This window comes from Kordiimonas sediminis (genome assembly GCF_014656395.1).
Lineage (GTDB): Bacteria > Pseudomonadota > Alphaproteobacteria > Sphingomonadales > Kordiimonadaceae > Kordiimonas_A > Kordiimonas_A sediminis.
Map to the genome: position 1 here is coordinate 805,977 of NZ_BNCI01000001.1, position 56,655 is coordinate 862,631.

Annotated in this window: 57 protein-coding genes and 1 tRNA gene (2 of these 58 running past the window's edge); 25 read left to right on the top strand and 33 right to left on the bottom strand. The window is 51.3% G+C overall.

Annotation, left to right across the window (positions count from 1 at the left end):
• The 4 genes from mnmG to IE181_RS03615 all read left to right on the top strand — a co-directional run.
• Positions 1–139, top strand: the 3' end of a protein-coding gene (mnmG, locus tag IE181_RS03600) for a tRNA uridine-5-carboxymethylaminomethyl(34) synthesis enzyme MnmG (protein ID WP_191250174.1). 1,760 nt of this gene lie to the left of the window's left edge; only the last 139 of its 1,899 coding nucleotides appear in the window; its start codon lies beyond the left edge, outside the window; its stop codon occupies positions 137–139.
• A gap of 3 nt (positions 140–142) precedes the next feature.
• Positions 143–772 (top strand): 16S rRNA (guanine(527)-N(7))-methyltransferase RsmG, encoded by a 630-nt coding sequence (rsmG, locus tag IE181_RS03605; protein ID WP_191250175.1) that lies wholly within the window; start codon positions 143–145, stop codon positions 770–772.
• 64 nt (positions 773–836) lie between these two features.
• Positions 837–1,637 carry a ParA family protein gene (locus IE181_RS03610; protein ID WP_191250176.1) on the top strand — a complete coding sequence of 267 codons (801 nt, stop codon included), beginning with the start codon at positions 837–839 and terminating at the stop codon, positions 1,635–1,637.
• Positions 1,638–1,664: 27 nt separating this feature from the next.
• Positions 1,665–2,567: a ParB/RepB/Spo0J family partition protein gene (locus IE181_RS03615; RefSeq protein WP_191250177.1), complete on the top strand. Its 903-nt coding sequence runs from the start codon at positions 1,665–1,667 to the stop codon at positions 2,565–2,567.
• 137 nt (positions 2,568–2,704) lie between these two features.
• On the opposite strand, the gene gshB is transcribed toward IE181_RS03615, so the two are convergent.
• Genes gshB through rsmI form a run of 3 tightly spaced genes read right to left on the bottom strand, consistent with a single transcriptional unit; the run spans position 2,705 to position 4,970 of the window.
• The gene (gshB, locus tag IE181_RS03620) at positions 2,705–3,655 is read right to left on the bottom strand and encodes a glutathione synthase (protein ID WP_191250178.1); all 951 of its coding nucleotides are present in this window, start codon (positions 3,653–3,655) and stop codon (positions 2,705–2,707) included.
• Positions 3,656–3,683: 28 nt separating this feature from the next.
• The gene (locus tag IE181_RS03625; protein ID WP_191251539.1) at positions 3,684–4,058 is read right to left on the bottom strand and encodes a YraN family protein; all 375 of its coding nucleotides are present in this window, start codon (positions 4,056–4,058) and stop codon (positions 3,684–3,686) included.
• 45 nt (positions 4,059–4,103) lie between these two features.
• Complete coding sequence (rsmI, locus tag IE181_RS03630; protein WP_191250179.1) at positions 4,104–4,970, bottom strand: 16S rRNA (cytidine(1402)-2'-O)-methyltransferase; 867 nt, start codon at positions 4,968–4,970, stop codon at positions 4,104–4,106.
• A 99-nt stretch (positions 4,971–5,069) separates the two neighbouring features.
• Between rsmI and IE181_RS03635 the strand changes: the two genes are divergently transcribed.
• Positions 5,070–6,431 carry a penicillin-binding protein activator gene (locus tag IE181_RS03635; RefSeq protein WP_191250180.1) on the top strand — a complete coding sequence of 454 codons (1,362 nt, stop codon included), beginning with the start codon at positions 5,070–5,072 and terminating at the stop codon, positions 6,429–6,431.
• On the opposite strand, the gene hemW is transcribed toward IE181_RS03635, so the two are convergent.
• The 3 genes from hemW to rph are packed head-to-tail and all read right to left on the bottom strand — an operon-like array spanning position 6,406 to position 8,917.
• On the bottom strand, positions 6,406–7,590 hold the full coding sequence (hemW, locus tag IE181_RS03640; protein ID WP_191250181.1) for a radical SAM family heme chaperone HemW: 1,185 nt from the start codon (positions 7,588–7,590) through the stop codon (positions 6,406–6,408). The two genes, IE181_RS03635 and hemW, sit on opposite strands and share 26 nt — an antisense overlap.
• Entirely contained in the window at positions 7,587–8,192 is a 606-nt protein-coding gene (rdgB, locus tag IE181_RS03645) for an RdgB/HAM1 family non-canonical purine NTP pyrophosphatase (RefSeq protein ID WP_191250182.1), read from the bottom strand. Before rdgB ends, hemW begins: the two co-directional genes overlap by 4 nt.
• 11 nt (positions 8,193–8,203) lie before the next feature.
• Positions 8,204–8,917: a ribonuclease PH gene (gene rph / locus IE181_RS03650; RefSeq protein ID WP_191250183.1), complete on the bottom strand. Its 714-nt coding sequence runs from the start codon at positions 8,915–8,917 to the stop codon at positions 8,204–8,206.
• 128 nt (positions 8,918–9,045) lie between these two features.
• Here rph and hrcA point away from each other — a divergent pair, with 128 nt between their 5' ends.
• Both hrcA and grpE read left to right on the top strand, forming a co-directional pair.
• A complete protein-coding gene (gene hrcA / locus IE181_RS03655; protein WP_191250184.1) occupies positions 9,046–10,080 on the top strand; it encodes a heat-inducible transcriptional repressor HrcA in 1,035 nt (344 codons plus the stop codon).
• A gap of 73 nt (positions 10,081–10,153) precedes the next feature.
• Positions 10,154–10,741: a nucleotide exchange factor GrpE gene (gene grpE / locus IE181_RS03660; RefSeq protein ID WP_229819130.1), complete on the top strand. Its 588-nt coding sequence runs from the start codon at positions 10,154–10,156 to the stop codon at positions 10,739–10,741.
• A gap of 127 nt (positions 10,742–10,868) precedes the next feature.
• On the opposite strand, the gene IE181_RS03665 is transcribed toward grpE, so the two are convergent.
• The 3 genes from IE181_RS03665 to IE181_RS03675 all read right to left on the bottom strand — a co-directional run bounded on the left by IE181_RS03665 (position 10,869) and on the right by IE181_RS03675 (position 13,396).
• Positions 10,869–11,372: a fasciclin domain-containing protein gene (locus IE181_RS03665; RefSeq protein ID WP_191250186.1), complete on the bottom strand. Its 504-nt coding sequence runs from the start codon at positions 11,370–11,372 to the stop codon at positions 10,869–10,871.
• 146 nt (positions 11,373–11,518) lie between these two features.
• The gene (locus tag IE181_RS03670; protein WP_191250187.1) at positions 11,519–11,818 is read right to left on the bottom strand and encodes a hypothetical protein; all 300 of its coding nucleotides are present in this window, start codon (positions 11,816–11,818) and stop codon (positions 11,519–11,521) included.
• Positions 11,819–11,827: 9 nt separating this feature from the next.
• Entirely contained in the window at positions 11,828–13,396 is a 1,569-nt protein-coding gene (locus tag IE181_RS03675; protein ID WP_191250188.1) for a lysine--tRNA ligase, read from the bottom strand.
• Between the two features lie 161 nt (positions 13,397–13,557).
• On the opposite strand from IE181_RS03675, the gene IE181_RS03680 reads away from it, so the two are divergent.
• Both IE181_RS03680 and IE181_RS03685 read left to right on the top strand, forming a co-directional pair.
• Positions 13,558–16,341, top strand: coding sequence for an ATP-dependent DNA helicase (locus IE181_RS03680; RefSeq protein ID WP_191250189.1), 2,784 nt, complete (start codon positions 13,558–13,560; stop codon positions 16,339–16,341).
• Positions 16,342–16,447: 106 nt separating this feature from the next.
• Complete coding sequence (locus IE181_RS03685) at positions 16,448–16,858, top strand: tellurite resistance TerB family protein (RefSeq protein WP_191250190.1); 411 nt, start codon at positions 16,448–16,450, stop codon at positions 16,856–16,858.
• A gap of 16 nt (positions 16,859–16,874) precedes the next feature.
• Here IE181_RS03685 and IE181_RS03690 read toward each other — a convergent pair whose 3' ends face one another.
• From IE181_RS03690 to metZ, 4 genes are all read right to left on the bottom strand, one after another.
• Positions 16,875–17,663, bottom strand: a complete 789-nt coding sequence (locus IE181_RS03690; RefSeq protein ID WP_191250191.1) for a hypothetical protein — start codon at positions 17,661–17,663, stop codon at positions 16,875–16,877.
• A gap of 78 nt (positions 17,664–17,741) precedes the next feature.
• Entirely contained in the window at positions 17,742–19,190 is a 1,449-nt protein-coding gene (locus tag IE181_RS03695) for a TrkH family potassium uptake protein (RefSeq protein ID WP_191250192.1), read from the bottom strand.
• 8 nt (positions 19,191–19,198) lie between these two features.
• Positions 19,199–19,621, bottom strand: coding sequence for a Co2+/Mg2+ efflux facilitator ApaG/CorD (gene apaG / locus IE181_RS03700; RefSeq protein WP_229819132.1), 423 nt, complete (start codon positions 19,619–19,621; stop codon positions 19,199–19,201).
• 22 nt (positions 19,622–19,643) lie between these two features.
• Entirely contained in the window at positions 19,644–20,855 is a 1,212-nt protein-coding gene (gene metZ, locus IE181_RS03705) for an O-succinylhomoserine sulfhydrylase (RefSeq protein ID WP_191250193.1), read from the bottom strand.
• Positions 20,856–21,011: 156 nt separating this feature from the next.
• On the opposite strand from metZ, the gene IE181_RS03710 reads away from it, so the two are divergent.
• Both IE181_RS03710 and arsC read left to right on the top strand, forming a co-directional pair.
• A tRNA-Gly gene (locus IE181_RS03710) sits at positions 21,012–21,085 on the top strand.
• Positions 21,086–21,131: 46 nt separating this feature from the next.
• On the top strand, positions 21,132–21,479 hold the full coding sequence (arsC, locus tag IE181_RS03715; RefSeq protein ID WP_191250194.1) for an arsenate reductase (glutaredoxin): 348 nt from the start codon (positions 21,132–21,134) through the stop codon (positions 21,477–21,479).
• A gap of 60 nt (positions 21,480–21,539) precedes the next feature.
• Here the strand turns inward: arsC and IE181_RS03720 are convergent, their stop codons facing one another.
• Both IE181_RS03720 and IE181_RS03725 read right to left on the bottom strand, forming a co-directional pair.
• Complete coding sequence (locus tag IE181_RS03720; RefSeq protein ID WP_191250195.1) at positions 21,540–22,913, bottom strand: MATE family efflux transporter; 1,374 nt, start codon at positions 22,911–22,913, stop codon at positions 21,540–21,542.
• A 7-nt stretch (positions 22,914–22,920) separates the two neighbouring features.
• Entirely contained in the window at positions 22,921–24,222 is a 1,302-nt protein-coding gene (locus IE181_RS03725) for a UDP-glucose dehydrogenase family protein (RefSeq protein ID WP_191250196.1), read from the bottom strand.
• 181 nt (positions 24,223–24,403) lie between these two features.
• Here IE181_RS03725 and IE181_RS03730 point away from each other — a divergent pair, with 181 nt between their 5' ends.
• From IE181_RS03730 to IE181_RS03745, 4 genes are all read left to right on the top strand, one after another.
• The gene (locus IE181_RS03730) at positions 24,404–24,985 is read left to right on the top strand and encodes a sigma-70 family RNA polymerase sigma factor (protein WP_191250197.1); all 582 of its coding nucleotides are present in this window, start codon (positions 24,404–24,406) and stop codon (positions 24,983–24,985) included.
• Between the two features lies 1 nt (position 24,986).
• Positions 24,987–25,490, top strand: a complete 504-nt coding sequence (locus IE181_RS03735) for a hypothetical protein (protein WP_191250198.1) — start codon at positions 24,987–24,989, stop codon at positions 25,488–25,490.
• Positions 25,491–26,015 (top strand): periplasmic heavy metal sensor, encoded by a 525-nt coding sequence (locus IE181_RS03740; protein WP_191250199.1) that lies wholly within the window; start codon positions 25,491–25,493, stop codon positions 26,013–26,015.
• An 80-nt stretch (positions 26,016–26,095) separates the two neighbouring features.
• Positions 26,096–27,115 carry a putative metalloprotease CJM1_0395 family protein gene (locus tag IE181_RS03745; protein WP_191250200.1) on the top strand — a complete coding sequence of 340 codons (1,020 nt, stop codon included), beginning with the start codon at positions 26,096–26,098 and terminating at the stop codon, positions 27,113–27,115.
• A gap of 45 nt (positions 27,116–27,160) precedes the next feature.
• On the opposite strand, the gene IE181_RS03750 is transcribed toward IE181_RS03745, so the two are convergent.
• The 3 genes from IE181_RS03750 to IE181_RS03760 form a co-directional block, all read right to left on the bottom strand.
• A complete protein-coding gene (locus IE181_RS03750) occupies positions 27,161–28,228 on the bottom strand; it encodes a quinone-dependent dihydroorotate dehydrogenase (protein ID WP_191250201.1) in 1,068 nt (355 codons plus the stop codon).
• Positions 28,229–28,252: 24 nt separating this feature from the next.
• Positions 28,253–28,606, bottom strand: a complete 354-nt coding sequence (locus IE181_RS03755) for a DUF952 domain-containing protein (protein ID WP_191250202.1) — start codon at positions 28,604–28,606, stop codon at positions 28,253–28,255.
• 68 nt (positions 28,607–28,674) lie between these two features.
• On the bottom strand, positions 28,675–29,001 hold the full coding sequence (locus tag IE181_RS03760) for a hypothetical protein (RefSeq protein ID WP_191250203.1): 327 nt from the start codon (positions 28,999–29,001) through the stop codon (positions 28,675–28,677).
• A gap of 226 nt (positions 29,002–29,227) precedes the next feature.
• Between IE181_RS03760 and IE181_RS03765 the strand changes: the two genes are divergently transcribed.
• Entirely contained in the window at positions 29,228–30,250 is a 1,023-nt protein-coding gene (locus tag IE181_RS03765) for a DUF2333 family protein (RefSeq protein WP_191250204.1), read from the top strand.
• A 60-nt stretch (positions 30,251–30,310) separates the two neighbouring features.
• Positions 30,311–30,832 (top strand): universal stress protein, encoded by a 522-nt coding sequence (locus IE181_RS03770; RefSeq protein WP_191250205.1) that lies wholly within the window; start codon positions 30,311–30,313, stop codon positions 30,830–30,832.
• Between the two features lie 55 nt (positions 30,833–30,887).
• On the opposite strand, the gene IE181_RS03775 is transcribed toward IE181_RS03770, so the two are convergent.
• A complete protein-coding gene (locus IE181_RS03775) occupies positions 30,888–31,763 on the bottom strand; it encodes an SDR family oxidoreductase (protein ID WP_191250206.1) in 876 nt (291 codons plus the stop codon).
• Between the two features lie 53 nt (positions 31,764–31,816).
• Here IE181_RS03775 and IE181_RS03780 point away from each other — a divergent pair, with 53 nt between their 5' ends.
• Positions 31,817–32,638: a tetratricopeptide repeat protein gene (locus IE181_RS03780; protein WP_191250207.1), complete on the top strand. Its 822-nt coding sequence runs from the start codon at positions 31,817–31,819 to the stop codon at positions 32,636–32,638.
• Positions 32,639–32,679: 41 nt separating this feature from the next.
• On the opposite strand, the gene IE181_RS03785 is transcribed toward IE181_RS03780, so the two are convergent.
• Genes IE181_RS03785 through IE181_RS03795 form a run of 3 tightly spaced genes read right to left on the bottom strand, consistent with a single transcriptional unit; the run spans position 32,680 to position 36,380 of the window.
• Entirely contained in the window at positions 32,680–34,404 is a 1,725-nt protein-coding gene (locus IE181_RS03785) for a Mur ligase family protein (RefSeq protein ID WP_191250208.1), read from the bottom strand.
• Between the two features lie 2 nt (positions 34,405–34,406).
• The gene (locus IE181_RS03790) at positions 34,407–35,150 is read right to left on the bottom strand and encodes an alpha/beta fold hydrolase (RefSeq protein WP_191250209.1); all 744 of its coding nucleotides are present in this window, start codon (positions 35,148–35,150) and stop codon (positions 34,407–34,409) included.
• 6 nt (positions 35,151–35,156) lie between these two features.
• Positions 35,157–36,380 (bottom strand): D-alanine--D-alanine ligase, encoded by a 1,224-nt coding sequence (locus IE181_RS03795; RefSeq protein ID WP_191250210.1) that lies wholly within the window; start codon positions 36,378–36,380, stop codon positions 35,157–35,159.
• Positions 36,381–36,539: 159 nt separating this feature from the next.
• Here IE181_RS03795 and IE181_RS03800 point away from each other — a divergent pair, with 159 nt between their 5' ends.
• Positions 36,540–37,430 carry an MBL fold metallo-hydrolase gene (locus tag IE181_RS03800; protein ID WP_191250211.1) on the top strand — a complete coding sequence of 297 codons (891 nt, stop codon included), beginning with the start codon at positions 36,540–36,542 and terminating at the stop codon, positions 37,428–37,430.
• Positions 37,431–37,541: 111 nt separating this feature from the next.
• On the opposite strand, the gene IE181_RS03805 is transcribed toward IE181_RS03800, so the two are convergent.
• The 7 genes from IE181_RS03805 to mutS form a co-directional block, all read right to left on the bottom strand.
• Positions 37,542–37,841, bottom strand: coding sequence for a winged helix-turn-helix domain-containing protein (locus IE181_RS03805; protein ID WP_191250212.1), 300 nt, complete (start codon positions 37,839–37,841; stop codon positions 37,542–37,544).
• Positions 37,838–38,464 carry a hypothetical protein gene (locus IE181_RS03810; protein ID WP_191250213.1) on the bottom strand — a complete coding sequence of 209 codons (627 nt, stop codon included), beginning with the start codon at positions 38,462–38,464 and terminating at the stop codon, positions 37,838–37,840. The genes IE181_RS03805 and IE181_RS03810 overlap by 4 nt, the downstream gene beginning before the upstream one ends.
• 221 nt (positions 38,465–38,685) lie before the next feature.
• Entirely contained in the window at positions 38,686–39,300 is a 615-nt protein-coding gene (locus tag IE181_RS03815) for a DUF4136 domain-containing protein (RefSeq protein WP_191250214.1), read from the bottom strand.
• Positions 39,301–39,420: 120 nt separating this feature from the next.
• Complete coding sequence (gene trpS / locus IE181_RS03820; protein ID WP_191250215.1) at positions 39,421–40,416, bottom strand: tryptophan--tRNA ligase; 996 nt, start codon at positions 40,414–40,416, stop codon at positions 39,421–39,423.
• 76 nt (positions 40,417–40,492) lie between these two features.
• A complete protein-coding gene (murJ, locus tag IE181_RS03825) occupies positions 40,493–42,055 on the bottom strand; it encodes a murein biosynthesis integral membrane protein MurJ (protein WP_191250216.1) in 1,563 nt (520 codons plus the stop codon).
• A complete protein-coding gene (locus IE181_RS03830; protein WP_191250217.1) occupies positions 42,052–44,925 on the bottom strand; it encodes a [protein-PII] uridylyltransferase in 2,874 nt (957 codons plus the stop codon). The genes murJ and IE181_RS03830 overlap by 4 nt, the downstream gene beginning before the upstream one ends.
• The gene (mutS, locus tag IE181_RS03835) at positions 44,918–47,659 is read right to left on the bottom strand and encodes a DNA mismatch repair protein MutS (RefSeq protein WP_191250218.1); all 2,742 of its coding nucleotides are present in this window, start codon (positions 47,657–47,659) and stop codon (positions 44,918–44,920) included. Before mutS ends, IE181_RS03830 begins: the two co-directional genes overlap by 8 nt.
• A 149-nt stretch (positions 47,660–47,808) precedes the next feature.
• Here mutS and IE181_RS03840 point away from each other — a divergent pair, with 149 nt between their 5' ends.
• Positions 47,809–50,112 carry an NADP-dependent malic enzyme gene (locus tag IE181_RS03840; RefSeq protein ID WP_191250219.1) on the top strand — a complete coding sequence of 768 codons (2,304 nt, stop codon included), beginning with the start codon at positions 47,809–47,811 and terminating at the stop codon, positions 50,110–50,112.
• Positions 50,113–50,241: 129 nt separating this feature from the next.
• Here IE181_RS03840 and IE181_RS03845 read toward each other — a convergent pair whose 3' ends face one another.
• Positions 50,242–51,705 (bottom strand): sigma-54-dependent transcriptional regulator, encoded by a 1,464-nt coding sequence (locus tag IE181_RS03845; RefSeq protein ID WP_191250220.1) that lies wholly within the window; start codon positions 51,703–51,705, stop codon positions 50,242–50,244.
• Between the two features lie 151 nt (positions 51,706–51,856).
• Here IE181_RS03845 and IE181_RS03850 point away from each other — a divergent pair, with 151 nt between their 5' ends.
• The 5 genes from IE181_RS03850 (at position 51,857) to truA (ending at position 54,900) form a co-directional block, all read left to right on the top strand.
• Positions 51,857–52,240 (top strand): PilZ domain-containing protein, encoded by a 384-nt coding sequence (locus IE181_RS03850; RefSeq protein WP_191250221.1) that lies wholly within the window; start codon positions 51,857–51,859, stop codon positions 52,238–52,240.
• A 21-nt stretch (positions 52,241–52,261) separates the two neighbouring features.
• Complete coding sequence (locus tag IE181_RS03855; RefSeq protein WP_191250222.1) at positions 52,262–52,600, top strand: DUF1491 family protein; 339 nt, start codon at positions 52,262–52,264, stop codon at positions 52,598–52,600.
• 84 nt (positions 52,601–52,684) lie between these two features.
• Positions 52,685–53,203: a peptide deformylase gene (gene def, locus IE181_RS03860; protein WP_191250223.1), complete on the top strand. Its 519-nt coding sequence runs from the start codon at positions 52,685–52,687 to the stop codon at positions 53,201–53,203.
• Between the two features lie 29 nt (positions 53,204–53,232).
• The gene (gene fmt, locus IE181_RS03865) at positions 53,233–54,153 is read left to right on the top strand and encodes a methionyl-tRNA formyltransferase (protein ID WP_191250224.1); all 921 of its coding nucleotides are present in this window, start codon (positions 53,233–53,235) and stop codon (positions 54,151–54,153) included.
• A gap of 3 nt (positions 54,154–54,156) precedes the next feature.
• Positions 54,157–54,900 (top strand): tRNA pseudouridine(38-40) synthase TruA, encoded by a 744-nt coding sequence (truA, locus tag IE181_RS03870; protein ID WP_191250225.1) that lies wholly within the window; start codon positions 54,157–54,159, stop codon positions 54,898–54,900.
• Positions 54,901–54,976: 76 nt separating this feature from the next.
• On the opposite strand, the gene ptsN is transcribed toward truA, so the two are convergent.
• The 3 genes from ptsN to rpoN form a co-directional block, all read right to left on the bottom strand.
• The gene (gene ptsN, locus IE181_RS03875; protein WP_191250226.1) at positions 54,977–55,438 is read right to left on the bottom strand and encodes a PTS IIA-like nitrogen regulatory protein PtsN; all 462 of its coding nucleotides are present in this window, start codon (positions 55,436–55,438) and stop codon (positions 54,977–54,979) included.
• A 63-nt stretch (positions 55,439–55,501) separates the two neighbouring features.
• A complete protein-coding gene (gene hpf, locus IE181_RS03880) occupies positions 55,502–56,071 on the bottom strand; it encodes a ribosome hibernation-promoting factor, HPF/YfiA family (RefSeq protein ID WP_191250227.1) in 570 nt (189 codons plus the stop codon).
• A 300-nt stretch (positions 56,072–56,371) separates the two neighbouring features.
• Positions 56,372–56,655, bottom strand: the 3' portion of a protein-coding gene (rpoN, locus tag IE181_RS03885) for an RNA polymerase factor sigma-54 (RefSeq protein WP_191250228.1). The gene runs 1,306 nt beyond the window's last position; 284 of the gene's 1,590 nt are visible here — the last part of the coding sequence; the start codon falls outside the window, past its right edge — the gene reads right to left on this strand; its stop codon occupies positions 56,372–56,374.

The following is a 56,655-nucleotide window of genomic DNA, read 5'->3' on the forward strand; positions in this document are numbered from 1 at the left end:
GGGTCTTTCCAATGAAATGAAAGAGAAGTTCAAAGTTGCTCGACCAGCAACTCTCGGCGCGGCAGCCCGTATAGCAGGCGTTACGCCAGCCGCACTTACCCTAATTCTTGCCCATATTAAACGCATGAAGGCAGCTTGATTTATGGCCGTGTATAGTAGCGATGATTTGCAGCGTGATTTGAATGTTCCACGTGAAACAATGGCGCATCTTGAAACATATGCGGCTTTGTTGACTAAATGGCAAAAGGCAAAGAATCTTGTCTCTAACTCCACACTACCGGATATGTGGCGAAGGCACTTTCTTGATTCGGCGCAGCTGGTGCCCTTTCTAACTGATCGTTTTTCTACTGATTCTAAGATAGTGGATATCGGATCGGGTGCCGGTTTTCCCGGTCTTGTTTTGGCAGTTATGGGCGTCGGCCATGTTCATCTTGTTGAATCCAATGGGAAAAAATGCAGTTTTATGAACGAGGTAAACCGTCAGACAGGGGCGGGTGCCGTCATTCATAATGATAGAATTGAAGAATTAGATCCTTTTGAAGCTGATATTATTTCGTCACGGGCCTGTGCCAGAGTGAAGCAATTGATGGACTGGGCCCGGCCGTTTTTAAAGGAAACAACGGAATTTTGGCTTCTTAAAGGGGAATCTGTGGATGATGAATTGACCGAAGCTCAATTATTCTGGAATATGCAGGTTGAGACGTTTGATAGCCTGTCAGAGCCTTCCGGTGTGATTGTCCGGTTATATCAGGTATCAGAAAAAAGAAATTAACAGCCATACACATGACCATGGTTTCTACTGTGGACAAATTTTCGGTGGTCGGGGGAGTATCTTTATGGTGTCGGAAACAGGTGCCAAAGTTATCGCAATTGCCAATCAAAAAGGGGGCGTTGGTAAAACTACTACGGCCATTAACCTGGCAACTGCAATGGCCGCCGTTGGTAAGCACGTTCTGATAATTGATCTTGACCCCCAGGGAAATGCCAGCACGGGATTTGGCATTGATAGGGAAAACCGTCAGGTAACATCTTATGATGTTGTGCTTGGGGCTGCTCCTGCTGATGAAGCCATTGTTGAAACGAACATCCCCAGTGTGGAACTGATCGCTTCAACCATTGATTTGTCGGGTGTTGATCTTGAGCTTGCAGATATGCCGCAGCGGAATTTCCGGCTGCAACGTGCTCTAGCAAATGGGCATCTGCGCGGTAGCTATGATTATATTCTGATTGATTGTCCGCCGTCGCTATCGTTGCTGACAGTGAATGCGCTTGTTGCGTCTGATCAGGTATTGGTGCCGCTACAGTGTGAATTCTTTGCCCTTGAAGGGCTTAGTCTACTACTTCAGACCATTGAACAGGTGCGTTCAAGCCTGAACCCCACGCTTGAGATAAACGGAATTGTTCTGACCATGTATGACGGCAGGAACAATCTGTCAGCTCAGGTGGCTGAAGATGTTCGAAATTTCCTTGGAGATAAAGTGTATAACACGGTTATACCGCGGAATGTCCGGGTTTCAGAAGCCCCGTCACACGGTGTGCCTGCGCTTATTTATGATCACCGGTGCGCAGGCAGTCAGGCATATATTGATTTTGCGCGGGAATTATTGGGGCGCGACTCGGCGCTTGCGGCAGAATAAATAATAAAAACAAAAGGTTATGATGAAATGAGCATTGCGAAGAAAAGAGGGCTGGGTAAAGGACTTTCCGCACTTCTGAATGATGACAGACCAGCAGGTGCTGCGGGTTCAGATGATAGAGCCATAGTCGGGGACCCGTCCCGACGGTTGTTGCCTGTCAGTTTTCTGGAACGTAACCCTGATCAGCCCAGAACCAGGTTCGATACTGTGGCGATTGAGGAATTAACCGCTTCTGTGAAGGAGAAGGGCGTCCTACAGCCGATTCTCGTCCGCGAAATAGGGGAAGACAGGTATCAGATTGTTGCGGGTGAACGCCGTTGGCGTGCAGCACAGAAAGCTGGTATTCATGATGTACCGGTTGTGGTGCGTGATCTGTCAGACACGGAAGTGCTGGAACTTGGTCTGATTGAAAATATTCAACGTGAAGACCTGACACCGATTGAAGAAGCGAAAGCTTTTAAGCGCCTTATGCAGGAGTTTGGGCATACACAGGAAGTGTTGAGCGATATTGTCGGCAAAAGCAGGTCCCATGTGGCAAACCTTTTGCGCCTTCTGACTTTGCCTGTAACGGTACAGATCCTTGTTGATGATGGTAAACTGACAATGGGGCATGCACGGGCATTAATCGGCGTCAAAAATGCAGAAATTATTGCACAGGAGATTATCGCAAAAGGCCTGAGCGTTAGGCAAACAGAAGCTTTGGCAGCAGAGGATAAGGGCAATAAACCCCGCACTATTGCTGCTGCGCGTGCGCGCCGGTCTGCGAACAAAGATGCCGATACAATTGCACTGGAGAAAGATTTATCTGCGGCCATTGGTATGAAGGTATCTATTGACCATCAGGGTGAAGGCGGTGATATCGTCATTAAATATGCTTCTCTTGAAGAGCTTGATGACCTGTGTGGCAAGCTGGGCGTTTGCGGGCTCTAAGTCTACCGTTTCAATCCAAAAAATCAGGGACGCAAAATGTTGCGTCCCTTTTTTGTTGATCTTAATTGGCTCTGACTGTCCACATCCATTTGATGGGCAGGAGTTAACCCGTCTGTATCAGTAAGTGCATGTGGGGATTAGGCTAGCTTTGCCTCAATCGCATTCCAGATATCCGCTTCAAGGCATGCATCGTCATAGGCGTTGATGGCCTGCAGTCCAGTAGGCGATGTAACATTAATTTCGGTCAACCAGTCACCAATCACATCAATGCCGACAAATATGAGGCCCCGGTCAGACAGCTCTGCGGATAAACGCGCGCAAATTTCTTCTTCCCTTTTGGTTAGTATAGATTTTTCTGCGCGTCCACCGGCGACCAGATTTGACCTAACTTCCCCATCCGCAGGCACGCGGTTAATGGCACCAGCCGGTTTGCCGTCAATCAGGATGATACGCTTGTCGCCGTTTTTAACTTCGGGCAGGAATTTTTGCACCATTAGGGGTTCACGCGAAGAGGCTGTAAACATTTCATGCAGGGAACCAAGGTTGCTATCATCTTTGCGCAGATGAAAAACACCCGCACCGCCCATTCCGTATAGCGGTTTGACAATAATTTCGCCATGTATTTCACGAAATCTTTTGATCTCATCCAGTCGGCGTGTGATTAGGGTTGGCGGCATCAAGTCACGAAACCGGGTCACAAAAAGCTTTTCAGGTGCATTGCGGACTTCTGCAGGGTTATTCACAACGAGTGTATCGGGGTGAATTAATTCAAGCAGGTGCGTGGCCGTAATATATGCCATGTCAAACGGTGGGTCCTGGCGCATGAGAATGACATCTATATCACTACGAAGGTTCAAGCGGACCTGGTCGCCAAATTCAAAATGTGCCCCGTGTTCGCGCTTTACGCTGACAGGCCTCGCAATTGCAAAGACGTCACCGTCACAGTATGACAGGTCTTCTGGAACATAATGGAACATTTGATAGCCGCGTTTCTGCGCTTCCAGCATCAGAACAAAAGTACTGTCCCCGGAAATGTTGATTGTTTCCATTGGGTCCATTTGAAAGGCTACTTTTAATGCCGATGTCATATCTTTAATCCTTTGTATTACCAGCAGGCTAGCTGGATGCGCGCCATGCGTTCCTGATATGGTACGGAAACTTTCCGGGCACAATAGTTACGACATCAAATCTGAGTGAACAAGCTTCAAGTCTATTTGCTCGAACCCACCATAAAAGGCTTTTTTCAATGCGGCTTTGTTGTACGTGATTGATTGATTCTTTGGCAATCGCGTGGGTTTTCCGTGCTTTCACCTCAACTGCTATGACCGTGTTTTTACGTTTTACGATCAGGTCAATTTCGCCAACAGGTGTTTTGTATCGGCGCGCCAGTATTTTATACCCTTTCAAAAATAGCCAACAGGCAGCAAGGGTTTCCGCATATCGACCCTTGCGTTCACTCTGCTGCCGTTTATTTAAAGGGGGATTCGTAATTGTCGGTCCTTTTGTAGCGGAATCTTTTTGTAAGTATTTTCAGGGTCAGGGCTTTTTACCGCTTAGGTGCAGGGCGCGGTTATACAGCTCCTTTTTATTTACCCCCAAGAGGTCCGCTGCAAACTTTGCCGCGGACTTCACACTCATATGTTCCAGCGCCAGTGTGAGCGTTGTATCAATATCAATAGCGGATGTCTGCTCGTCACTGGTTTGATCATTTGGTGCCATCACTATAACGATCTCGCCCTTTGGATTACCGTGTGTTGCATAGTAGTCAATCAACGCACTTAAGTTGTCTCGCCGTACTTCTTCAAACTTTTTGGTTAACTCCCGGCATACGGCTGCTTGACGGTCCCCCAGTACAGACCGGGCGTCTGACAGACTATCGGTCAGTCTTTTCGCGCTTTCATAATAGACGAGGGTGCCACTGTTGCGTTTCTCAGCCTCGAACCAGTTTTTACGGGCGCCTGATTTTGTGGGCGGAAATCCCAAAAATGTAAATTTGTTGGTTGGTAGGCCTGCGATTGACAGGGCTGTAATCGCCGCGCATGGGCCGGGAATGCCGAAAACGCTGTATCCCTGATTCTGCGCGTCTTCTACCAGCTTATACCCTGGGTCAGATATCAGGGGTGTACCGGCATCAGAGACAAGAACAACAACTTTCCCAAGTGCCAGTTCTTCCAGAATGCGGGGCCGCTGCCGTTCTCCATTGTGTTCATGGTAGGGAATAAGGGGCTTTTTGATCAGATGCGCTAACAAAAGCTTGGATGTAACCCGGGTGTCTTCACAGGCAATCAGATCCGCTGCTTTCAGCGTCTCTATCGCGCGGCGGGTAATATCCCCCATGTTACCGATTGGGGTTGCAACTATATAGAGGCCGGACGCAGTGGAGGAAGGCCTAGTTTCTGACATGATTTTTGCCTATAAACTATTTAACGAAACGCTGGGTGCTGGTAAGTATGATTTATTGGTGCAGACTTGCAAGTGTTTAGACAGTAGCAAAGGGCTTTCATGATTATTTCGTGCCGCTTTTCCGGAGCTATCCGTTCCTTGATGGGAGGGGTTTTGTGCTGTCTCGTTGTTGCGTGTGGGCCTGAAACTGCCCCGCCTGCTTTAAAGATTGAACAACCGGCTGCTCCAGAAACTGTAGTCGTTCCCGAACCCCAAGCCCAAGAAGACGTTAAGCCCGAAGGTCCAAGGCAGGTGAAAATCGGGCTTCTGCTGCCCTTGTCCGGACGGGAGCAATTGGTGGGGAAGGATTTGTTCGCAGCTGCAAGTATGGCGCTGTTTGATGCCTATGACCCTCGAATTGAACTTCTGTCCTTTGATACAGGCGGGACAGTTTCCGGTGCAGAGATAGCAGCAGATGCTGCACTGAATGCCGAAGTTGATGTCATTATCGGGCCGTTGCTGGCCGAGAATGTGACGCGGGTTGCAGCCATTACGCGTGGGTCCGATGTTCCTATACTGGGGCTTTCAAGTGATAGCGAGGCCGCAGAACCTGGTGTGTATGTTATGGGGTTCTTGCCCGAGGCAGAGGTGAAGCGCATCATCGATTACGCCGCCAGCATGCAGGCTGTCAAATTTAGTGCCATGATACCCGATAGTCGGTACGGCATGCGTGTGCGGGAAGCCTTCGGGGATGCTGTTTTTGATGTGGGCGGCCGTATTCATTCCCTGGAGACATATCCAAATGACCCCGAGGCGGTGGTTGAGCCAATTAAAAGACTGGCCGATTATGATGAACGCCGCAAAAATCATATTGATGAAATACGTTTTCTGCGGTCGCTTGGCGATGACATGACGAATGAAATAGCCAACCGACTTGCCACACGAGAAGTATCAGAGTCCCCAGATATTGATGCGATCCTTCTACCAGAAGGCGGGGGGTTATTGCGTACATTGGCACCGCTGTTGCCCTTCTATGAGGTTGACCTTGACGAGGTTAAATTGTTGGGTACGGGCCTTTGGTATGATGAAAGCCTGACGAACGAGCCGCCGCTGCGCGGCGCTTGGTTTGCGGCACCGGCTAATCCCGGGGTTACAGATTTTCTGGAACGGTTTGAACGTGATATTGGCCGGGCGCCTTCCCGGGTGGCAACGCTTGCATACGATGCGGTGTCCCTGATTGCCATTTTGACGCGGGAAGCAGACCTTACCGGCCCAGACCGTCCGATAACCAATGCGAAATTGATGAATCCTAATGGGTTTCAGGGCATTGACGGGTTATTCCGCCTGTTACCTGACGGTACCAATGAACGAACCTTGTCTGTTTTGGAAATAACCAAGGATGGTTTCAAGGTACTTGATCCCGCACCAGCGGCGTTTCCATTGTTTGGCTATGAGGTTACAGAAACAGCGACGGTAGAATGAAGTTCATAACGGGCAAGCCTTTTGGCGTAAACTTCAGCATATCTTGATCCTGTTGCATAAATCCGTCGGTGATCAGGTCATCAATCTTTGTGAAATCAATATGATCCTTGGCAGATATCCCAAGTGTAGTTGCTTTGGCGCGAATATTGATACCGTCCATCAGTCTTAGTCCCATCATGACCTGTTCGGTAAAACGGTCAACAGGGTCAAGGGACACGGTTGATTCTGTACCGTGACCATATTGGTCCACTTTTTGGACCCAGTCCTCTGGCCGGCGGATTTGCTGGTGTGCCAGGTACATGTTGTTTTTGCTAACCAATCTGCCATGGGCGCCCGGTCCTATGCCGTAATAGGGGAGCCCCGACCAGTAAGCAAGATTATGGCGGGACTGCTGGCCTGCACGCGCATGGTTGGAAACCTCGTACGCGGGTAAGCCTGCACGAGTGGTCATATCCTGTGTCAGATTGAACAGGTCGACGCAGATATCGTCGTCAGGCAGTTTGTATTTGCCGCGTGCAAACTGATGATAAAAGGCTGTGCCCTCTTCAATCGTTAACTGGTACAGAGATAAATGGTCCGGGTCATAGGTTAAGGCTTCTGCGAGCTCTGCTTGCCAGCTTTCCAGTGTCATTTCCGGTCGTGCATAGATCAGATCAAAGCTAACCCTTTCAAAGTTGTCTCGCGCTACTTGAAGTGCTTTCTTCGCTTCGTCCACCGAATGAAGACGCCCGAGAAACTGTAAGGCATCGTCCCGAAGTGACTGAATACCAACGGATAGGCGGTTTACACCGGCCGATCGGTAAGCACGGAATCTATTGGCTTCCACGCTGGACGGGTTTGCTTCTAGGGTGATTTCAAGGTCTGGTTCTGTTTTGCAGCGCTTGAAAACATGGTCAATCAGGTGCGCAACTGTTTCAGGGGGCATCAAACTTGGGGTGCCGCCACCAAAGAAGATGGAAGAAACGGTCGCACCGGGTTGAAGTTTCAGAAAATAATCCAGCTCTGAACATAGCGCCTTTGTCCACAGCTCTGTATCAACCGTATCACGGACATGGCTGTTGAAGTCACAGTATGGGCATTTGCGTTCGCAAAAAGGCCAATGGATATAGAGCGCAATTTGCCCGTCATAGTCCGAGGTGGCGGGCAGGGATACCGTCATTGATTGTCGCCGAAACAGGCCGCAATCAACTGTTTAAAGGCATCTGCACGGTGGCTCATGGCGTGCTTGTCAGCAGGCTCCATTTCAGCAAATGTTACCGCATGACCATTTGGAATAAACATGGGGTCATATCCAAAGCCTTTGTCCCCCCTAAGTGGCCATGTCAGGGTACCAAAAACCTTGCCTTCGAAAGATTCCATATGACCGTCTGGCCATGCAAGTGTCAGTGCACAGGTGAAATTAGCAGCCATATTATCCTGATCTTTAATAAGCGCGTGGATTTTCTCCATGCCGACGGTGAAGTCTTTCTTTGGGCCTGCCCAGCGGGCGCTATAAATCCCGGGGTCCCCGTCCAGGGCATCAACTTCAAGCCCGCTATCATCAGCAAGAGCAGGCAGGTTGGCGGCTTTTGCGGCCGCCAGTGCTTTGATTTCGGCATTGGCGATAAAGGTCAGGCCATCTTCAATAGGCTCAGGTAATCCAAGATCCCCTGCAGATACTGTTTCAACACCAAAGGGCGCAAGCAGTTCCCCAATCTCGCGCACCTTGCCTTTATTGTGGCTTGCAATAACAAGTTTATTGCCGTCAAAACACCGAGCCATAATAGTCTTCCTTATCCGATAACCTGTTTCTGGGTCTTGCCGATCTCGGTACAGCCGATGCGAGCCAGCCGCAGAAGACGCAGAAATTCTTCTTCAGAAAAGGCTTCTTCTTCGGCCGTGCCCTGAATTTCGACAATGCCACCACTGCCTGTCAGAACAAAGTTAGCGTCCGTTGATGCTGCGCTGTCTTCGTCATAATCAAGGTCAAGAACGGCCTGTCCTTCGAAAATACCGCAGGAAACCGCAGCGATCGTGTCTGTCAAAGGATGGCGTTCGATAAAGCCTTCGTTATATAGCCAGTCGCAGCACTGCTTCAGGGCAACATAAGCACCGGAAATGGACGCGGTGCGTGTGCCGCCGTCGGCCTGAATGACGTCACAGTCGATACGGATCTGCCGTTCACCAAGGGCTGTAAGGTCAACAATGGCACGCATGGCACGACCAATTAGGCGCTGGATTTCCTGTGTACGGCCAGTTTGGTTGCCGCGTGCGGCTTCGCGGCTCATTCTGCTGTGGGTCGACCGGGGCAACATGCCATATTCTGCTGTCACCCACCCTTTGCCGGTGTCACGGAGCCAAGGCGGTGCCTTCTGTTCGAATGTAGCCGTGACAAGTACATGGGTGTCCCCAAACTTTACAAAACAGCTACCTTCCGCATGTTTGGCGTATCCTGGTATCATTTCTACCTGACGCATTTCGTCGGCAGCACGTCCGCTTGGTCGCATGGTACATTCCTTTTTCTCTGAAACAGCATTGTTGTGCCTGTTCTAGCTTCTTATATATGTTTCGTCAAAACGGAAGTTTGTCTATTCCCTGATTGACGAAAGTTTGAAGGGTTTTTAAGATTCCAGCCATGCAGTTACATGAACTAAATGAACGGTCACAGGATATCTTTCGCACGATTGTCGAAACCTATCTGCGCACTGGCGATCCTGTTGGGTCCAGAACCCTAAGCCGTACGGGGACAATCAGTGTATCCCCCGCGACTATTCGCAATGTAATGGCGGACCTGGAAGACGCGGGGCTTTTGGAATCGCCGCATACGTCGGCTGGCCGTCGTCCCACTGATCTTGGTCTTCGGATGTTTGTGGATGGCATGCTGGAAATTGGCAACCTAACGGCAAATGAACGGGAGTCGATTAAAGGCAAAAGCCAGAGTGTGGGACGCACGCTCGAAGAGGTTTTGAAAGAAACCACCCAGGCTTTGTCAGGGCTGTCCAAATGTGCCTCCATGGTGATGGTCCCCAAACAGGAGTTGGCGGTCAGACAAATTGAATTTGTACCCCTTGGTCAGGACCGGGCGCTTGTTGTCCTGGTGTCAGAGCAGGGGACGGTTGAGAACCGGATCATTTCAGTGCCACCGGGGGTGACGCCATCGGAACTTAATCAGGCCAGTAATTATTTGACAGCACGTCTTGCCGGACGCACGGTCGAAGAAGCCCGTCTCTCGATCGAGGAGGAGGTAAAACAACAGCAGACCTTGCTCGACTCTTTAACAAAGAAGGTTATAGACAGCGGTTTGGCGGTTTGGGCAGGTGGGGATGATCCGTCTTCATTGATAATTTCTGGTCAGGCTAATCTGCTTGAAAACCTTGAGGCACAGGAAGACCTGGAGAGAATTCGTCAGTTATTTGAAGAGCTTGACAAGAAGTCTGAGCTAATTCGGCTGTTGCAGCTTGCCAAGGACGCAGGCGGCGTGAAGCTATTTATCGGTTCAGAGAATAATTTATTTTCCCTGACGGGTTCATCTGTGGTTGTTTCTCCCTATATGAATGGCGCGAACAAAATTGTTGGTGTTGTCGGGGTGATCGGGCCAACCAGGCTGAATTATTCCCGCATTATCCCAATGGTTGATTATACGGCGCGGATTGTTTCCCGCCTTCTGTAAGGACTGAATGCAGCACAATCACTATGCTTTGCACGGTGTGTGTGGCAAAAATTAATACATGAAAGCTGAGTTTATGAGCGAACAAGAAAATAAAGAAACAGACCTTCCTGAAGAGGAAATTGTGGCGGATGACGCAGTTGAGACAGATGCTGCCGCTGACCAGTCAGAGGACGATCCGATTGCTGCGCTCGAGGCAGAAGTGGCGGAATTGAAAGACCGTCTGGTGCGTACTATGGCCGAGATGGAAAACGTCAGGCGTCGGGCAGACCGTGATAAGTCAGACGCAAGTGCCTATGCTGTAACAGCTTTTGCCCGTGATATGTTATCGGTTTCTGATAATTTGCGCCGGGCACTCGATAGCGTGCCTGAAGAAGTTGTAGAGAGCATGAAAAGCTTTGCCGAAGGTGTTGAAATGACCGAGCGTGAACTTTTAAACACGCTGGAACGGCACGGCATTCGACAGGTTATTCCAGAAGTAGGCGAAAAGTTTGATCATAAATTGCATCAGGCCATGTTTGAGGTACCAACAACCGAGCACCCAACCGGGTCTATTATGCAGGTTGTGGCGAACGGCTATGTGATCAAAGATCGTTTGCTGCGCCCTGCTATGGTGGGTGTTGCAAAGTCGGATGACCAAAAGCCAGTTGATACAACGGTATAGCTATATAGAAAATCACCAAAAAAAGGGGCCGAAAGGCCCCTTTGTCGTTTGGGTGGCTGGCCGTTTGGTAGCTGGGGAAAGGAATGTCCAAAAGGCGGCTGGCAACACCAAAACATCTGTACTGATACTAGTTTGGCATAATTACCTGATCAATGACATGGATAACACCGTTTGATGTCTTGATATCGGTATTGATAATAGTTGCACCGTCAATCATCGCGCCATTTGTTGCATCAATAGTGACATTACTGCCTTCCACTGTTGCCGGGGTTACTTTTTTGCCAGCAATGTCCTTTGCCATCACTTTGCCTGACAGTACATGGTAAGTCAGTATGCTGACTAGTTTGTCTTTATTTTCAGGACGCAACAACATTTCTACTGTGCCGGCGGGTAATTTTGCAAAGGCTTCATCCGTTGGGGCAAAGACAGTGAATGGCCCATCGCTTTTAAGTGTATCCACAAGGCCAGCAGCTTTCACAGCAGCAACAAGGGTATTAAACTGGCCTGCACCAACGGCAGTATCCACAATGTCTTTATCAGCCATTTTGCCGTGATGATCCGCAAGCACAGGTGCTGCTGCAAGGCCGAAAACCAGGCTGAAAACTGCCATTATTTTGGTACTGAAATTCATTTGAGCTTCTCCACATATCGGTAAAAACAGGTTCGTACTCGGAACATGTTTCCCGTTTACGCCGGGAGGCGATCTGTAGATGAAAGATGACGCTTTCGTGATCTAAAAAGCTATCTAAGATTGATTGGCATATACTATATGTATTTTTACTGTGGGAAGGTGCCGGATGGTGGTCCATCCGGCATTTCGATTACAATATCTGTCTCGCCGTGTTTCAACATATAGACGGTCGCGACCATAGCCATTTTGCCAATATCCTCACTTGCCTGCCCAACCTTTTGGGTGTGCATGTATCCGATCAGAAGGTCTTCTGCACCGGCGCGGTCCAGTGCGATCTCCTCAAGCAGGTTCGCAACGACCGCATAGTCTTCGTCTGTTACGTCAAAAGAACCGCTCAGATATGGCTCTTTTTCTTTCAGGACTGTAACCGCAAGTGTTCTGGGCATTTTGGGCCTCTACTTAACCTTTTCTTCGATCAGTGCGAGGGTCTTATCAATTCCGTACAGCGCGATGAAACCACCCATGCGCGGTCCCTGGCTTTGACCAAGAAGCACTTCATAGCACGCTTTGAACCAGTCCCGCAGGTTCTCAAAACCGGCATCTTTACCTGCGCTGTAGACTTCGGTCATTATAATCTCGCTGTCTTGCTCGTCAGGGTCCAGTGCCTTCAGCCGTGCAGTCAGGCTTTCAAAAGCCTGACGTTCCTGATCCGTTGGGTTCCGGAAGGCTTTTGCAGGCAGGACAAAGTCTTCATAATATTTGATCGCATATTCCATGATGCGGTCAAGTTCCGGATAGGCGTCAGCCGTTGCACCGTCTACATATCTGGAGATAAAGCCCCACAGCGCGTCTTTATTATCTGCGTTGGCAGCAGACACAAGGTTCAGCAAAAGTGCAAAGCTGACAGGCATTTTCACCTCTGGCACATTACCATTATGGATATGCCACGCGGGGTTTTTATACTGGTCCGCCAACTCCTGTTCCTGGTACTTGTCCATGAAGGTGTAATATTCGTCAACAGCCTTTGGAATAACGTCAAAATACAGACGTTTTGCTTTCCGGGGGCTTTGGAACATGTAAAGCGCCAGGCTTTCCGGGCTGGCATAGGCAAGCCACTCTTCGATTGACAAGCCATTGCCTTTTGATTTCGAAATCTTCTGGCCTTTGTCATCAAGAAACAACTCGTATGTCAGGTTTTCTGGTGGTGTTGCACCGAGAATACGACAAATGGCAGAGCTTAGTTTCACGCTTTCGCTCAGGTCCTTACCGGACATTTCATAATCCACATTCAGGGCGACCCAGCGCATTGCCCAGTCTACTTTCCACTGACACTTTACTTTGCCGCCGGTGACGGATGTTTCAACGCGGTCGCCTGCTTCGTTTGTGTAGGCAATGACCCCCTGATCCGCGTCCACAATTTCAACAGGGACCTGCAGGACAATGCCTGTGTCCGGGCAAACCGGCAAAAACGGGCTGTAAGTTGCCTGTCGCTCTTCGCCGAGCGTAGGCAGCATAACCTTCAGAATTTTGTCATAGTTCTGGCAGATTTTAATCAGGGTGTCGTCGAACATCCCTGCCGCGTAACATTTTGTGGCTGAGTAAAATTCATAGGTGAAACCAAACTGATCAAGGAAGGAACACAAACGCGCGTTATTATGCTCACCAAAACTGTTGTGGGTGCCAAATGGGTCTGGTACCTGCGTCAAAGGCTTACCAAGCGCTGGTGCTATCAATTCCTTGTTCGGGATATTGTCTGGCACTTTACGCAGGCCGTCCATATCATCGGAGAAACAGATCAGCTTGGTCGGTATATCGCACAGTTCCTGAAACGCCCGCATAACCATTGTTGTACGCGCAACTTCACCAAAGGTACCGATATGCGGCAGGCCGGACGGGCCATACCCGGTTTCAAAAAGAACGTATCCCTTCTCTGGCGGGTTCTTTTTATAGCGTTTGACCAGCTTTTCTGCTTCAACGAAGGGCCATGCCTTTGAGCCGAGCGCGAGATCAATATTTCCAGTCATATCGCTATACCTTTTTAATGAGAGTTAAACTAAGTTTGGCATATATATAGCGCCGAACGGGAACACAAGCCAATAAAGGCGGGAACGCTAAAGAATTGGCAAACTTTCTTCTTTTGTTCTTTTTCTTGTCACAGAAATCATTACGGATATAGTGCACGCCTATGGAAGATCTGGTTTTACAGGCAGAAATGGAAGGTGCTGACATTCAGGCAGTGCCTGTGGCACATGTGGGAATTCGCACGGTGACATTTCTTGATCCCGATGGGGTGATCGAAGAACTGGATCTGGATGATGGACTGTCCCGCGTATCAAAAACCCCGCATTTGGTCTTAAACAGAGTAATGGCAGCGCGCAGACTGGGAATTGGCAGTTTGCAGGCGTATGACGTTTTGGAATTGTTTGCCTTTGTCCGGCCGGCTCGCTTCTGTTTGCCAACGGCATCTGGACTGGTGGCAGCTTTATCACTCGACCTTGCGGCCAGGACTGAAGAAGATATGTGCATGGCGCTTCGGGCCTGTGCGGTTCGTCTGCTAGCGGACCTGGCAAGCGAAACTTACCGCTACCGTGCGGGAAGTGGTCGTGTGGCAACAGCAATGGCGCGGGCAGGTTGGCTGTGGGGGGCGCCTGTCATGTCCGCTTTGTCGGGGCTTCGTGATGACAGTCGGGAAGATGGGTTGGCCGTATGGTCAGCCTTGCCCGACTGGGAAGAAACTGTGCCGCCACCACCGCCCGGCGATGACCCGGTGGAGCCCGATGACAGCAAAAATCGTTTGGCGCAACTTCTCGGGGATAATTCAGAGGAGCGCGAAGGCCAGCGCCGTTATGCGGCGGCTGCAACCCATGCCTTTCGACCGCGTGAATTTGCAGAAGGGCCGAACCTGCAACTTCTGGAAGCAGGGACAGGAACGGGCAAAACCTTAGGCTATATTGCGCCAGCCAGCCTGTGGGCAGAGAATAACGATGCGGCGGTCTGGATCGCAACTTACACGAAAAACCTGCAACGTCAGCTGGATCAGGAACTGTCGCGTCTTTATCCGGACCCGCGCATAAAGCAGAAACGCGCTGTTATCAGAAAAGGCCGCGAAAACTATGCCTGTCTTCTGAATATCGAAGAGACACTGCGGGCGGTCATGATGCGGGCAGGGATGCAAGGTGCAGCCTTGAACGACATGATCCTGATGGGGCTGGTGGTGCGGTGGGCGCGTTTCAGCCGTGACGGTGATATGATCGGCGGTGATTTTCCAAGCTGGCTTGGAGGGCACTTTGGCTTGGGCCGTATTGCCGGGCTAACCGACAGGCGGGGCGAATGTCTTTATTCTGCATGTGCACACTACCGAAAATGTTTCATTGAAAAGGCGGTGCGGCGGTCGAGGCAGGCAGATTTGGTTGTTGCCAACCATGCACTTGTCATGGTGCAGGCGGCAACGCGTATGGATGATCCGGATATGCCGCGCCGGCTGGTATTTGACGAGGGACATCATTTGTTCGATGCCGCTGACAGCGCCTTTGCTGTGCATCTGTCTGGTCAAGAAGGGGCTGACCTTAGGCGCTGGATACGGGGTAAAGAACAGGCGGGGTCTACCCGGGCACGCGGATTGAAATCACGCATGGATGAATTGACGGCAGATGACCCCGAGGCGCGCCAGCACCTTGACTGGCTTTTGGAGTCTGCAAGGTCCCTACCGGGGGAGGGATGGTTATCCCGAGTTACAGGGGCGGTCGCTGCGACCGAGTTTGAGAAGTTTCTGATGTTTGTAAGGGCACAGGTGATGGCGCGGTCAAGCGAGCGGGATACCCGCGGCGGGCATGGGCTTGAAGCCTCTGTCGCAGATCCGGTGGAAGGTTTCATTGATGCCGGGGCTCGACTTTCGCTGAAGCTAGATGACATTCAAAAGCCAATGACAGCTCTCGCGGTGTCTTTGAAACGCAAACTGATCGAAGACGGTGATATGCTTGATAGCGGGACGCGTGGCCGTCTCGAATCTGCCATTCGGTCGCTGACATTGCGCGCAGAGATGGTGAAACTGTGGGTGTCGATGGCTGCTTCTATCGGAGAGAAAGTACCCGATGAATTTGTGGAATGGTTGGAAGTTGACCGCATTCAGGGGCGGGAACGCGATATTGGGGTCTTTCGTCACTTTGTTGATCCAACCAAGCCGTTTGCAGATGTGGTCCTTAGTCAGTGCCACGGTGCATTGATCACATCGGCGACCTTGCGTGATCATAAGGATAAGAATGCGGAAGACAGCGTTTCCTGGTATTCTGCTGATGTGCGAACCGGGGCACAGCATCTGATGATTGCACCCAAGCGCCTGTCTGTGTCCTCACCCTTTGATTATCAGAAACAAACGAAGGTATTGATTGTCGGGGATGTCAATAAAAATGACCCTGAGCAAGTTGCCGCTGCGTACCGGTCTTTATTTTTGGCGTCTGGTGGCGGGGCGCTTGGACTGTTTACCGCTATATCCCGGCTACGGAGCACCTATGCAGCCATTGCACCAGACCTTGAGCATCTGGGCCTACCGCTGTTTGCACAGCATGTTGACCCAATAGATACGGCAACACTGGTGGATATGTTTCGGGATGAGAAAGATGCGTGCCTTTTGGGGACCGATGCTGTTCGCGACGGTGTTGATGTGCCGGGCACCAGTTTGCGGTTGATAGTCTTTGACCGGGTACCGTGGCCAAGGCCCAATCTGTTGCACCGGGCACGCCGCGCAGCTTTCGGGGGCAGGCACTATGACGAAATGCTAACCCGGCTGAAGTTGGGGCAGGCATATGGCCGTCTTGTCAGGCGTGCTGATGACTATGGCTGTTTTGTTATGCTGGACGGTCAGACACCCACACGGCTTTTGGATGCTTTCCCGGACGGCGTAGAGGTTCAGCGCCTGGGACTGCAGGAGGCTGTGGAAATCGTCAGAGACTTTACCGATCTGAAACGATAAAATCCTATTGATGCTCTGAAGAATCTGCCGACAAGACATATAAACCTTGAGCATTGAGGGCAGCTGCCATACTCTTGGCGCAAGAGTATTTACACAAGGATTTTTTATGTCAACGATCAGCCCGGAAACCGCACTGGTGTACACAATGGTAATGGTGTCAGCTTCAGATGATGAAATGACCGATAGCGAACTGATGCGTATGACAGGTCTCGTCGGATATTTGCCAGCGTTAAATAGCTATAATATTGAACGGTTGCGCGCTGATACTGACAGCTGCATAGAAATTCTTCAGTCGGAAGAAGGGCTTGATGCTGTTCTTGGTTTGATTGAGGAAGCCATCCCGGAAAGCCATTATGACCTGGTCTATTCTGTTGCGTGCGAGGTAGCTGCATCTGACGGTACACTTAGCCAGGAAGAGCTTCTTCTCCTTGAAATGATCCGTCATTATCTGAATGTAGACCGCTTAACAGCTGCTGCGATCGAGCGCGGTATCGCTGCACGCCAGAAACTGGTCTAGTCGCCTTATACCCCCGTTAAGGGTCTTCTTGCAAAACAAACGGATATGGCGGTTCGGACCGCCATTTTTCTATGTTTTGAAAGGCTGTAATTTCAGAAAGTGCCGACAGTATTGTTTTACGGTTTTGTGTTTGAACTGCCGCTAACAGCGTTTCTGCCTGTGCCTTAATGATACCATCAAGGGCACTCTGGGGCCTTTCTTCTATGATGCTTTGCAGTTTTTCTTCAGCTTCCGGGTAATATTTCCGGCCAAGACGCACCAGCATTTTTGCATACTCAAGGGTCATGGCTGTGTCTTCTAAGGCATAAGAGTCGCTTTTCTGGAAATATGTCAGCGCCTTGCTGGGGCGGGCACCAAGCACCAGGCGCGCCATAAACCCCGCGGCACTTACTTCACTGTGCCAGCCCCCCAGCGCTGCATAGGGCAAAGGGCTATTGCTAAAATCATTAATTAGTTGTTCCAGACGATTTTTTGTTTCTTTGGCCAGCTTGACGCTTTTAAGCCGTTTGCTTTCAAACCCCATTGCCATGGCAAGGCTTAGACGGTTTGGCAGGGATGTCGGGTCTAATCTGACAGACTTTTCGCAGGCATTCAGGGCTTTGTGCAGCCATGTAACACTGTCGATTCCGGATGTTTTGAACCCACCGATGATCAGTGCGGCTTTACATGAAAGCCCCAGGCTGGTGGCTGAGTTTGTCTCAATACCGGCGGTATAGGCGGCGGTGTAGTCGCCGCGCTGCATGGCGCTGATCTGGTCTTGCTGTGCATATAGGGGGTCCGTCGCGGTGCAAAGTACCGTGATCATTAAGGCCCATATCATCAACCTGTGTGTCATTTAACCAGCATAGCACCGTTTGGGGTTTCCCGGCCAAGAATATGCCGATTATGCTTTCCAGTAGGTGCGGGACAATAAGACAAAGACGGTAAACAGTTCCAGTCGGCCAAGCAGCATGGCTAGTGACAGGATCCATTTGGCAGAATCAGGTAGTGGCCCGTAGGTGCCTGCAGGGCCGATGATGTCGCCAAGCCCCGGTCCAACGTTTGCAAGCGTTGCCCCAACACCGGAGAAAGCCGTAACCCAGTCCAGCCCCGTTGTGGCAACAGCAATGGATAAAACCACAAAGGTCGCCATGAACAGAACCAGAAAGCTCATGACTGAGCTTTTGACATCATCATCAATGGGCTGTCCGTTATAGCGTGCGATAAAGATACCGTTCGGTTGCCATATGCGGTTCATCCATGCGCCCATTGACCGAAACAGAACCTGAAAGCGGAATATTTTAATGCCGCAACTGGCGGACCCTGCGCAGCCACCAATGAACATAACGAGGAAAAACAGGGTGACAGAGAAACTGCCCCACGCGCTATAATCTGTGGTGGCAAAACCGGCCCCTGTCATAACCGATATAATGTTAAAGCCGCCGTATCTGACCGCTTCCCCTAGGGTGAAATCTTTCCAGACCATCAGCCACAGCGAGACGGCAGTGACAAGTGCTGTGACGACCAGAAGAAATGTCTTTGCCTGTTCATCGCGCCAAAAAGCCAAGGGGCGACCCCGCGCCATCTGGATAAGGACAACAAAGGGCATGGATCCGATCACACAAAAACTGAATACGATGAAATCAATGGCAGCACTATCAAAGTTACCAAGGGAGCCGTCACTGGTCGAAAAGCCACCGGTTGCGACGGATGTCATGGCGTGGGCGACGGCGTCAAACGGAGTCATGCCTGCCAGTATCAACAGAATGACACAAATGGCACTTAGACCAACATACAGACCACTGATTGCCCAGGAAATCTGAGCAGCACGGGGCAGGATTTTGTCGCTTGTGTCGGAACTTTCCATACGGAACAGCTGCATACCACCAATTTGCAGCATTGGCAGAATGGCGACGGCCATAACAATAATACCGATCCCGCCAAGCCACTGCAGGATCGCACGCCACATTAAAATACCAGGGGGGGCGGTATCCAGTCCGGTGATCACGGTGGCGCCAGTTGTCGTCAGCCCTGACATGGCTTCGAAATAGGCATCCGCGACGGATAGCTCCAGTTCCGAGAAAACAAGCGGTATGGCGGCAAAGGCAGGCAGTATCAGCCAGGACAATACGGTCAGCATGAAGGCTTCGCGCAGTGTCAGGTTATTTTCCATACCGCGGTTTGCTAAAAACAGCATGCCGCCAACAATGATGGTGATGCCCATAGCCACGCTGAATGTCTGCCAATCGTCGTGGCCTGCAACCAAGTCAATAAGGGTTGGTATTGCCATTGATGCACCCAGCATGAAAATCAGTGCCCCCAGGGCAAGTGCTATCGGCCTGTAATCCAGCATAGGGCGCCTTAATTGATCCTTAGCTCAGCATGAGGGCTATCAAGTGAAAATGCAGGTATATCAACATGGAACTGTTCGCCAGCTTCATTGACAAACTCATACGTGCCGACCATGAAGCCGCTTGGTGTCGTAAGGGGAGTGCCGCTTGTGTAAGTAAAACTCTCCCCCGGTTCAAGCCTTGGGTGTTCCCCGACAACACCTGCGCCGCGCACTTCTTCCACCTCGCCTTTACCGTTGGTAATGATCCAGTGTCGGTTCAGAAGGGTAACGATATCAGCGCCTTCGTTTACAATGCGAATGCGGTACGCCCAGATAAATCTGTCGGTTTCGGGACTGGATCGCTCATCCAGAAAATAGGACTGGACGGCAACACGTATGTCACGGGTTACCGTCTCGAAGGTCATAACATTATCAAGTAGTTTGTCGCTCATGCGACTATAATGTCTGTTTTTTTCAGGAAATGCCAGCCGTTTTAAGAGCTTGCAGCACATCGTTCGCAATGTCTTCCCTGTCTTCAAGGCCGACGGAAAACCGGATCATGCCTGGTGTGATACCAAGTTCCAGACGGCTTTCTTCGGCCAGAGCTTTATGGGTTGTAGACCACGGATGCGTTGCGATTGACCGGCTGTCGCCCAGATTGTTGGAAATGTCGACCATTTCGAGAGCATTCATAAAGGTGAAAGCCTGATCGCGTCCGCCCGGCAGTTCAAAAATAACCATAGTGCCACCGCGGGTCATTTGCGACAGCGCCAGATCGCGCTGCGCAAAGCTGGAAAGCGATGGATGGCGCACGCTATCCAGAACATCAGACAGTTTTTCTGCCAGATATTCTGCATTGTCGCACATGGCATTGACGCGCAGATCAAGCGTTTCCATGCCTTTCAACATAACCCAGGCATTGAAAGGCGACATCGCGCACCCGGTGTGACGATAATAAGGGTAGAGAAATTCTTCATCAAATTCTTTGCTGCACAGGATCATGCCGCCAAGACAGCGGCCCTGCCCATCAATATGCTTCGTTGTTGAATAGGTAACAACGTCCGCTCCCAGGGCTAGTGGCTTTTGCAGAACGGGTGTCGCAAAAACATTATCTACAACCATTCGGGCACCCGCAGATTTTGCCATATCTGCAATGGCGCGAATATCTGCGATTTCCAGCGTTGGGTTGGCCGGGGTCTCAAGGAAGAAGACTTTTGTTGTGTCGCGGGTTGCTGCCTGCCAAGCATTCAGGTCTGTGGCGTCTACGACCGTTGTTTCAATACCGTAGCGCGGCAACAGTTCATCCATCAACCAGCGGCAGGATCCAAACAGGGCGCGGGCAGCCACGACATGATCGCCGGCACGTAACTGGCACAACAGCGATGCCGTCATGGCGGCCATGCCGGTACCGGTAGCCCTACCAATTTCCGCCCCTTCCAAAAGCGCCATTCTTTCTTCCAGCATTGCGACAGTCGGGTTTGTCTGCCGTGAATAGGTAAAACCTTCTGCACGGCCATCAAAGCGCGCTTCGGCTTCTTCTGCGGTTGGGTAGGTAAAAGCAGAGGTCATAAACAGTGCTTCGCCCATTTCGCCAAAGTCGGAGCGCATCGATCCGGCACGGACCATCTGGGTTTTTGGTGCCCAGTTACTGGTTACTTTTCTGTCTGTGCCTTTTTGATACCGCATGGTGATCTCCTTACCTTGGGTGGCAGGCCGCTGTTCGCTGCTTTGCCTTTACGATGAGGGCGACTTTTCGCCGGGCGGAAATTTGACGATTTCCGCACCCAAGGTCAAGGAAACTTATTGATCTTGTGCTGTTTTTCCCCCATATCATGCGGACAGGCGGGTGTAGCTCAATGGTAGAGCAGAAGCTTCCCAAGCTTAAGACGAGGGTTCGATTCCCTTCACCCGCTCCAGCATATTCTGAAACTTTATCTTTAACTGACGTCAGGAGAACAGCAAATGTCCCTTACCATCTGGCATAACCCGCGGTGTAGCAAATCACGTCAAACGCTTGCTTTGCTTGAAGAAAAAGGACAGACTCCGGACGTTCGCCTGTATCTGGAGGACACACCGGACGCGGCAGAGATCAAAAACGTCTTGAAAGCTTTGGGCATCGAGGCACGGGCGCTGATGCGCACGAAAGAGGCCGAGTATAAAGAACAGGGCCTGCAGGATATTACTGATGAAGATGCGCTGATCGCGGCGATGATAAAAACACCCAAGCTGATTGAACGCCCGGTCGTGCTGAAGGACGGTAAGGCAGCGGTTGGTCGCCCGCCAGAAAATGTCCTGTCTCTATTAGACTAATCGCCTGATTTTAGTCATTTTTGTTTTGTTGCGCGCACTATGTCGGTGCGCGTTTCCGTTTTATGCTGTGTTGGTTGTGGGCGCTTTATCTGCGATACCAGCCTTCAGCCCCGGATAATAAAGCCATAGCCCAACGCCGCGTGCTATCAGGAAAACGGCAAAACCACCCCAAATGCCAACCAAGCCATACGGGGCATATAAAAGGGCGGTTGAAAGCGCGAAAACCCCCATTGCAGCCAGCATTGTTATAAACATGGGCCTGGCACGTGTTGCACCAATAAAGATGCCGTCAAACTGGTAGCAGGCAACGGCAATGATCGGCATAACAGACAATAGCGGGATCAGGGTGCTCATACTGGCTTGAACAGCAGGCAAGCTGGTTAGCTGTTCTACGATATCAGCACCAAACACCCAGAATATGACACCGTAAGCGAGGGACGTCAGGACGGCCCACACAGATGTCCGCACGGACCAGAAATGGAACAGGGCACGGTTTTTCGCACCGTATGCGGCCCCTGATAATGCCTCTGCCGCATAGGCAAAACCGTCCAACCCCAGAGACATCAGCATCATGAAAACATTCATAATGTGGCTGGCGGCAAGGGCAACTTCGCCAAGGCCAGCGGCAAGCCTTGTGATCAGGCTCATGCAGGTCAGGAGCACAAGTGTACGCAGAAACAGCCACATATTGACCGACAGAAGCGCCTGCATTTTTTTAAAGACAAAAATACCTTTGCTGCGCCATGCATCGGCTAGCAGGGAGAAGCCGTGATACCGGGCTATGAAAAGAAACCCCAAACCCACGGCCAGATATTCGGCAATAACGGTGCCAAGTGCAATACCCGCCACCCCCATGCCCATGGCGAGAACGAAGAAGAGGTTCAGCAAACCATTGGTAATGTTCAGCACAAGCTGCAACACAAGCGAGGCCCGCGCGCGGGCAATGCCGATCAGGTACCCGTTCAGGACATAAATTAGCAGGGTCGCCGGGGCTGCGAGTATTCGGATATCGAAATAAGCAGACAAGGCAGACATCACACTTTCAGGCGGTGCGAGTGCAAAAACAGCGAAAGCAAAAATACCGTACTGGAGAAGAATGCAGCCTATCCCGAGACATAGTGCGAGTGCAAAACTTCGGATCAGATGGTGGCTGATCAGGCGCGTGTCTTTGGCGCCGTGGGCCTGTGCAATGGCGCCTGTTGTACCCATACGCAGAAAGCCGAACATCCAGAAAACAAAACTGAAAATCGTTGCCCCGGTGCCGACGGCAGCCAGATGACTGGCGTCCGGGAGGTGTCCGATCACCCATGTGTCAACAAGGCCGACCAGAGGCGCGGACGAGTTTGCAATGATCGCCGGGCCGGCAATGGCCCAGATTGCTTTGTCCGCGACTATACTTTCCGGCGGTGTCTGTGTCTGGTGCGTTAGGGTCACAAGATATTCAGCGTCCTATACCAATATAGGTAAAGCCCAGAGACGGCAGATCAGCGTGGCCGTATATGTTCCGCAGATCAACCACAACCGGGGATTTAAGGAGGGATTTAACGCGCGTCATATTCAGGGCACGGAATTCATTCCACTCTGTAATCAGTACCAGAATATCCGCATCATGCATGGTGTCATACGGGTCTTGGTGATAGGTCACATTTTCTAACAGCTTTTCGGCTTCTTCCATGCCCTGGGGGTCATGGGCATGCACGCTAGCCCCTGCATTCTGCAAGGCTGGAATAATATCAAGCGAGGGGCTTTCGCGCATGTCATCGGTGTTGGGCTTGAAAGTTAGGCCAAGGACAGCAATTTTTTTGCCGTCCACGGTGCCGCCTGCTGCATCAATGATCTTTTGTGCCATTGCTTGTTTGCGGTTTTCATTGACGGTTACAACTGACCGGACAATTTCCATCGGTACATCATAGTCTTCTGCAGTGTGGATCAGTGCGCGGGTGTCTTTCGGGAAGCAGCTGCCACCGTATCCGGGGCCGGCGTTTAGAAATTTGCCGCCAATTCGCTTGTCGAGGCCAATCCCCTTGGACACCTGCTGTACATCGGCGCCAACTTTTTCGCACAGATCAGCCATTTCATTGATGAAACTGATCTTAGTTGCTAGAAAGGCGTTGGCTGCATATTTAATAACTTCTGCCGTTTCGCGGTTGGTGAAGACCATCGGCGTTTCATTGAGAAAGAGCGGCCGGTATAGTTCTTTCATCACATCGCGCGCGCGGTCTGTCTCGGTTCCGACAACAACGCGGTTGGGACGCATAAAATCTTCAATTGCGGCACCTTCCCGCAGGAATTCTGGGTTACTGGCCACATCAAACAGGCTTGTATCAAGCAGGCCCGACAGTATTTCCGTAATCTTTTTTCCGGTTCCGACGGGCACGGTGGATTTGGTGATCACCACTGTGTAAGTGGTGATGTAGCTTGCTACTTCTTCCACGGCCTTGAAAACATATTGCAAATCAGCATGCCCATCGCCGCGCCGGCTGGGGGTTCCAACGGCGATAAAAACGGCCTCTGTCCCGTCCATCGCAGATTTGAGGTCCGTTGTGAACTGCAGCTTGCCGGTTGCAACATTCCTGTTCACAAGGGTGTCCAGGCCTGGCTCGTAAATAGGCATGATGCCGGCCTTCAGGTTTTCAACCTTAGTGGCATCCTTGTCTACACAGGTTACTTCGTGGCCAAACTCGGCAAAACAGGTTCCGGATACAAGTCCTACATATCCGGTGCCGATGACTGCAATTTTCATGATCTTGGTCCGTTTTTCAATCTTGGGCGGTTGTGTGTTGGTCGAGGGGTTCCTTAACGCATTCTTTCTTACATTTTAATGACAGAATTGCAAAACGGATTGTTCTGTGTGTTGATAGGAACAGGTTCGAAGGGTTTATGACACAGTCACGTATCATACATGTCTTGCTAGGAGATACGCGGTGCTCGCAGTTTCGTTCCTGAAAGAGGATATATTGAAAGTCGAAAGCGACGAACAGTTGATGCAGCGTGTACAGGCAGGCGATGCGCTGGCGTATGATCAATTGGTACGCAGGCATGCGGACCGGTTCCGGCTGCTTGCGATCCGTACGCTTGGCAACACCGCCCTGGCAGAAGACATGGTGCAGGAATGTTTTGTTAAATTATGGACCAGACCCCAGTCATTTGATGCGGAGAAGTCCAAATTTACCACCTGGTTTTACCGGGTGGTGGTCAACAGGTGTCTGGATGAAAAACGTCGTAAAAGCCCTGCACAGATGCCCGAAGGGTTCGATAAAGCGGATGACCGGGTCACAGCAGACAAGGCTATCGAAAACAACCAGGCAACGGCACATATTCACAAGGCTGTAAACAGCCTGAAAGAGAACCAAAAGCTTGCTGTAACTCTCTGTTATTTCGATGGGTTAAGCAATGCAGAGGCAGCAGAGATAATGGGTTTGAAGGTAAAGGCGCTGGAATCTTTATTGGTTCGCGCCCGTGCAAAACTACGAGATACAATTGCCAAAGGCAGAAGTGAGGTTTGATATGAAACGGAAAATGGACAAACGTACGTTTGAAGAACTCGTCGTTCGCTACGGCAGTGATCCTGATCGGTTTCCGGCAGCAGTTCGTGTCGCGGCGAGGCATTATTGCGAGACAGCAGAAGGTCGCAAAACTTTAGGCAAAGAAACACGGCTGGATGCTGATTTAACAGCACTGCGAGACCTGACACCTGCTCGCGCAAAAGACGACTTCCTGGAACGACTTCTTGCGTTGCCAGATACATACCAGCAGGAGACAGCTGCAGCAGCTATATCAGGCCCCGCACCACTTTGGTCCAGGGTATCATCAATGTTTGACCGCCTGTTTAATGTAGATGAATGGCTGACCCCGTACGGGATTGCGGGACAGGCAGCAATGGTTGTTCTTGTGTTGACTGTTGGGGTGCTAACAGGTTTGCAAAGCCCACCAGCAGATCATCAGGAAATTGATCTATCGGCTAACCTGGTGGCTACGAGCGGATTTATGCTGGAAGAGGGAGACGAGTAAATGTCACGTGTGAGTAAACCACTTCTGATTTTTCTAACTCTGTCGGTCCTTGTGAATATTTATTTAGTGGGTCTGCATTTTGGCAAGGGTTTCCGGCCAGAGGAAACCCGTACAATCCGTGTATCACCTTCCCATGAATTTAGTATGCGGTCTATCCAGCGGCATTTGTCCGAGGAAGAAAAGGATGCTTTCCGCAAGGCCTTGCGCGCCAAAAGGAAGGAGCTGAAATCCAGATTTGAGGCCGTTGGTGATAGTTATGAAGATATTCATGCCGTTATGATTGCCCCTGAGTTTGACCGGGCCGCGCTGGTCGAAGCGCTAAAAGGTCGTGAAGCTGCTCTCAGAACAATTCATGATCCGGCACGGGAAATAATCCTCGACCTTTTTGAAAAAATTGACCAACCAACGCGTGCGGCAATTGCGGCAGATCTGTTAAGCCGTGACCGGGAGAGCCGCCGCGATAAAAAAGACGGCAAGGAATGCAGATCATTTGATGATGCACCGCCGCCACCACCGGGTGAATAATTTCAGCCTTTTGTGTCCGGGCATGCAAGCAGCTGTGTGATTCGTTGTAAAAAGAGCGACTTTTCTGCTAAGATGCAGGCATGACAAGTGTGCCTACAACATCTTTTATCCCGGTGATACCCGCCTCTACGCCTGCCGGTGTGGGGGATAGGCCTGCTGCTGATACGGTGTCCGGCACAGATGCCGTCCGTCCAAATTCAGCAGCTCCGCAATCTGGTGGCAGTACCCAAAACGGCTTAAATCCGTCGTTCCCAGCGGGCACATCAGGGATAGAGGCACAGCTTTTTGGGGCACGCTCTGAAGGGGCCAGGCCAAACTCCCCCTCCCGAGACAGCTCGGATAGTCGTTCTGCCGTGAACGCACAGTCCAGAGGGGGCAGTAGCGAGAAAAAATCATTACCCGGACAATTGACGGATGAGGAGAAAGCCCAGGTACAGGCGCTGAAAGCGCGTGACCGTGAAGTCCGTGCCCATGAAGGGGCACATAAAGCTGCAGGTGGTGCATTAACCGGGGCTGTATCCTATGATTATCAGGTGGGACCAGACGGCAGGCGGTATGCTGTTGGTGGGTCTGTTGATATTGACACCAGCGCAGTTCAGGGTGACCCGGAAGCCACCATTGCGAAAATGCGGACCGTTCAGGCCGCGGCGCTTGCCCCTGCGAAACCATCCGGACAAGACAGGTCGGTTGCAGCGGCGGCAAGTGCAGCCATTCGTGCGGCTGAGGCGGAATTAAGTGCACAGGAACCAGAGGACACGGACCCTGCCAGCGAATCAGAGACTTCTGATGCAGGCGGGCCAGAAGAGAGGACTAGCCGCGCAGAGGCACCTGTTTCTGGCGATGTTTCTGGCAATGCTGTGGGCGCGGACGCCAGCGACACCGGTAATACTCCCCCCGCTTTTGATCCGGCATTTAGAGACGGTTTGCCAGCAACGTTTGCCGACAGAGACAGGGGAATTCAATCCTATCAAAATGCTGTTTCTATTGTTGGTGGCCGCGGGGGCACCTCTGCGGCGTCACTTTTTGCAAATGACGGCCTTTTTGCCGGGGGTGGTGTGGGTGTGCAATCCGATCTGCGCAGTTTTGATGTGCGCGCCTGATATTATGCTGTTACTGGTGCGCCGCGATTTGCGGGGGCATTATCCTTAAAGCTTGACGGCAGACCCAACCGCATCTGAGACGGAGGCGAAGCCTTTTTCTTTCAGAATTTCTGTTAGTTCTGTTTTTATGTCAGCAACTAGGCTGGGACCGTCATATGCCAGTGCTGAGTATAACTGCACCAGACTGGCGCCGTGTGCGATCTTATCAAATGCGTCTGCGCCGGACGAAATGCCCCCAACACCGATTAGCGTTATTTTGCCGCCAGTTGCGCGGTAAATTTGTGCGAGTGTATCGGTTGACAGTTTTTTAAGAGGGGCACCGGAAAGCCCACCGATCTCTGATTTATGCGCGGAGGTGAGTGTGCTGGGCCGGGTGATGGTTGTGTTGCTGACAATCAGACCGTCAAGTGCGTTGTCTAAGGCTACGGCGGCAATATCTTTGATGTCTTCTTCAGTCAGGTCAGGGGCAATTTTAACCAGAATGGGAATGCGCTGCATCCCTGCATCCATTTTGGCCTGTCTGGCAGCAAGGACACGGGTAACCAAGTCATTCAGGCTATCTCGTGACTGGAGGGCCCGCAGACCTGGTGTGTTGGGGCTGCTGATATTTACGGTAAAATAATCAGACAGGCCATAAAGTGCCATTATGCCCGTCACATAATCTTCGGTTCTGTCGGTAGCATCCTTGTTCGCACCCACATTGGCGCCGACAATACCGCCGGGCCGACGGTTTTTCAGCCGGGCAGTGAAATACTCCAGTCCTTTGTTGTTGAAACCGAAACGGTTGATAACGGCTTTGTCTTCCACAAGGCGGAACAGGCGCGGTTTGTCGTTTCCTGCCTGTGGTTTCGGGGTAACGGTTCCCGCTTCGACGAAACCAAAGCCGACATTCAGCATAGCGTTTGAAACATCTGCGTTTTTATCAAATCCAGCCGCAAGCCCTACGGGGTTCGGTAGTTTCAGACCAAATACCTGCGTAGACAGGCATGGGTCATCTTTTTGCTTGCTGGATGGCCCCAGACCGGACTTTAACCCGAATATTGTCAGGTTATGCGCTGTTTCTGCGGACAATGCGCTAAGGATGGGCCGGGCAAGAGGATAAAGATTAATCATGCAGCTAATGCCTTGTTTGGTGTATCAGTCAACTAAGTCGTTCGGGATAACAAGGTCGCCATCCTCGGTGCGCTTAATGGGCGCAAACGATGTAACCTGTTGTTTTTTCAGCGTGTCATACAGATGAGGAAAAAGCTCTCCCCTTCTGGATTTTTCAGCCTTAAGACTGGATTGTTCAAACGCTACCACCGGGAAAGCCGCGACAATAATCTTGGCACAATCTGAAAAATGGGCATCAAGTGTGCCAGCCAGCTGGTCACGGTAAGACAAATGGATGAATCCATCCTGTTTGTCATTGGCAGAGCCGTCAAAAACACCCTTTGATACAAAGGTTTCCCATTCGGACGGTCTGAAGATTTTATAGACTGTTTTATGCATATACTCTGATTACTCAGACTTGTAAGCGTGCGCAATAGTCTTCTGAAACTTTCAGGCCGAGACGCGCCCTAGTTCGCCTGGCTCTCTGTGTCCGGATGTGGGGTGTCGAACGCCAGGGTTTCTATTTTACAGGGCATGCCAGCCCGGGTTGTAATGTCATGGATAGTGGTACAAATCATACCGTTTGTAGGCGTGTAGGTGAAATACTGATGGTATTTAAGTTGGGGACAAAACCCTTTGATGGTCATCAAAATGTCTGGGGCGTTTTTCATACTAAAACGCACTAAACGGTCGGTTTCCACAGTGTAGGACATAACACGCTCTGTATCCATGCACATCAGTTCTTCCCGCTGCACCAGTGCAGGTTCCTCAGCAAGTAGAAGGGTTGCGGGCATGAGGGTACAAAGGAGCCCGGCGCTTGTGCGGAATGTCAACTGTATGTGTTTTTTCATAAGCATGAGTGTATGAAACCTAAAATGAATGAAATATGAACGGTCCCTGTTTTGATTTAACTGCTACACCTTGTATTACCGGCAGGATGTGACAATATCTTAGCATGAGAATAAGAATAAAAGGCGGGTTTTGGGCCTGCCTGTGACAGTAAAGTGGCAGGAATAAAACATGCTTCACGAAGTTTGGTTGTGGATCAAAGAAAAAATTGCTCTCGGTTTTCAGCGTCTGGGTGCTGCTCTGCGCCGGTTATGGCGTTTTTTCCTTGGATATCTTGCAACTGTTTCAGGCTCCACCTGGCGCAAAGTTGCCGTTGCACTGCCTGTCTTATTCTTTCTTTATATCCTGATTGGCATGGCCATTAGTTACAGGGTTGATGACCGTCTGTATGTAAACACAGCACAGGACAGCGGTGCGCCCCAGACGGTTGCAACGGTTATTTATCTTGTTGAAAGAGAAGCAAAACTGAATAACTGGACCGCAAATGACCCGGTCTTTCTGCCGGGTTGGTGGCTTGATAATACACCCAATTTCCAAAAAGGTATTCTGGGGGCTTTGTCGCGCTTCACGTTTGAGCTTCGGGACCAGATTGGTCGCACCCGCGGGTCCAGCGCAGTAGATGTGGATATTGAAAAAGCTGCAGGGAACCTGTCGAAGGAACCGGATCGCTGGATCATGGACTTCTCCACATCTTTGTTGCCGACAACACCGTCTGATGCGTACTTTCGGGAAGGGGCGCGCCAACTGACATCCTATGTTGAACGGCTGAAGCGGGGTGATGCTGTCTATGAAACCCGCGGCGACAATCTGCTTGCGACTTTTGACCGGATTGCTCTTGATCTGGGCGCGTCGTCAGCGGCTCTTGAAAGCTATATTGAAGATAATGCAGGCGGTGTGTTGCCGGACCGCGGTGCAGACGACCTATTTTATCAGATCAAAGGGCAGGTTTATGCTTACTCACTGCTCCTGCGGGCGCTGAAACATGACTTTTCCGGTGTTATTGAGGATAAAGACCTGGGCAAAGTCTATGATCAGTTGATCGTCTCGATGGATGCGGCGGCAAGTCTTGACCCGCTGGTTGTCACCAATGGGTCCATAGACGGTATGCTGGCAAACCATTTGGCGATGCAGGGTTTCTATCTTTTGCGGGCCCGCACACAGATACGGGAAGTGTCAAACATCCTCCTGAAATAGCAAATTGACGCCGTATTTCTGCTTGCAAGCATGGGCTTTGACTGTCACTGTAATTGCATGATGGATACCGACCAAATTTCAGAAGATGGCATCCACCGCCCTATTCGGAAGATTAGCAAGCGGCGGCGGAACCTGCTTGTCGTCGTTGACGGATCCCCGGAATCAAAGGTAGCGATACGGTTTGCGGCGGCGCGGGCGTCCCATATTACCGGGGGCGGCCTTATTCTGTTCCATTGTATCCGGCCAGGAGAGTTTCAGCACTGGGTCGCTGTTGCTGATCGCATGCGGGAAGAAGCACAGGAAGAAGCGCGGCTGCTGATGGATGACGTGGCGGAACGTCTCTATAATTACTGTGGCGTTCGTCCTGAAATTGTTATCCGTGAAGGGGACCCGAAAGAAGAGCTGAAGAAATATATGGATGCAACGTCCGATATTTTTGGTCTTGTTCTGGGGGCCGGGCCAGAAGGTGACCCCGGGCCGCTTGTGGATTATTTCGCACACCAACATACAGGGGAACTATCATGCCCGGTTATGTTGATACCCGGCACCATGACGTATGATCAGGTAGACGAAATGGCATAAGCCATGCGTGGGTGCCTTGGGTTCTTTCGCTTCTTTTAGCTTTTCCCTTAGTTCTTCAGTCTTTCACCGCGTTCCATAGGGCTTGCAACCCCTGTTCATAGGATGGATAGCGCAGCCTAATATTCAGGACTTCTTTGATCTTGGTGTTTCGTACGCGTTTGCTTTCTGCGTAAAAGCTTTTTGCCATGGGACTAAGGTCTGCATCTTCGAAGGCAACTTCTTCCGGCGGCGCAACTCCCATCAGGTTCGCAGCATATAGGATAACATCCTGTGGCGGGGCGGGCGCATCATCGGCAAGATTAAAGACTGTGGAAGGCGCACCACTTGTCATTGCAGCGAGAACAGTCTGGGCAATATCCTCTACGTGGATGCGGCTGAACAGTTGCCCTTCTTTAATTACTCGTCTCGCACGACCTTTTTGAATGGTTGTAATGGCATTGCGGCCGGGACCATATATGCCAGCCAGTCTGAAAATGTGACATACTGAGCCAACGCTGCTTGCAAATTCAGACCAGTCCTTTTCTGCATGTACGCGCCGTATCCCACGGTCAAGCGAAGGGGTAGGCAGGGTTTCTTCATCTACCCATCCCCCATCATGATTGCCGTATACATTCGTGCTGGACAGGTACCCAATCCATGAAAGGTCGCTGCATTGCTGTAATAAAGGCTGGTAGGTGTCGTAGGCAGGATCTCCGTCGACGGACGGTGGGACAGAGACCAAACAGTGGGTTACTGGCGTGCCCGTTGGCATACTACCGAACGGAACGGGGACAAGTCCTGCGTCTTTAAGCTGCTGTTGTTTTTCCGAAGACCGATATGTGGCAGAAACCAGCCAACCAGCGGACAGTGCCAGCGCAGCCACGTAGCCCGCGCTATAGCCGGGGCCAATGATAAACAGATGTTGTGGGTCTTGTGCGCTGGTATTCGTCATTATTGTGTGGTCCTGCCTTGAAATTGCCTCATGAAAACGGCACAGTCGCCGCCATGCAAACTCTCATTAAGATATTCTCTTTTATTCTGATTTCCAGTACCAGCATGCAAGTTGCTGCATTTGATGGTGACCAGAACATCAAAGAGGCTGAAAAGCGTTATGCTGACTGTATGGCGCTGGCACAAAATTCCCCTGATAAAGGCATTGCGCTTGCCCTGGAATGGCAGACAGAAGGTGCAGGCGTTCCCGCACGGCACTGCGAGGCTGTGGGACTGTATCATCTTGGCGAATTTGCGGAGGCCGCTATCCGACTGGATCAGTTAGTCGAAGACATTCGCACCGGTCGCCAAATGCCAATCAACGACGGTAAACGCATGGTTGGCGGCGCGCTCCTTCTGGCCGATATGTATGATCAGGCTGCGAATGCGTGGTTGATGGCAAATGAAATTACCCGGGCTGAAACGGCAATTGATAATGCCTTGTCGCTGGTACCCGAGACGTCAACCCAGGCACAAACATATCTTATTGATCGGGCGCGGATTGCGGCTTTTGACGGTGATTATGCACTTGCTTATGCAGACCTGCAAAAGGTGTATGAGATGAACTCCGGCCGGGCAGATATTCTTTTGTTTCTTGCCAGTGCCGCCCGCAGTTTGAATTATCTGGATGAAGCCAGAGCCGCGCTGACAACTTATTTGTCAGTGTATAGTGATGACCCGACCGCCCATCTGGAAATGGGTAACCTGGAACATGAAACAGGTAATCTGGCAGCCGCACGTCAAAGCTGGTTAAAAGTGTTGCGCTTACAGGAAGCCGGCCCGGACGCAGAGGCTGCGCGCCACAATCTGGAAAAAATGGACCTTAAACCAGAATAGGCAGACTGTGCTGGTTGTCCTGAGATCCGAAGGCAGAGTCTTTAAAGCTTCAGCGTTGCTTCATATAAATCAGGCAAGTTATTTTCAAAGAGGATGGCATCGCCTTTACGTGCATTTTCGCGCACCCATGCTTCTGCATCTTCCTGCTTATCAAATGTCAGTACCATAACGGGCTGTTCTGCTTTTTCTGCGTCCCCGTCCTTGATCCCTTCGATAAAGCTGGGGATACGGTCAGGTGTGACAACAACAGCAATGTCTGCATGGCGTGCAGCAAATTTTCCGACGTCATAGTGATCACTACTGTGTCTGTCGCCTAATTCCACCATGCCCGGGGTGACGAGAATGCGCCTGCCGCCTTCTTCTTTAAGCACAGAAAGCACTTCAAGTGCGGCCTTAAACCCGACCGGGTTTGAGTTATAGGCATCATTAATGATGGTTGGCTGGCCCGGTGTCTTTGTTACCTCTAGCCGGTAGCGGATTTGCGGTACGCTTCTAAGCGCCCCTTTAATCGCAGACCACGGCAGACCTATTTCGCGTGCGGTTGCAGCGGCGATGGCGATGTTCCCTGCCTGATGCGTGCCGTATAGCGGGGCAACCAGTGTTTCTGTTTCGCCGTCAGTTTCAATGGTTATATGAATGCCGTCCTTATCCATTGTAATATCACGGATCGCAACATCCCCCGATGCGCCAACGCTGATATAGGGGCCGGGTCGGTCATGACACTGGGTATTCAGGAGGTCAGCAGGAATAGCATCTTTGCTGATGACTGTCTTGCCGTTTCGGGCAAAGGCATGCTCTGCCATTTCAAATTTGGCTCGTGCAACAGTTTCCAGCGTCTTGAACCGTTCGTAGTGGGCGGCGCCAACGGCGGTGATCACGCCGAGGTCAGGCGGCGCCAGACGGCACAGGCGGGTTATAGACCCGGGGCCGTAAGCCCCCATCTCGACGATGAAATATTTATGATCCGGTTTTAGCTGTTCCCGGATCACGCGGGTAATCCCCATGTCGGTATTAACGCTGCCAGGCGTGGCAAGAGTAGGGGCCGCAGCATCCAGAATATGTGACAGGATATGTTTGGTTGACGTTTTGCCAAAAGACCCGGTGATGCCAATGATATACGGGTTCAGGCTTGCCAGCTTGTCGACCGCTTCCTGCCGAAACTTTGCTTTTACCCGTTCTTCGGCAGGCTCCAGAATTTTATTGGACAGCACCAAGACATAGGGCACAGCCTGGGTCATGACAAGCAGCCACAGAGCTATCAGGCTTAGCCGCCAGTCATAGTCAGTTGCGATAAAATCAATACTGTTGACGTCAATGGAAACACCGTAATTTGTGCCAATCGGGGCAAGGCTTGTGACAGTAAGGCCAAGGGCAATAAGGCCAAAACCCAAGGCGACAAAAACGGTTAGAATACGTTTCACCCGCGTTGTTACAACAAGTGGTTTTTTGCTGTGGCTGCGGCCCTTGCGCGACATGTAAATACCGTGCCCTATGCCCAGTAGCAGAAGAGGTAAAGACCCAACCGCATAGGGGCTCATTCCTTCGATCTGCGTCAGGGTTGCGACGAGCGCGGCCAAAATAAACCACAGACTGGCACGGGTATCAAAAGCCCGTTTGTCCCGAAGCCACATAAGGAAACGCTTGCCATCATACTCTTCCTGTTGGAAGAACATCATATATGTCAGGGCTCGTTCCAACAGGAACCACACCAAAAGCGGGGTTGTGATTGCCAAAATGACAGGGTCTATCGGCAGATTAAATTGCACGGTTATGGCTCCAGAAAGTCTCGAATAAGGGCTTCACATTGATAGGTGCCGCGGGAAAGAATGTCCAGATGGCCAAAGCCTGCCAATTCTTCATAGCGGCCATTTGGTAGCGCAGCAGCATATTTCTGGCCAATTTCAGGCGGCGTTTCCGTATCTTCCGATCCGTAAATCAGTAGAACCGGTGCGGTGACAGAAGCTGCGACAGATGTCAGGTTTTCGCTGACAACGCGGACAAAGGTTGGGCGCAGGGCACCGGCAGCCTTATAATCACGGCTGCCAAACTTATTGCGAAAACGTTCGGTAAAAGTCGTGCCAAACACCTTATCTGCAAAACGCGCCAGTTTGCCCAGTATCTTGATGGCAGTAGACCGGATCTTCATTCTAACAGTCTTTGTGCGCGGAATACCTGCGCCAGCAATCAGGATGACGGCTTTTACCAGATCAGGATGACGTGCTGCCAGCTGGATTGAAACCCTGCCGCCAAAACTGTGGCCAATGAAGATATGTTTCATGGGACCCAGTGCGCGTACCTGTTCTGCCAGGGCGTCCGCATAGTCTTCTGTGCCGGCGCCGTCAGCCAGTTTGGGCGTTTTACCAAACCCCGGCTGGTCATATAGGCGGTGTTGGCCATCCCGTGCAAAAAGGCGCATTAAGCGATCAAGGCTTGTGTGATCCTGCCCCCAGCCGTGGAGCCAAATGTGGGACTGTCCGTCCGTGCCTGAATGTGTATGATACCATTCAGCCATAGCCGCTTACCCGTTTGCAAAAATGGTTGCGCCGCCGGTACCGGCGTCAGTGAGGCCCAGACGCTGTGCGGAAAGGGTGAAACCTTCTGCAATGATAGTATCGGAAAGCGCCAGAAAACTTAGGGGCTCGCTTGCAGCTTCCCATAGGAAATAGGCAAAGGACCCCGGAATGGTGTTGACTTCATTCAGCCATATCTCGCCAGATTTCCGGTTGGACAGAAAGTCAATCCGAACGGAGCCAGCAAGGGAAAGCGCCTCAAAAATCCTGCTGGCACTATCGCGGATGAATGATTCCTGTTCTGCGGATAGACCTTCAGGGTTTAATTCACGGTTGAGCGACGCCATGCCTTCGGATGGACCGGTATCCAGTTTTGGTGCGCCAGGACTGCCGCCAGCCAGATACTTGTTTTTAAAATCAAGCAATTCTGCGTCCATTAACGGGCGTTCAATGGCGGATGTGTGGATGTTGCCGTCCTGATCCCTGCGCACCGCGACATTATATTCGCATAAGTTCGGTACAAAGGGTTCAATGATCACGCTGCTATCGACCCGGAAGGCGGTCATCAGTGCTGCGATCAGGCCGTCCATATCGTCTGCTTTGCCGACACCAACACTTGACCCCAGATTGCAGGGCTTCACGATCAGGGGGAAGGACCAATCTGGAATACCAGCGGCCAACTTTGCGGTGATTTCTTCTTCCTGCAGAAAGGATCCTTTTGCGGGGCGGGAGATTTTGATCTCTGGCAATACATCTATGCTGTTATGCCGGGCGCAGGATTTCAGGAAAGCCTTATCCATTGTTGCAGCGGCCCCAAGGGACCGGCAGCCAGCAAACGGAATACCAGCGAATTCAAGCAGGCCCTGCAGGCTGCCGTCTTCGCCGTTCGAGCCGTGTATGGCCGGGACCAGCAGATCGAAATACAGGTTTTCCTGCTTGGTACCCATCAGCCCTTTTTTGGAGACAGTGAAAGCCGGGCGCCCGGTTGCCGGGGCCGCGCTTAAGTCCAGCTTCACTTCAGTCAGGCCCGCTGATTGGCCGGACACAGGATAATTTGACCGTTTCAGCAACGCATCGCCGGTCCACATCTGGCCCAAGGGGTCGACATATACAGGCAGTCCCTGATATTTGGCAGGATTAAGCGCTTCCAGAAATTGAAGACCGGTCAGAACGCTGACATCATGTTCAACGCTACGGCCACCAAAAAGTACGGCAATGGTTTTCTTCTGCACCCTAAAATCCTCTGCAAATTCTGGTCATAGTGTTTGTTTAGCCAAATTCTGGCATAACAGCAAAGTGAAATAAAAAATTTGACAAAGCGTGACGGTTTCTGGGCATGATAATGGCATTTGGCATATATGGAATCAGATATGTTTTCAGGGAGATACAGAATGAAACTTAAACTGGCTGTTGCTGCTGCGTTATTGTCAACTTCAGTAAGCGCGCAGGACTGGGACAAAGTAGAAATCCGAACAGAGCCGGTGCGCAACGGCATCCATGTTCTATACGGCGCTGGTGGTAACATTGGTGTGTCTGTCGGTGAAGACGGCGTCTATATTATTGATGATCAGTATGCGCCGCTCAGCGAGAAAATTTCTGCTGCGATTGCGACACTATCTGATAAGCCGGTGCGGTTTGTCATCAACACCCATTATCACGGTGACCACACGGGTGGTAACGAGTATTTTGGCAAGGCAGGGGCCGTTGTCGTTGCGCACGATAATATCCGCCTGCGGCTTGAGCAAGGGTCGTTCCTGAAGGTGTTTAATATGAAAACACCGCCGCAAACAGGTGCGGCGCTGCCGATTGTTACTTTCAATGACGAGATGTCTTTGCACCTGAATGGGGACGAGGCACGGATCATCCATGTCAAGAATGCTCACACAGACGGCGACAGCGTGGTGTATTTCAAGAAGGCAAATGTCTTCCATATGGGGGATACACTTTTCGCGGACCGACTACCGTTCATTGATGTTGATGGGGGTGGCTCCATTGACGGTGTGATCGCGGCTGCCAAAAAGGTTATTGGTATGGCGGATGACGATACGGTTATTATTGCCGGACACGGGCCAAACCTGAACAAGTCACAGCTGCAGGCTTATCATGATATGCTGGTGTCTGTGCGGAATGAAATAAGCGGTCTGAAGGCGTCAGGTTTGTCGCTTGAGGATATTGTGGCTCAGCGCCCGCTTGACGACCTGGAGGCTGGCTGGCTGTCGGCCGGTGCGGAATGGACGGACCTCTTTATCGGGTTTGTATATTCGTCACTACCTACGTCTTGATGGGCACAGACATTCCCTGAATACTGCGCGTGCAGGGGCTGAGACAGAAAAATGGGGCCGTTGGCCCCATTGTTTTTTTGCTGGGCGGTCGCTGTCATGCCCGGGTTATTATTATGCAGTGCCAATCAGGGCGGCGAGGCTATCCACGTACGCCTTAAATTTTTCCCTGCCGGTGTCGGACACACGGACTGTCGTTTGCGGTTTTTTATCGACAAAGCTTTTCTCAACAATCACATAGCCGTTTGCTTCAAGTTTCGATAGATGGGTCGACAGGTTTCCGTCTGATACTTTTGTTTCCTTTTTCAGCGCGGTAAAGTCTGCGGATCCTGCCGTCATCAGATAGGACATGATTGCCAGCCGTACCCGCGAATGAATGACATCGTCGATCGCGCGGTAATCAAAGTCTGTCATACGCTTGTCTTTGCCTCCGTTAGCACTTCACTGCGCGATGCGCGGATCAGGACGGCAGGCACGAGGATCAGCACAATACAGGCACCCGCCAGCACCAGCAGCATTTCTTTCGTATGGCTGGCGTCGTGGGTGAAATAGGCCATCAGTCCCCACCAGCCAACGGCTGTTGCTTTGAATATAAAAAGACCGGTGACAACGCCGTTGATCAGGTGCACAGCGCCGTAGAGGCCACAGGCGAGAATGGTGATAGTCACAGGATCAAACGTACCAAAGGCAAGGGTGGCAAAGAAATAGAAAGACATAGTAATCCCGATCGACATATAGGCCGTGCTGTAGGCTTTAATAACAGGATTGTTTTTGTCTGTGGCAGTGTTGGTTTTGATACCGATATAGATGCTGGCAGCCCAGCCGATAAGGATTGGCGGCAGCCAGATCGTGGGAATAGAGGCACTAAAATAGCCCAGGGCTTCAAAATATTGTGCCAGAAATGCCGCAGCAAGAAGTGTCCCCCAAACAATCATGTAGGTTGCGTTAAAGCGCGTCTGGCGCTGCCCTGCTTCCATCATTTCCCGAATGAAGGCCAGATTTTCTACGGCCTGACTTTTTGTACTCTCGCTAGCCATGGATATTTCCCTTTCTTTTTTAATTAACTTTGAAAAACAAAGTACACTGAATCATCAAAGTGTCAAGGGTATTGTTTGTTTCCTGTTCTGGTGGGGGGAAAGATTAAAGAAAGGCGCAAGCCCACTATGATATCAGAAGGACAATAAAAAAAGGCCCCGGACGGGGCCTCTCGGATGCTAGTGCTGTGCACTGATTAGTGTCTTGATACTGTTACGGGGGATTATTCCTCAGACAGGTCAATACTGACTTTGCGTGTTACACCGTTCGGGCCAGGAAATTCCTTGAACAGAGTTTCCGCCAGAAGAGGCACAACATTTGGCAGCGAGTTTTCCCGTGCGTCTGTTTCAGAACGACCTTCATAGACCACTTCCCCGTCCGGCGTTTTGATTTCTACGAACAGCTCAGCATGGTACACAGTTTTGGCAACCAGTTCGTTCTGGAATGGGTCGTAAAACGGGTCATAGACACCCCAATGCCCCCAATAGTAGCGGGTGCGGTTATAGTAGCCGGCGTAGGATGCAGGGCGATTGTAGATTTTTTCGCGGCCATCAGAAATGCGCACATCGAAACCGACGATATAGTCAGGCTGATTGTCTCCGGATTCGCTGAAACCATACTGTTTCAGTTGATAGCCGATAGCGGCACCATATTGACGAAACTCCAGGCTTTCCTGTTTGCTGCTGTCCATTGGCACAATTGCAGCGGTCCCCCGGATTGGGCTGCCGATGGTGTGAAAGGTGGAAACATCACTGGAAAAATATGAACTACACGCCCCAAGCATAAGCGCAGCAGCAATCACCAGTAATTTCTGCGTTGCAACAAATGGTTTAATCACGATCTTTGTCTCCGTCTTGGTACATGGGCTTTTGTGCCACTATACAGGCCGTTACCTGAACCTTAGCTTAATATTCGCCCTCAAAGCCAGAAAAACCGGATTTAATTCAGGCAATTGGCCTTATGACAAGAAGCCGACAGCTTTGCGCACATCTGCCATTACCGGCTCTGCAATAGCACGAGCCCGCTCCGCTCCGTCGCGCAGGATGGAATCGATATAGGCGTTGTCTTTTTGCAGACGTGCCATTTCCTCGGTGATCGGGGCCAGCTTGTCGACAACAACTTCTGTCAGGCCCTTTTTCACATCCCCAAATCCTTTACCTTCATATTCGAGACAAATCTCATCCCGGCTGCGCGCGGACAGGGCAGCATAAATACCGATAAGGTTCTGTGCTTCTGGCCGTCCCTCGAGCTCGTCTGCTTTTGCTGGCAGCAGCTCCGGGTCGGTTTTTGCCTTGCGGATTTTTTGCGCCAACGTGTCTGCGTCATCATTCAGGTTAATACGGCTGTATTCTGAAGGGTCAGACTTTGACATTTTCTTGGTGCCGTCGCGCAGGCTCATAATCCGGGCGCCTTCTCCCATGATGATGGGCTCCACAATGGGGAATAGCTCAGTGTCGTAATCATGATTGAACTTCTGTGCGACATCACGGGTCAGCTCCAGATGCTGTTTCTGATCTTCACCCACAGGGACGTGTGTTGCCAGATACAGGAGGATATCCGCTGCCATCAGGTTTGGGTACACATACAGGCCAGCAGAAGCCTTCTCGCGGTTTTTGCCAGCTTTGTCCTTGAACTGTGTCATACGGTTCAACCAGCCGATGCGGGCAACGCAGTTAAACACCCACGCCAGTTCAGCGTGACCTGCCACCTGTGACTGATTGAACAGGATAGACTTTTCAGGATCCACACCAGAGGCGATATAGGCTGCTGCCGCTTCCCGTGTTTGCGCAACAAGCTCTGCCGGGTCTTGCCACACAGTGATAGCATGCATGTCAACGACGCAGTAAATACACTCATAGTCATCCTGCAAGCCGACCCAGTTTCTGAAAGCCCCCAGATAGTTTCCAAGATGCATGTTGCCGGATGGCTGCGCGCCAGAAAATACACGGTTCACTGTGTTGCTCCATAAAGTTGATGGTTAACCCCGTTTTGGGGCTTGATTTGCCTTATGACAATGGTGGGGCCTGTGGTCAAGGTTCTTGGCGCAGAAACGAGCGTATTTGCGCGGTTGAGACCGCTTTCAGGACGAATATGGACAGGATATACAACATGAAGCCTATAGCCACCAACCCGACCAGTACTGTAATGCGCATCAGCCCGTCTGTCTGGAAAAATGCACCAAAATAGTGACTGTAGGCTAAGACACCCCCTGCCATCACCGTGCTGGCACCGATACATTTTGCAATAAAGAGGGTGGTGGACCGTTCAAGTGTGAACAGGCCGGGCTTTTTTAAACCGCGATAGAGCAGGGCAACATTCAGCCAGGCGGCGATTGCCGTTGCCAGTGCCAAGCCAACATGGCCAAGCGGCCCGATCAGTAAAAGGTTGAGGCTGGTATTTACCACCAGTGAAATGGTCGCAAACTTTACCGGGGATTTGGTGTCTTTTCTGGCGAAATAGCCGGGTGTTAGGATTTTTTGCAGCACATAGGCCGGCAGTCCTGTTGCATAGGCCATCAGGGCGGTTGCGGTCAGAAGTGTGTCCTGCTCTGTAAAGGCGCCGCGTTCAAATAAGGATGCTATCAGATACGGCGCTGCGACCAATAAAGCTGTAGCAGCGGGTAGCGTTAGAAACATACCAAATTCAATGCCGCGGTTTTGCTGACGGGCGGCTTCTTTGTCATCCCCGCTTGCCAACAGGCGTGAAATAGACGGCAGTAACACGGTACCGATGGCAACCCCGACTATACCAACCGTAAGCTGGTTAAGGCGGTCTGCATAAAACAGCCAGGAGACAGACCCTTCGGGCAGGTACCGGGCCGCCAGAATAACATCAATCAACAAATTAAGCTGAATAACACCGGCGCCAATGGCGGCAGGTGCAATGATTTTCAGTAGCTCGCGAACATCTTTTGACAGGCGCGGCCGTGGAAAACGAATTTTTATCCCGGCCTTGTAGGCGGCACCGTACAGCCACAAGAATTGTGCGAGACCAGAAAGGGACACTGCGGCGGCAAGACCGCGTGCGCGTTCAACCTCGGTCTCCCCAATCAGGAGCAGGGCGCTGATCATAAATATATTCAGTATTACCGGGACGAATGCAGCGGCAGAATATTTATCAAAGGCATTCAGGATACCGGCCAGAAAGGCCACAAGCGAGATTAGTGTCAGATACGGAAAGGTCATGCGGCCCAGTTCAACCGTCAGCGCAAATTTACCGGTATCGCCTTCAAATCCGCCTGTCAGTCCCAGCATAATTGGCACCATAGCCAGTTCCATCAGGATCAGAAACACTATTAACACCGGCAGGAAAACCGCGAGAACCTGTCCGGCAAACCGTTCTGCGTCTGCCTTGCTTTCCGCGGTGATGGTTTTCCCGAGCTTGCGAGAGAACAAGGGGACAAACCCCGCGGAAAAGGCGCCCTCGGCAAAAAGTCGTCTGAAAAAGTTAGGCAGCTTGAACGCAATAAAAAAAGCATCCGCTGCCATGCCTGCGCCCAGATACCGCGCCATCAAAACATCCCGGACGAACCCGAAAACGCGACTGAGAAGCGTCATACCGCCCACGGTGGAAATTCGGCGGAGCAAACTCATTGTGCCTGGGTGCCTTTCTTGGATGTTTTATTGGTGTCTTTCGATTTTTTCAGGCCAGTTTTTGACCCCGATGTTTTTGACCCCGACGTTTTAGGGACGGACGATTTCGAACCAGAAGGTTTTGAACCAGTTTCTTTCCTGTCAAAGATCGGTAGACCGTCCGCAGCACGCAGGAGCTTGGTTTCAATGTTGCGCAGTCGAACTTTGTTGGTGATTTTCTGCCCCACCAGATCGCGGACATAAAATACGTCGACAGCGCGTTCACCGTATGTTGCAACGTGTGCTGAATAAATGGACAGGCGCAGACGGAACAGGGCATACGCCAAATCATACAGAAGGCCGGGCCTGTCTTTTGCGTTAACCTCTATCACCGTAGACCGGTTTGACGCCTTGTTATCCAACAGAACAACGGGTTCAATTTTAAATGCCTCGGTGCGTGTACCGAACATCTTTTTCTTCACCAGCCGCTCTTTTGGTTTTACGTCACCTAGTAGTGTGTCGACGATGATTTGCTCTAACCCATCCAGTTGACGCCTGCTGCCAAAGGCGCCACCCTCACTGTTTTGGACCATGAAATTGTCCATGGCCATGCCGTCTCGGGATGTATGGATTTTCGCTGTAACAATCGATGCACCGGCTACGCCAAGGGCACCAACAACCCGGGCGAACAGTCCAGGGTGATCCCCTGTGTAGACGGCCACTTTTGTCATGTCCTGATCAGCTTCTATCCGGGCAGAAACTCCAATAAGTCGCTGGGCCTCGTCGGTTGCTTTGATCAGCCGGATGTTTTGCGCTGCAGTTTCGGCGTCTTCTGCAATCCAGTAGGCATCATTCAGGCGCTTGAATAAAGTATCTCTTTCTTCCTCCTGTAGGTTGGTAAGAAGGGCAGACGTTGCTTCCTGTTTGTATTTAACGCGGTGCTGCCTGCCCTGACTTGCATGGCCTGCCAATAGCACTTCCTCCGCGGCATAATACAAGTCCCGCAGAAGCTGGGCCTTCCAGTTGTTCCAGATGCCAGGGCCCACGGCGCGGATGTCTACAACCGTCAATACGAGTAAGAGGCGCAGCCGTTCCGGGCTTTTGACGATGTCACAAAAATCGCGAATGGTCTTGGGGTCTGCCAGATCCCGCTTGAAGGCGGTGTCGGACATCAACAGGTGATACCGAACAAGCCACGCTACTGTTTGGGTTTGGGCCGGGGTCATGCCAAGACGGGGGCAAAGCTGTTCGGCGACTTCGGCACCCAGCACAGAGTGGTCCCCGCCGCGTCCTTTGGCAACATCGTGAAGCAGAACTGCCACATAGAGCACCCGCCGGGACAGTATTTTGTGAATGACGTCGGACGAGGTTGGATGTTCTGCAGTCAGTTCGCCTTTCTCGATGCGGGACAAAAGACCGATGGCGCGGATGGTATGTTCGTCGACTGTATAGTGGTGGTACATATCATACTGCATCTGGGCGACAACGCGGCCAAAGTCAGGTATGAAACGGCCAAATACACCTGCTTCATTCATCCGGCGCAGATTAATTTCTGCCTGATTAGGGGATGTTAGAATATCAAGGAAATATTCATTGGCATCCGGGTCGCGCCGAACACGGCTGCCGATACGTTTCAGGTTTTCTTTGATCAGACGAAGGGCATCCGGGTGGATGTCCAGTTTTTCCTTGTCGGCCACGGCAAATATTTTGACCATCAAGGCAGGGTTTTCTTTAAAGTCGTCTGGCGCGACTATATTAAGTCGGCCATTGTCGATGGCAAACTCTTGCACTTTTTTGGTTCGTCTGAAACGGTCCAACAGCGTTGGTTTTTGTTGTTTTTCTTCCAAAGAAGCACAGAAAATTCTGGTTAGGTCGCCCACTTGTTTAGCCACCAGAAAATAGTGTTTCATGAAGCGTTCGACACCCAGAATGCCGGTTCTGTCCCTGTAGTGGGAAAATTCTGCCAGCTGCCGCTGCATATCAAAGGTCAACCGTTCTTCGGCTCTGTTCGCCAGAAAGTGCAGGGCAACCCGGATTGTCCACAAAAAGGACTCAGCCTTTCTGAACTGTTTGCTTTCGGCCTCGGTCAGGATGCCTTCTTTGGTCATGCGTTGACGGTCCATGCCGCCATACAGGTAGCGGGCGATCCACCACATTGTCTGCAAATCACGCAGGCCGCCTTTGCCTTCTTTAATATTGGGCTCCACAACATAGCGGCTATCGCCCATCTTGCGGTGTCGGGCATCGCGTTCGGCAAGCTTTTCTTCGACAAACTGTTTGCCGGTTGGCATCACAACACGTCTCAGGAATCGTTTAGCGGCAATATCAAACAGTTCCCTGTCACCCCAAAGATAGCGGGATTCAAGCAAGGAGGTGCGAATGGACAGGTCGTCCCTGGCAAGTTTGATGCATTCTTCTGGCGTACGGGTAGCGTGCCCTACTTTTAAACCCATGTCCCACAGAACATACAGCATATATTCAATGACATTTTCCGCCCACGGCGTTGATTTGTAGGGAATAAGAAACAGTAGATCGACATCAGAATAGGGTGCCATTTCCCCGCGACCATAGCCGCCGGTGGCTACCATACAAAGTCGTTCGCTGGATGTCGGGTTAGCGATTGGGTAAATATGCTCGACAACAAATTCGAACAGCGTTCCTAAAATCTGATCGGTCAGAAAGGACAGGGATTTTGCAGACTGACGGCCTTTTTCAGCATCCTCGAAGAAGCGGCGCTTCACTTCATTCCAGCCCTTTTTATAGGCGGTATTCAGGTGGGTAAACAGCCCCTGTCGCCACTGGTCTTTTGGTTCGTTCTCAACCAGTGCCTCCAGCTCGGAAACCAGTGCTTTCCGGTTAATGATCTTACGTCTGTTGCGTATCTCACTCATTCTTTAAAGCTTCTGCATGCAGGGCATATAGGGCGTCCAGTGCTTCTTTCGGGGTCAGTTCATCCGGGTTAATGGACCGAAGTTTCTCTTCCACCTCAGAAGATTTCTTCATTGCGGTATCAGGCGCATCAGACACCGTCTGGAAAAGCGGTAAGTCAGAGACCAGCTTGCCTTTGTTGCCTTCTTTGTCGTTGGTCTCCAGCGCATCCAGTACCTGTTTGGCGCGGTTGATCACCCGCGGTGGCAACCCGGCCAGTTTCGCAACCTGAATACCATAAGACCGGTCAGCCGACCCCTGAACTACTTCATGGAGGAAAATAACATCTCCTTTCCATTCGCGTACTTTCATCGACCAAAGCGACAAGGCATCCAGTGTTTCTTTAAGGGCTGTCATCTCATGGTAGTGTGTCGCAAAAAGGGCACGACTTTGATTGATGTTATGCAGGTTTTCAACGGCGGCCCAGGCGATGGACAGGCCGTCATAGGTGGCTGTCCCGCGGCCGATCTCGTCCAGAATAACGAGGGATCTCGGCCCTGCCTGATTAAGAATTGCTGCCGTTTCAACCATTTCGACCATAAATGTAGACCGACCGTGGGCCAGATCATCCGAGGCTCCGACACGGCTGAACAGGCGGTCCACTACGCCGATGTGCGCGCTTTTTGCCGGTACGAACGACCCCATTTGGGCCAATATGGCAATCAAGGCATTCTGGCGAAGGAAGGTGCTTTTACCAGCCATGTTAGGGCCGGTGATCAGCCACAGACGTTCATCGGGATTAAGCGTACAGTCGTTGGCGACAAAAGCGCTATCACTTGCTGCCTTCAGGGCCTTTTCAACAACTGGATGCCTGCCACCAGATATTTCAAATGCCAGACTGTCATCAATACGTGGGCGGGCATAGTCTTCCATAACGGCCAGTTCCGCAAGCGCTGCACCGACATCAAGCTCGGCCAGAGCGGCGGCAGCAATGGCAACCGACCCTTCTGTGCGCAGTACGCTGGCGCACAGTTCGTGAAAGAGTTCCTGTTCGAGTGCAAGCGCCCTGTCACCGGCTTCGGAGATTTTTCCTGCCAGTTTGGAAAGGGCTGATGTGGAGAAACGTACGTTATTTGCCAGTGTTTGCCGGTGAATGAATGTTTCGTTCAGCGGCGGCTGCAACAGTGCATCTGCGTGGCGGGCGGGGATATCAATATGGTACCCCAAAACATTATTATGCTTGATCTTCAGGGCGGATATACCCGTTTCTTCCTGATAGTCTTTTTCCAGTCCGGCAATCAGGCGCCGGCTTTCGTCCCGCAGGACACGAAAATCATCAAGTGTTGCATTATAGCCTGCAGCGATGAAGTTTCCGTCCCGTGTAATAAGGGGTGGGTCGGCGACAAGGGCACGTGTAAGCTCGTCCGTCAATCCGTGGTGACTACCCATGTCGGTGCAGGCAATTTTTAAGTTGTCTGGCATATCTTCAAGGGTTTCGGCAACGTCCATCAAGAGAGTTTTCAGGTCGTGCGCTGTCTCCAGCCCCAGTAGAATATTCATCAAATCCCGGGGCCCCCCGCGGCCAAGCGCCAGACGCCCAAGCGCCCTTTCCAGATCCGGGCAGGATTTCAGGCTGCTGCGTATGCTGCTGCGCAGTTGGTCCCGTTCAAGCAGATACTGTACAGCATCCAGACGGGCGGAGATTTTCGCCGGGCTGGTCAGCGGCGCTGACATACGCCGTGCCAGAAGCCGTGCGCCGGCACCGGTCACTGTTCTGTCGATAACAGATAATAAACTGCCGTCAGTTTGTCCCGTTTGGGTTCGGATAAGTTCAAGGGAATTGCGCGTTGTTGCATCAATCATCATGGATTCTTTGGAATTGATGCGGCGGGGCGGTGCCAGACGCGGCATTTGCCCTTTCTGTGTATCGTCAATATAGCCGATCAGCGCCCCGGCGGCAGACAGGTCGGCTCTGGAAAAATCAGCAAAGCCGTCAAGGGATGCAACGTCGAAGAAGCTTTCAAGACGACTTTTCCCGGCATTACTGTCAAAACTGCGTGCAGCAAGCTCGCTGATAACTTGCCGCCAGTCGAAAAGGATCTGCTGCAGGCCGTCTTCGTCTTTCACGCCTTCTGCTACCAGCAGTTCCCCAGGGTTAATACGTGCAAGGTCCGCATCAAGCCGCCGGGCATTGGTCGGCAAAATGAAAAAGTCGCCGGTTGACATATCACAAACGGCAACCGAAAAATCCTTTTGTGCGCGCCCCAGTGCCGCCAGATAGTTATGGCTTCTGGCGTCCAGCAGTGTGTCTTCTGTCAGGGTACCAGGGGTCACCAGCCGGACAACTTCCCGGCGCACCACACTTTTGGAGCCGCGCTTTTTAGCTTCCGCAGGGTCTTCTGTCTGTTCGCATACGGCTACCTTGAAGGATTTTTTGATCAGGCGTGCAAGATACATTTCAGCCGCATGGACGGGGACGCCGGCCATGGGTATATCTTCGCCCTGATGTTTGCCGCGCTTGGTCAGGGTAATATCAAGTGCGGCTGCGGCTTTCTCAGCATCTTCGAAAAATAATTCGTAAAAGTCGCCCATGCGGTAAAATAGCAAGCTATCCGGATACGATGCCTTGATTTCCAGATACTGGGCCATCATCGGGGTGACGCCAGCAGGAATGGCTCCGGTCGCAGTATCAGCATTACTGCTGTCACCAGACTTTTCTTGGGAATTTGTTGAATTTTTCGTTGATGTTTGCGCCATAGGGTGCTCAAATCTCCGGATCACTAGAACAGATATTAATTTTCAATACCATCAATGTTCGACAATAATTATTTTTACAATATGTTTCATCAAACCTTTATGGTTTACAGACAGGACTCTGCAGAGTCGATAGAAATTTCAGGTGTATTATGCCCAACAAAACTTCCAAATTCACTGACGCAGAAGCGCTAAGGTTTCATTCGTCTGGCCGCCCTGGCAAGCTGGAGATCGTTCCAACTAAACCAATGGCGACCCAGCGTGACCTGTCACTGGCTTATAGCCCAGGGGTGGCCGTGCCAGTGCGTGAAATAGCGGCAGACCCGGATACAGCATATGACTATACCACCAAAGGCAACCTTGTGGCGGTTATCTCCAATGGTACAGCTATCTTGGGTCTTGGTAATCTTGGGGCGCAGGCGTCCAAGCCGGTCATGGAAGGGAAGTCCGTACTGTTCAAGCGCTTCGCAGACGTGGATTCAATCGATCTGGAAGTTGACACAACAGACATTGATGAGTTTGTGAACTGTGTGAAATATCTGGGACCAAGCTTTGGCGGTATCAATCTAGAAGATATTGCGGCGCCAGAATGTTTCATTATCGAAGAACGCCTTAGAGAGTTGATGGATATTCCGGTTTTCCATGACGATCAGCACGGCACAGCTATCATTGCGGCTGCTGGCTTTTTGAATGCTCTTGATCTGACGGATCGGGATATCAAGAAGACAAAGCTTGTAGCGCTGGGTGCCGGTGCTGCGTGTATTGCCTGTATCGAGTTGATTAAGGCGATGGGACTGCCCCACGAAAATGTCACGATGGTTGACCGCGAAGGGGTTATTTACAAGGGCCGGACAGAAGGCATGAACCAGTGGAAAAGCGCCCACGCGGTTGAAACAGATGCCAGAACCCTGTCAGAAGCCATGGTTGGTGCAGACGCTGTGATTGGTTTGGCTGCTGCAGGTGCTTTGACGCAGGACATGGTCGCAAGCATGGCAGAAAAGCCGATCATTTTTGCAATGGCAAACCCGGACCCGGAGATCACACCCGAAGATGTTCGCGCCGTCAGGCAGGATGCAATTATCGCAACAGGTCGGTCAGATTATCCAAACCAGGTGAATAATGTTTTGTGTTTCCCGTATATTTTCCGCGGGGCGCTTGACGTTCGTGCCCGGACAATCAACGAGGAAATGAAAATCGCAGCGGCAACGGCGCTGGCTGAGCTGGCACGGGAAGATGTACCCGATGAGGTGGCAACTGCCTACAGCGGGGAACAGCCCCATTATGGTCCAGAATATATCATCCCGGCGCCATTTGACCCACGGTTGATACGGCGGATTCCAGTGCGCGTGGCGCAGGCTGCGATTGATTCCGGTGTTGCAAGAAAGCCGATCGAGGACATGGAGGCGTACGAGCGTGAACTGTCTGCCCGTCTTGACCCGACTGTTGATACGCTTTCTTCCATGTTTGAGGACCTGAAGCGTCGTCCGCTCAAGCGGGTGGTGTTCGCAGAAGCGGAAGAAGAAAAAGTTCTGCGTGCGGCTGTAAGCTTTAAATCTGCTGGCTACGGAATTCCTGTGCTGGTTGGGTATGAAGCGCCAATTCGCGAAAAACTCCGTGAAATGGGTGTTGATGACAGCCAGTTTGAGATTTGCAATGCCAGCAATACAAATCCGTCAAAATATATTGAACATCTGTATGAGCGTTTGAATCGCCGCGGATTCCTGGACCGGGATGTGCAGCGCCTTGTCAAGCGGGACCGGAACGTCTTTTCCGCTTGTATGCTTGCGACCGGTGATGCCGATGCCATGGTAACAGGTGTGACGCGTCACTATTGGCGTGCGCTGAAAAACATCAAACGGGTTATTGACCCAATGCCCGGTATGCGGCCCTTTGGTATGACGGTTCTGGTGACCAAGGGACGGACTGTCTTTATCGCGGATACAACGGTGAACGAGCGTCCTTCGCCGGAAGAATTGGCTGATATTGCAACGGCTTCAGCCTTTTTCGTGCGGTTGATGGGGCATGATCCCCGGGTCGCGTTCCTGTCGTTTTCCAACTTTGGCAACCCTCCGTCTGACAAGACGAAAAACCTGCAGGAAGCGGTACGCCTTCTGAATGAACGGGATGTCGATTTTGAATTTGACGGTGAAATGCAGGCTGACGTGGCGCTTAATCCAAGCCTGATGGAAATGTATCCCTTCATGAATTTGTCGGGTCCGGCGAATATTCTGATTATGCCTGCGCTGCACTCTGCGAACATTGGCTATAAGCTTTTGGCGGAACTTGGCGGTGGTCGTGTGATCGGTCCGATGCTTCTTGGTATGGATCACTCCATTCAGATCGCGCGGATGACGTCTACGTCATCGGATTTGGTTGTGATGGCAGGTCTGGCGGCCAGCAATGCGCATATTCTTGAGAAAATGCGGGCTGATCTGGCGAAGGATGAGGGAGTTTAACCCTTCAATTCAGCCACGATTTGCTGAGAAATTATACAGTAGCTGGAGATGGGGTATGTCTGTCTCCAGCTATTTTTTTACGCCGGAATACTCTGGTTTATGATTGGCAGGACCGTAATGACTGTGTTTTTACTGGGCCGCGCTGTCTTCCTGCTCCCAGCTTTTAATTTTTCGGTACAAGGTGGACGGGTTTACCCCCAGCTTACCTGCGGCTTCAATAACCTTGCCGCCGCATGCCTGAATGGCTGCTTCGATAATCTGGCGTTCAGCAATGTGCAGCGGCTGGATATCGTCGGGCGTTGAGGGCGATGAATATGTCGGACTAGTGTGATATTCAGGCGCAGGGGGCGGCGCAGCGTGCCCAGGTGTTGGTGCCGTGGGGGACATGCTTTTGGGAACCCGGCGCTGACTGCGGCCCAGCAGCACATCCAGCATGCCTGCCTCTAATACGGTGCTGTCATTCAGTACAACGGCACTTTGGATAACATTCGACAGTTCGCGGACATTGCCAGGCCAGGTATGGCCCATCAGGCGGTCTTTGGCGTCCTGCCCTAATTCTTCAAAGGATTTGCCTTCTTCCTCGGAGAATTTCTTCAACATTTCCTGTGCGATAAGAAGAATGTCATTTTGCCTGTCCCTCAGGGGCGGCATATAGATTGGAATAACATGCAGACGGTAAAACAGATCTTCCCGGAACCGTCCTTCTTCGACCTCAACCCACGGATTACGGTTGGTGGCACAGACAAACCGGACATTGACATTAATGGGTTCATTGCTGCCGACTTTCACGATTTGCCCGGTTTGGATGAACCGCAGCAGTTTTGCCTGCAGATCGAGCGGCATTTCACAGATTTCATCCAGAAAAAGCGTGCCGTTGTTGGCTTTTTGGGCCGCCCCCTGTCTGTCGGTCAGGGCGCCGGTGAAAGCACCCTTTACGTGGCCGAATATCTCACTTTCCATCAGGTTGGCAGGGATGGCAGCACAGTTGATGGCAACAAAGGACTGACCGCTGCGCTGGCTACTGTCGTGAATGGCCTGGGCACATAGTTCCTTACCTGTCCCGGATTCGCCCATAATAAAAACGCTTGCCTTGGACGGGGCCGCATCCTCAATCATACGGTAAACGGCCTGCATGGCAGAGCTGCTACCGATGAAGTTTCCAAAATCGCGTTCCTTGCGGGATTCATATTTTTCCACAAGGGTAGACAGGCGGTAAATTTCAAGCGCGTTACTGACTGTTGTGTTCAGACGTTCTGCAGAAAAGGGTTTCAGAAGAAAGTCTGCCGCACCGTCCCGCATCGCCTCGACCGCGGTAGAAACCGATCCGTGTGCTGTAATCACAATGACCTGCGCCTTGTTATTTTGCTCGTTCAGTGTGCGCAAAATATCCAGGCCGTCCATATCGGGGAGTTTTAAATCAAGCAGAATGGCAGTGGGCGGCGTGTTCTGAATTGCCGCTAAAGCTTCCTTGCCGGTTTCTGCAACATCTACGGGAAAACCCAGAGGCTGTAGGTACGCCTTATAGGTCAAGGCCAGCGTTGGGCTGTCCTCAATCACAAGAATTCTGGTATCTGGTAGCGCTTTATCCTGCATTTATCTTTTGTGACGTGAATTTCCTGTTGCGTCAATCTCTCGATTGTTTAGAGCTTTGAGACAAGTTTATAAAAAATACAAACAATAGGTGCGTAGTAATTAAGGTTTGTGATATAAGTTCCCTTTGGGGGGATATTGGTAGGGAAAATATATGTCAGGCGATGACCAGAAGGCCAAAGAGATAACTGAACCGGTAAGCGACGATGGTAACAGACGTTCGCACCCACGGCGGTCGGTTTTGTGGCCTGCCAAGATGGAAGTTAGGTCCGTTTTGTGGCCAGCAAAAGTATATGTTGGGTTGCATGAATTTTCATGTCAGATCAGCAACTTTTCGCTTGGTGGTGCGAAGGTACGCATGGACCTGCCGCTAAAAGAGGGTACATCAGTTATTCTCAGTATTCCAAACCGTGGGGATATTCCTGCAACAATTGCATGGGTTGCTGATGGCGCACTTGGGCTTGAGTTTGCTGTGAACATCGACACTATCCGTGAAATGTTCAAAGATCGTCTCGGCATTCTGGGGCTTGAAGGCTAGTCCTCTCAATTTTATAGCTTCGTGGATACAAGACTTAAAACCAATCTTTGGGTACAAGCGCAGGTTCGAACCGGCTATCTTCAGGATATGCCGGTCGTTGTTCTTGCCAAAGGTGATCCTGACCGCGGCGGTATTCTCCTGAAAATAGACCAGTTTGAAAAGGGCATCCTGCTTTTTGAATCTGGTCTTGATTTTGATGGTCAGCGTGTATGGCGTGCTTTCAGCCGTGACCCGGTGGATGAACAGACGGCTAAGGAAAAAATTGCACGCAAACGGTCTTTTGATGAAGACTTATGGGTTCTTGAAATAGAAGACAGGCACGCCACATATTGCCTTGATGCGCCCATAGAGCAGCTTTGATCGGTACGGCATTTCTTGACCTGCCCCTCAGAACTGGGTATGGCTCCCGGTCGTATAAGTTACCTGAGCCAAGGATGATAAAGAATGGCAAAGCTTGATATCATAAATGTCCCTGACCCGTTGTTGAAAACGATTTCAGAGCCGGTTGCACAGGTGGATGATGATTTGCGCCGTCTGATGGATAATATGGCGGAAACCATGTATGCCGCGCCGGGTATTGGTCTGGCTGCCATTCAGGTCGCGGTGCCCAAACGGTTATTGGTTATGGATACCGAAGGTGACGGTGATGCGCCTAAGACCCAGTTTCTGATCAATCCGGAGATCGTCTGGGAGTCTGAGACATATAATGTTTACAATGAAGGGTGCCTCTCTATCCCCGAACATTATGCAGAAGTAGAGCGCCCCGAGACGGTGCGTGTTCGGTATTTGGACTATGATGGTGTTCTTCAGGAACAGGAAATGACCGGGTTGATGGCAACGTGCGTACAGCATGAGATTGATCATCTGAACGGTGTTGTTTTTATTGATTATCTGTCAAAACTCAAGCGCAGTATGATCGTGAAGAAAGTGATCAAGGCTAATAAGGACGCGCTCGTCCTCTAGAGAAGAGCCCTTAAGGCAGGAGACAAACGTTGCGTATTGCTTTTATGGGGACGCCGGACTTTTCCGTTTCGGCCTTACAGCAGCTGGTCAGTGCCGGCCATGATATTGTTGCCGTCTATTCACAGCCGCCCCGTCCGGCCGGACGTGGTAAAAAACTTCAGAAATCTGCAGTTCACAGAGCAGCCGAGGCAATGGGGATCGAGGTCAGAACACCAGTGAGCCTGAAATCCGAGGATGAACAGGCAGCGTTCCGCGCCCTTGATCTGGACTGTGCCGTTGTTGTGGCGTACGGGCTGTTACTGCCCAAAGCTATTCTTGATGCGCCAAAGTATGGATGCCTGAATATCCATGCGTCTTTACTGCCGCGCTGGCGCGGTGCTGCACCTATCCACAGGGCTATTATGGCCGGGGACAAGGTAACGGGTGTCTGCATCATGCAAATGGATGAAGGACTGGATACCGGTGATGTCATCCTTCGCGAAGAGATAGAAATTCGCCCGGAAGATACGACTGCAAGCCTGCATGATAAACTGTCCGAAATGGGTGGCAGAATGATCGTGTCTGCGTTGCAATCTATTGCAGACGGCACCGCTACGCACACTGTGCAGCCAGAGGAAGGCATTACCTATGCCCATAAAATTGACAAGGCCGAGGCTAAAATTGATTGGAATGATGACGCCACCACTATTGAACGGCAAATACGCGGACTGGTTCCGTTTCCGGGCGCATGGACGGATTTTGATGGCAGTCGGCTGAAAATTCTGGAAGCCTCTGTCGAGCAGGGCAGCGGGGACGCCGGGGTCGCGCTTGATGATCAGTTGCTGATTGCATGTGGGTCGGATGCACTGCGACTTGGTCGGGTGCAGAAGGCAGGAAAAGGGGCTGTGGACGCCGCGCAGTTTCTTACTGGGCATACGGTGCCAGCCGGGACCCGGTTCGTAGGGGAATAGACGATGCCCCGTTATAAGATGACCATCGAATATGACGGTAGGCCATACGCTGGATGGCAGCGGCAGGCTGATGCTCCCTCCGTTCAGCAGGCAATCGAAGAAGCGATTGAAAAGATTTCAAATGGTAAACAGGTCAGACTGTTTGGGTCTGGTCGCACTGATGCCGGCGTACATGCGCTGGGCCAGGTTGCACATGTGGATATTGACCGGGATATGGACGGTGAAAAGTTTCGCGGCGCCGTAAACTATCATTTAGGCCAGGCGCCCATCTCTATTCTGCATGCTGAACAGGTATCAGCAGAGTTTCACGCACGGTTTGATGCTGTCAAACGGCACTATACCTACCGTATCCGAAATCGTATTGCGCCCCTGACGTTTGAAAAAGGGCTGGTCTGGCATGTTAAAGAGCAACTGAACGCAGACATGATGCATGAAGCAGCACAGTTGCTTGTTGGCCAGCATGATTTTACGACCTTTCGGCATGTCAATTGTCAGGCAAAAAGCCCTGTTAAAACCGTTGACTATCTGAATGTTGAGCGCCGCGGCGAGGAAATATTAATTCATGCGGGTGCCCGCTCTTTTCTACACCATCAGATCCGGTCTTTTACCGGGACACTGAAACTGGTGGGGGCGGGGCAGTGGACACCAGATGATGTTCAGGCGGCGCTGGAAGCTCGTGATCGCACCGCACTTGGATTTAATGCGCCGCCGGACGGGCTTTATTTCACCAGGATCGAATTTGAATAATCATTGCCTGCCTGTGTCGTCAGGATGCGCGGGTAAAAAGGATCAGGGCTGACTACGGACTTGAAGTCAGCCGTGATTAGGCAGCATTGCTACTGGGCTGTGCGATCATGGCATAAAGCGCGGAACTGTCGGTTGTCCGGCGAATTTTGTCACACATGGTTTCATCCCGCAGAAGCCTTGATACTTTGGCCAAAGCTTTCAGGTGTTCTGCCCCGGCTTCTTCGGGGGCCAGCAGCATGAAGACCAGATCAACGGGCTGGTCATCGACTGATTCAAATTCAACGGGGGTTTTGAGATGGGCAAACAACCCAACAATTTTCTCAAGATTAGGGATTCTGGCGTGCGGGATTGCCACGCCGTGTCCAACCCCGGTGCTGCCAATTTTTTCCCTGGCCTGCAACGCATCAAATACAATGCGTGAATCCAAGCTGTGCGCTGCAGAAATATGTTCTGCCAGAGCCATCAGAGTTTGTTTTTTGCTAGACGCACGAAAGGAACCCAGTACGGTTCCTGGCGTCAGAAGATCTTCGATCCCCATCACATTACTCCATCGGGAGCCAACATCGCGGCTCCCGTCCTCTCTGCTGTTAATTCAGTTCGTTTAGTTACTAGGTGTAATCCAGCCTATGTTTCCATCTTTCCGGCGATACACGACCTCCAGGCCGTCTCCTTTCACATTCCGGAACACAAACGCTGAGCTATCCGCGAGATCCATCAACATTACGGCATCACCAACACTGACGCTCGGGATCTCTTTTTTAGTTTCCGCAATGATCAGTGGCTGATCCGGAACATCTGAGGATTCGTCATCCTCGTGCTCTGGGGCCAGGACATTTTCCCGTGCCAGTTCAACCGCGATCTCTTTGCTCGGCGATGTGTGGTGGTTTTTAAGGCGTCGCTTATATCTTCGCAACTGTTTTTCTACTTTATCTGCTGCGATGTCAAAGGCAGCGTATGGATCATCGGCTTCTCCGCGGCCGTGTAACTGGATTCCCTGGTTGGGATGCATGGATATATCCACCCTGCAAATGTGACCTTCTTTGGTGACGGTAGCAGAGGAATCGATCGATCGACTAAAATATTTGTCAGCGACACCTGAAAGACGGGTTTTGATATGATCAGTCAGTGCTTCACCAACATTCATTTTACGACCGGTTACGTTGATTTCCATAGGTGTACTTCATCCTTTCCATGGCACTTATTGCAAGCAACCACACTATCTACAGAGGTGACAAGAGCACCTCACCTAGCAGCTCATACCAAAGCTCTTCCCTCATGGGATGGCTGCCCCGGCCAGTCATTGCAACTGGTTTTATGAGCCTACCACATATATGGGTATGGTTGCCAAGCCTCTCAAGGATTTCGCCATAACTATTTATAAATAAAAGGTTATGGCCTTGTGCCCCTTTGGACGTGGCGGGTGCCGGGAATGCGACTCGAAATGCTTCGCGCCCCTGACAACAGCCGGTGGCTACCCACCCATATTCTTTTGCCGCCGTCTTTGTACCGAAGAAGGGATTTTCATGGCTTCCCGGTATTTAGCGACGGTCCTGCGGGCAATATCTATGCCCTGATCTTTCATCATGATAACGAGCTTGTCATCGGACAGAATTTTCTTGGGATCTTCGGCGTCGATCAATTCTTTCAGTCTGTATTTAACGGCCTCGGCAGAATGTGCGTCCCCGCCATCAGCAGAAGAAATCGAGCTGGTGAAGAAATATTTCAATTCAAACATACCACGGGGGCAGGAGATAA

What these genes read in the sequence shown, in the direction of transcription:
- rsmG (WP_191250175.1), top strand. Translation starts at nt 143, where the DNA reads ATGGCCGTGTATAGTAGCGATGATTTGCAGCGTGATTTGAATGTTCCA.
- IE181_RS03675 (WP_191250188.1), bottom strand. Translation starts at nt 13,396, where the DNA reads ATGACTGGAAATATTGATCTCGCGCTCGGCTCAAAGGCATGGCCCTTC.
- murJ (WP_191250216.1), bottom strand. Translation starts at nt 42,055, where the DNA reads ATGAGTTTGCTCCGCCGAATTTCCACCGTGGGCGGTATGACGCTTCTC.
- IE181_RS03775 (WP_191250206.1), bottom strand. Translation starts at nt 31,763, where the DNA reads ATGACGAATACCAGCGCACAAGACCCACAACATCTGTTTATCATTGGC.
- IE181_RS03695 (WP_191250192.1), bottom strand. Translation starts at nt 19,190, where the DNA reads ATGCTGGATTACAGGCCGATAGCACTTGCCCTGGGGGCACTGATTTTC.
- arsC (WP_191250194.1), top strand. Translation starts at nt 21,132, where the DNA reads ATGTCCCTTACCATCTGGCATAACCCGCGGTGTAGCAAATCACGTCAA.
- IE181_RS03740 (WP_191250199.1), top strand. Translation starts at nt 25,491, where the DNA reads ATGTCACGTGTGAGTAAACCACTTCTGATTTTTCTAACTCTGTCGGTC.
- IE181_RS03680 (WP_191250189.1), top strand. Translation starts at nt 13,558, where the DNA reads ATGGAAGATCTGGTTTTACAGGCAGAAATGGAAGGTGCTGACATTCAG.
- apaG (WP_229819132.1), bottom strand. Translation starts at nt 19,621, where the DNA reads ATGAGCGACAAACTACTTGATAATGTTATGACCTTCGAGACGGTAACC.
- rph (WP_191250183.1), bottom strand. Translation starts at nt 8,917, where the DNA reads ATGCGACCAAGCGGACGTGCTGCCGACGAAATGCGTCAGGTAGAAATG.
- IE181_RS03830 (WP_191250217.1), bottom strand. Translation starts at nt 44,925, where the DNA reads ATGAGTGAGATACGCAACAGACGTAAGATCATTAACCGGAAAGCACTG.
- IE181_RS03665 (WP_191250186.1), bottom strand. Translation starts at nt 11,372, where the DNA reads ATGAATTTCAGTACCAAAATAATGGCAGTTTTCAGCCTGGTTTTCGGC.
- IE181_RS03745 (WP_191250200.1), top strand. Translation starts at nt 26,096, where the DNA reads ATGACAAGTGTGCCTACAACATCTTTTATCCCGGTGATACCCGCCTCT.
- metZ (WP_191250193.1), bottom strand. Translation starts at nt 20,855, where the DNA reads ATGCGGTATCAAAAAGGCACAGACAGAAAAGTAACCAGTAACTGGGCA.
- IE181_RS03845 (WP_191250220.1), bottom strand. Translation starts at nt 51,705, where the DNA reads ATGCAGGATAAAGCGCTACCAGATACCAGAATTCTTGTGATTGAGGAC.
- gshB (WP_191250178.1), bottom strand. Translation starts at nt 3,655, where the DNA reads ATGACATCGGCATTAAAAGTAGCCTTTCAAATGGACCCAATGGAAACA.
- IE181_RS03765 (WP_191250204.1), top strand. Translation starts at nt 29,228, where the DNA reads ATGCTTCACGAAGTTTGGTTGTGGATCAAAGAAAAAATTGCTCTCGGT.
- IE181_RS03790 (WP_191250209.1), bottom strand. Translation starts at nt 35,150, where the DNA reads ATGGCTGAATGGTATCATACACATTCAGGCACGGACGGACAGTCCCAC.
- rdgB (WP_191250182.1), bottom strand. Translation starts at nt 8,192, where the DNA reads ATGGCTCGGTGTTTTGACGGCAATAAACTTGTTATTGCAAGCCACAAT.
- ptsN (WP_191250226.1), bottom strand. Translation starts at nt 55,438, where the DNA reads ATGGGGATCGAAGATCTTCTGACGCCAGGAACCGTACTGGGTTCCTTT.
- truA (WP_191250225.1), top strand. Translation starts at nt 54,157, where the DNA reads ATGCCCCGTTATAAGATGACCATCGAATATGACGGTAGGCCATACGCT.
- def (WP_191250223.1), top strand. Translation starts at nt 52,685, where the DNA reads ATGGCAAAGCTTGATATCATAAATGTCCCTGACCCGTTGTTGAAAACG.
- IE181_RS03610 (WP_191250176.1), top strand. Translation starts at nt 837, where the DNA reads ATGGTGTCGGAAACAGGTGCCAAAGTTATCGCAATTGCCAATCAAAAA.
- grpE (WP_229819130.1), top strand. Translation starts at nt 10,154, where the DNA reads ATGAGCGAACAAGAAAATAAAGAAACAGACCTTCCTGAAGAGGAAATT.
- IE181_RS03850 (WP_191250221.1), top strand. Translation starts at nt 51,857, where the DNA reads ATGTCAGGCGATGACCAGAAGGCCAAAGAGATAACTGAACCGGTAAGC.
- IE181_RS03755 (WP_191250202.1), bottom strand. Translation starts at nt 28,606, where the DNA reads ATGCATAAAACAGTCTATAAAATCTTCAGACCGTCCGAATGGGAAACC.
- IE181_RS03810 (WP_191250213.1), bottom strand. Translation starts at nt 38,464, where the DNA reads ATGGCTAGCGAGAGTACAAAAAGTCAGGCCGTAGAAAATCTGGCCTTC.
- IE181_RS03635 (WP_191250180.1), top strand. Translation starts at nt 5,070, where the DNA reads ATGATTATTTCGTGCCGCTTTTCCGGAGCTATCCGTTCCTTGATGGGA.
- IE181_RS03725 (WP_191250196.1), bottom strand. Translation starts at nt 24,222, where the DNA reads ATGAAAATTGCAGTCATCGGCACCGGATATGTAGGACTTGTATCCGGA.
- IE181_RS03770 (WP_191250205.1), top strand. Translation starts at nt 30,311, where the DNA reads ATGGATACCGACCAAATTTCAGAAGATGGCATCCACCGCCCTATTCGG.
- IE181_RS03840 (WP_191250219.1), top strand. Translation starts at nt 47,809, where the DNA reads ATGCCCAACAAAACTTCCAAATTCACTGACGCAGAAGCGCTAAGGTTT.
- mutS (WP_191250218.1), bottom strand. Translation starts at nt 47,659, where the DNA reads ATGGCGCAAACATCAACGAAAAATTCAACAAATTCCCAAGAAAAGTCT.
- hrcA (WP_191250184.1), top strand. Translation starts at nt 9,046, where the DNA reads ATGCAGTTACATGAACTAAATGAACGGTCACAGGATATCTTTCGCACG.
- hpf (WP_191250227.1), bottom strand. Translation starts at nt 56,071, where the DNA reads ATGGAAATCAACGTAACCGGTCGTAAAATGAATGTTGGTGAAGCACTG.
- IE181_RS03615 (WP_191250177.1), top strand. Translation starts at nt 1,665, where the DNA reads ATGAGCATTGCGAAGAAAAGAGGGCTGGGTAAAGGACTTTCCGCACTT.
- IE181_RS03685 (WP_191250190.1), top strand. Translation starts at nt 16,448, where the DNA reads ATGTCAACGATCAGCCCGGAAACCGCACTGGTGTACACAATGGTAATG.
- IE181_RS03780 (WP_191250207.1), top strand. Translation starts at nt 31,817, where the DNA reads ATGCAAACTCTCATTAAGATATTCTCTTTTATTCTGATTTCCAGTACC.
- IE181_RS03690 (WP_191250191.1), bottom strand. Translation starts at nt 17,663, where the DNA reads ATGATCACGGTACTTTGCACCGCGACGGACCCCCTATATGCACAGCAA.
- hemW (WP_191250181.1), bottom strand. Translation starts at nt 7,590, where the DNA reads ATGACGGTATCCCTGCCCGCCACCTCGGACTATGACGGGCAAATTGCG.
- IE181_RS03670 (WP_191250187.1), bottom strand. Translation starts at nt 11,818, where the DNA reads ATGCCCAGAACACTTGCGGTTACAGTCCTGAAAGAAAAAGAGCCATAT.
- IE181_RS03750 (WP_191250201.1), bottom strand. Translation starts at nt 28,228, where the DNA reads ATGATTAATCTTTATCCTCTTGCCCGGCCCATCCTTAGCGCATTGTCC.
- IE181_RS03805 (WP_191250212.1), bottom strand. Translation starts at nt 37,841, where the DNA reads ATGACAGACTTTGATTACCGCGCGATCGACGATGTCATTCATTCGCGG.
- IE181_RS03735 (WP_191250198.1), top strand. Translation starts at nt 24,987, where the DNA reads ATGAAACGGAAAATGGACAAACGTACGTTTGAAGAACTCGTCGTTCGC.
- IE181_RS03800 (WP_191250211.1), top strand. Translation starts at nt 36,540, where the DNA reads ATGAAACTTAAACTGGCTGTTGCTGCTGCGTTATTGTCAACTTCAGTA.
- IE181_RS03760 (WP_191250203.1), bottom strand. Translation starts at nt 29,001, where the DNA reads ATGCCCGCAACCCTTCTACTTGCTGAGGAACCTGCACTGGTGCAGCGG.
- rsmI (WP_191250179.1), bottom strand. Translation starts at nt 4,970, where the DNA reads ATGTCAGAAACTAGGCCTTCCTCCACTGCGTCCGGCCTCTATATAGTT.